The 57671-nt window shown below is 27.9% G+C and carries 47 protein-coding genes (2 of these 47 running past the window's edge); 38 read left to right on the top strand and 9 right to left on the bottom strand.

Annotated features, from left to right (window positions below; genetic code table 11):
• Positions 1–299, bottom strand: partial view of an FUSC family protein gene (locus K5V21_RS02855; protein ID WP_221858957.1) — the 5' portion only. Its footprint begins 1435 nt before the window's first position; only the first 299 of its 1734 coding nucleotides appear in the window; its start codon is at positions 297–299; its stop codon lies beyond the left edge, outside the window.
• Positions 300–610: 311 nt separating this feature from the next.
• Here K5V21_RS02855 and K5V21_RS02850 point away from each other — a divergent pair, with 311 nt between their 5' ends.
• The 7 genes from K5V21_RS02850 to pepT all read left to right on the top strand — a co-directional run bounded on the left by K5V21_RS02850 (position 611) and on the right by pepT (position 10425).
• A complete protein-coding gene (locus K5V21_RS02850) occupies positions 611–1714 on the top strand; it encodes a BMP family lipoprotein (protein ID WP_221858955.1) in 1104 nt (367 codons plus the stop codon).
• Between the two features lie 80 nt (positions 1715–1794).
• Positions 1795–3324 carry an ABC transporter ATP-binding protein gene (locus tag K5V21_RS02845; protein ID WP_221858953.1) on the top strand — a complete coding sequence of 510 codons (1530 nt, stop codon included), beginning with the start codon at positions 1795–1797 and terminating at the stop codon, positions 3322–3324.
• Positions 3314–4405 (top strand): ABC transporter permease, encoded by a 1092-nt coding sequence (locus tag K5V21_RS02840; RefSeq protein ID WP_221858951.1) that lies wholly within the window; start codon positions 3314–3316, stop codon positions 4403–4405. The genes K5V21_RS02845 and K5V21_RS02840 overlap by 11 nt, the downstream gene beginning before the upstream one ends.
• 1 nt (position 4406) lies before the next feature.
• Positions 4407–5357 (top strand): ABC transporter permease, encoded by a 951-nt coding sequence (locus K5V21_RS02835; RefSeq protein ID WP_221858948.1) that lies wholly within the window; start codon positions 4407–4409, stop codon positions 5355–5357.
• 1048 nt (positions 5358–6405) lie between these two features.
• Entirely contained in the window at positions 6406–8355 is a 1950-nt protein-coding gene (locus K5V21_RS02830; protein WP_221858947.1) for an elongation factor G, read from the top strand.
• A gap of 38 nt (positions 8356–8393) precedes the next feature.
• Positions 8394–9128, top strand: coding sequence for a flavodoxin family protein (locus K5V21_RS02825; RefSeq protein WP_221858946.1), 735 nt, complete (start codon positions 8394–8396; stop codon positions 9126–9128).
• A gap of 67 nt (positions 9129–9195) precedes the next feature.
• Positions 9196–10425, top strand: a complete 1230-nt coding sequence (gene pepT, locus K5V21_RS02820) for a peptidase T (protein WP_221858945.1) — start codon at positions 9196–9198, stop codon at positions 10423–10425.
• A 160-nt stretch (positions 10426–10585) separates the two neighbouring features.
• Here pepT and K5V21_RS02815 read toward each other — a convergent pair whose 3' ends face one another.
• The gene (locus tag K5V21_RS02815; protein WP_221858944.1) at positions 10586–10795 is read right to left on the bottom strand and encodes a hypothetical protein; all 210 of its coding nucleotides are present in this window, start codon (positions 10793–10795) and stop codon (positions 10586–10588) included.
• Between the two features lie 197 nt (positions 10796–10992).
• A complete protein-coding gene (locus tag K5V21_RS02810; RefSeq protein WP_221858943.1) occupies positions 10993–11271 on the bottom strand; it encodes a hypothetical protein in 279 nt (92 codons plus the stop codon).
• 215 nt (positions 11272–11486) lie between these two features.
• On the opposite strand from K5V21_RS02810, the gene K5V21_RS02805 reads away from it, so the two are divergent.
• The gene (locus tag K5V21_RS02805; protein ID WP_221858942.1) at positions 11487–13475 is read left to right on the top strand and encodes a 5'-nucleotidase C-terminal domain-containing protein; all 1989 of its coding nucleotides are present in this window, start codon (positions 11487–11489) and stop codon (positions 13473–13475) included.
• Positions 13476–13601: 126 nt separating this feature from the next.
• A complete protein-coding gene (locus K5V21_RS02800) occupies positions 13602–13766 on the top strand; it encodes a hypothetical protein (protein ID WP_221858941.1) in 165 nt (54 codons plus the stop codon).
• Between the two features lie 74 nt (positions 13767–13840).
• Here K5V21_RS02800 and K5V21_RS02795 read toward each other — a convergent pair whose 3' ends face one another.
• The 3 genes from K5V21_RS02795 to K5V21_RS02785 form a co-directional block, all read right to left on the bottom strand.
• Positions 13841–15043: a hypothetical protein gene (locus tag K5V21_RS02795; RefSeq protein ID WP_221858940.1), complete on the bottom strand. Its 1203-nt coding sequence runs from the start codon at positions 15041–15043 to the stop codon at positions 13841–13843.
• A 247-nt stretch (positions 15044–15290) separates the two neighbouring features.
• Positions 15291–16106, bottom strand: coding sequence for a DUF7852 domain-containing protein (locus K5V21_RS02790; RefSeq protein WP_221858939.1), 816 nt, complete (start codon positions 16104–16106; stop codon positions 15291–15293).
• Positions 16107–16198: 92 nt separating this feature from the next.
• A complete protein-coding gene (locus K5V21_RS02785; protein WP_221858938.1) occupies positions 16199–18070 on the bottom strand; it encodes a hypothetical protein in 1872 nt (623 codons plus the stop codon).
• 219 nt (positions 18071–18289) lie between these two features.
• Between K5V21_RS02785 and K5V21_RS02780 the strand changes: the two genes are divergently transcribed.
• The 17 genes from K5V21_RS02780 (at position 18290) to K5V21_RS02700 (ending at position 38201) form a co-directional block, all read left to right on the top strand.
• Positions 18290–19093 carry a RelA/SpoT domain-containing protein gene (locus tag K5V21_RS02780; protein WP_221858937.1) on the top strand — a complete coding sequence of 268 codons (804 nt, stop codon included), beginning with the start codon at positions 18290–18292 and terminating at the stop codon, positions 19091–19093.
• 203 nt (positions 19094–19296) lie between these two features.
• Complete coding sequence (locus K5V21_RS02775) at positions 19297–21306, top strand: penicillin-binding transpeptidase domain-containing protein (protein WP_221858936.1); 2010 nt, start codon at positions 19297–19299, stop codon at positions 21304–21306.
• Between the two features lie 184 nt (positions 21307–21490).
• A complete protein-coding gene (locus tag K5V21_RS02770; protein ID WP_221858935.1) occupies positions 21491–22537 on the top strand; it encodes a galactose ABC transporter substrate-binding protein in 1047 nt (348 codons plus the stop codon).
• A 91-nt stretch (positions 22538–22628) separates the two neighbouring features.
• Positions 22629–24128 (top strand): galactose/methyl galactoside ABC transporter ATP-binding protein MglA, encoded by a 1500-nt coding sequence (gene mglA / locus K5V21_RS02765; protein ID WP_221858934.1) that lies wholly within the window; start codon positions 22629–22631, stop codon positions 24126–24128.
• Positions 24129–24144: 16 nt separating this feature from the next.
• Entirely contained in the window at positions 24145–25167 is a 1023-nt protein-coding gene (gene mglC, locus K5V21_RS02760) for a galactose/methyl galactoside ABC transporter permease MglC (protein WP_221858933.1), read from the top strand.
• 13 nt (positions 25168–25180) lie between these two features.
• Complete coding sequence (locus K5V21_RS02755; protein ID WP_221858932.1) at positions 25181–25360, top strand: hypothetical protein; 180 nt, start codon at positions 25181–25183, stop codon at positions 25358–25360.
• A 263-nt stretch (positions 25361–25623) separates the two neighbouring features.
• Positions 25624–27225 carry a response regulator gene (locus tag K5V21_RS02750; RefSeq protein WP_221858931.1) on the top strand — a complete coding sequence of 534 codons (1602 nt, stop codon included), beginning with the start codon at positions 25624–25626 and terminating at the stop codon, positions 27223–27225.
• 13 nt (positions 27226–27238) lie between these two features.
• Positions 27239–29038, top strand: a complete 1800-nt coding sequence (locus K5V21_RS02745; RefSeq protein WP_221858930.1) for a sensor histidine kinase — start codon at positions 27239–27241, stop codon at positions 29036–29038.
• Positions 29035–30009 (top strand): substrate-binding domain-containing protein, encoded by a 975-nt coding sequence (locus K5V21_RS02740; protein ID WP_221858929.1) that lies wholly within the window; start codon positions 29035–29037, stop codon positions 30007–30009. Before K5V21_RS02745 ends, K5V21_RS02740 begins: the two co-directional genes overlap by 4 nt.
• Before the next feature lie 25 nt (positions 30010–30034).
• Positions 30035–31090 (top strand): galactose ABC transporter substrate-binding protein, encoded by a 1056-nt coding sequence (locus K5V21_RS02735; RefSeq protein ID WP_221858928.1) that lies wholly within the window; start codon positions 30035–30037, stop codon positions 31088–31090.
• Between the two features lie 108 nt (positions 31091–31198).
• Complete coding sequence (locus K5V21_RS02730) at positions 31199–31684, top strand: LURP-one-related/scramblase family protein (RefSeq protein WP_221858927.1); 486 nt, start codon at positions 31199–31201, stop codon at positions 31682–31684.
• 63 nt (positions 31685–31747) lie between these two features.
• Positions 31748–32218, top strand: a complete 471-nt coding sequence (locus K5V21_RS02725) for a GNAT family N-acetyltransferase (RefSeq protein WP_221858926.1) — start codon at positions 31748–31750, stop codon at positions 32216–32218.
• Between the two features lie 245 nt (positions 32219–32463).
• Positions 32464–33015 carry an ECF transporter S component gene (locus K5V21_RS02720; protein WP_221858925.1) on the top strand — a complete coding sequence of 184 codons (552 nt, stop codon included), beginning with the start codon at positions 32464–32466 and terminating at the stop codon, positions 33013–33015.
• A gap of 320 nt (positions 33016–33335) precedes the next feature.
• Positions 33336–34688, top strand: a complete 1353-nt coding sequence (locus tag K5V21_RS02715; protein WP_221858923.1) for a sucrose-specific PTS transporter subunit IIBC — start codon at positions 33336–33338, stop codon at positions 34686–34688.
• 78 nt (positions 34689–34766) lie between these two features.
• Positions 34767–35747: a LacI family DNA-binding transcriptional regulator gene (locus K5V21_RS02710; RefSeq protein WP_221858921.1), complete on the top strand. Its 981-nt coding sequence runs from the start codon at positions 34767–34769 to the stop codon at positions 35745–35747.
• A gap of 65 nt (positions 35748–35812) precedes the next feature.
• Positions 35813–37273 (top strand): glycoside hydrolase family 32 protein, encoded by a 1461-nt coding sequence (locus K5V21_RS02705; protein ID WP_221858919.1) that lies wholly within the window; start codon positions 35813–35815, stop codon positions 37271–37273.
• The gene (locus K5V21_RS02700) at positions 37266–38201 is read left to right on the top strand and encodes a carbohydrate kinase family protein (RefSeq protein WP_221858918.1); all 936 of its coding nucleotides are present in this window, start codon (positions 37266–37268) and stop codon (positions 38199–38201) included. The genes K5V21_RS02705 and K5V21_RS02700 overlap by 8 nt, the downstream gene beginning before the upstream one ends.
• Before the next feature lie 130 nt (positions 38202–38331).
• Here the strand turns inward: K5V21_RS02700 and nagZ are convergent, their stop codons facing one another.
• Positions 38332–39546 (bottom strand): beta-N-acetylhexosaminidase, encoded by a 1215-nt coding sequence (gene nagZ / locus K5V21_RS02695; protein ID WP_221858916.1) that lies wholly within the window; start codon positions 39544–39546, stop codon positions 38332–38334.
• A 249-nt stretch (positions 39547–39795) separates the two neighbouring features.
• Between nagZ and K5V21_RS02690 the strand changes: the two genes are divergently transcribed.
• On the top strand, positions 39796–40356 hold the full coding sequence (locus K5V21_RS02690) for a hypothetical protein (RefSeq protein WP_221858914.1): 561 nt from the start codon (positions 39796–39798) through the stop codon (positions 40354–40356).
• Positions 40357–40482: 126 nt separating this feature from the next.
• On the opposite strand, the gene K5V21_RS02685 is transcribed toward K5V21_RS02690, so the two are convergent.
• On the bottom strand, positions 40483–40692 hold the full coding sequence (locus tag K5V21_RS02685; RefSeq protein WP_204595355.1) for a cold-shock protein: 210 nt from the start codon (positions 40690–40692) through the stop codon (positions 40483–40485).
• Positions 40693–41104: 412 nt separating this feature from the next.
• Between K5V21_RS02685 and K5V21_RS02680 the strand changes: the two genes are divergently transcribed.
• Together K5V21_RS02680 and msrB are read left to right on the top strand one after the other, a co-directional pair.
• Positions 41105–43006, top strand: coding sequence for a sensor histidine kinase (locus K5V21_RS02680; protein ID WP_221858912.1), 1902 nt, complete (start codon positions 41105–41107; stop codon positions 43004–43006).
• Between the two features lie 203 nt (positions 43007–43209).
• On the top strand, positions 43210–43674 hold the full coding sequence (gene msrB, locus K5V21_RS02675; RefSeq protein ID WP_204595357.1) for a peptide-methionine (R)-S-oxide reductase MsrB: 465 nt from the start codon (positions 43210–43212) through the stop codon (positions 43672–43674).
• A gap of 203 nt (positions 43675–43877) precedes the next feature.
• Here msrB and K5V21_RS02670 read toward each other — a convergent pair whose 3' ends face one another.
• Positions 43878–44720, bottom strand: coding sequence for a patatin-like phospholipase family protein (locus K5V21_RS02670; protein ID WP_221858910.1), 843 nt, complete (start codon positions 44718–44720; stop codon positions 43878–43880).
• Between the two features lie 198 nt (positions 44721–44918).
• On the opposite strand from K5V21_RS02670, the gene K5V21_RS02665 reads away from it, so the two are divergent.
• The 9 genes from K5V21_RS02665 to K5V21_RS02625 all read left to right on the top strand — a co-directional run.
• A complete protein-coding gene (locus K5V21_RS02665; protein WP_221859179.1) occupies positions 44919–45527 on the top strand; it encodes a hypothetical protein in 609 nt (202 codons plus the stop codon).
• Positions 45528–45718: 191 nt separating this feature from the next.
• The gene (locus tag K5V21_RS02660; protein ID WP_221858908.1) at positions 45719–46654 is read left to right on the top strand and encodes an ABC transporter permease; all 936 of its coding nucleotides are present in this window, start codon (positions 45719–45721) and stop codon (positions 46652–46654) included.
• On the top strand, positions 46654–47607 hold the full coding sequence (locus K5V21_RS02655; protein ID WP_221859177.1) for an iron chelate uptake ABC transporter family permease subunit: 954 nt from the start codon (positions 46654–46656) through the stop codon (positions 47605–47607). The genes K5V21_RS02660 and K5V21_RS02655 overlap by 1 nt, the downstream gene beginning before the upstream one ends.
• The gene (locus tag K5V21_RS02650; protein ID WP_204595360.1) at positions 47604–48359 is read left to right on the top strand and encodes an iron ABC transporter ATP-binding protein; all 756 of its coding nucleotides are present in this window, start codon (positions 47604–47606) and stop codon (positions 48357–48359) included. The genes K5V21_RS02655 and K5V21_RS02650 overlap by 4 nt, the downstream gene beginning before the upstream one ends.
• Before the next feature lie 15 nt (positions 48360–48374).
• Positions 48375–49319, top strand: coding sequence for a siderophore ABC transporter substrate-binding protein (locus K5V21_RS02645; protein ID WP_221858905.1), 945 nt, complete (start codon positions 48375–48377; stop codon positions 49317–49319).
• Between the two features lie 359 nt (positions 49320–49678).
• Positions 49679–50503, top strand: coding sequence for a Cof-type HAD-IIB family hydrolase (locus K5V21_RS02640; RefSeq protein WP_221858903.1), 825 nt, complete (start codon positions 49679–49681; stop codon positions 50501–50503).
• Between the two features lie 17 nt (positions 50504–50520).
• Positions 50521–51945 carry an NAD(P)/FAD-dependent oxidoreductase gene (locus K5V21_RS02635; protein WP_221858901.1) on the top strand — a complete coding sequence of 475 codons (1425 nt, stop codon included), beginning with the start codon at positions 50521–50523 and terminating at the stop codon, positions 51943–51945.
• Between the two features lie 6 nt (positions 51946–51951).
• On the top strand, positions 51952–52857 hold the full coding sequence (locus K5V21_RS02630; protein WP_221858898.1) for an FAD-dependent oxidoreductase: 906 nt from the start codon (positions 51952–51954) through the stop codon (positions 52855–52857).
• Positions 52858–53494: 637 nt separating this feature from the next.
• On the top strand, positions 53495–57671 hold the 5' portion of the coding sequence (locus K5V21_RS02625; protein ID WP_221858896.1) for an endo-alpha-N-acetylgalactosaminidase family protein. 1295 nt of this gene lie beyond the right edge of the window; 4177 of the gene's 5472 nt are visible here — the first part of the coding sequence; the start codon lies at positions 53495–53497; the stop codon falls past the right edge of the window.

Here is a 57671-nt window from a genome sequence, read left to right as displayed (position 1 = left end):
ATAAAAAATATGGTTATAAAGTTTATTATTATACCAATATAAGGATATAAAGAAGATATGAATGATAGTGTTACTAATAGGAAATCAATAAATAGTAATCTTATAATTTTGTATATTGGTTTTATATTTAAATTTTCAAAAGATAATGCAATAGCTGTCAATGTTATTGGGAATGCTAACATAACATTATCTTGGCCTAATAAAATTATTATTAACAAAACTGTTAAATTAGCAATTGTTCCATATTTAAGCATTGTCTTTGTATTTAAATTTATTTTAGCTAAGAAAGACCTCATCATAAAAATTTCTCACTCCCTACTGTTAATCTATATTATTTGTATTAATAAAAATATTATTAATTGTTTATAAAATAATATTTATGAAGGAGCCATCTGCAAGATTAAAAGGATAATAATGTAATAGGAAGAGTGAGAAATCATATAAACACATATTATTTTCTTAAAATTAAAATGAATATATGTTTATAAAAAATTTATCTATTTTTAATAAATGTAACAGAAAGTATTGAGATGCTATGATACCTGTTGTATAATTGTGTGGTAACTTGTAATTTTTTGAATACAAGAGGGCGATTTAGGAGGGGTTAATAATGAAAAGAAAATTTATTGCATTAGCACTAACATTAGTTATGGCAACAGGATTAGTAGCATGTGGAGGCGGTGAAGACAAGGGTGATTCATCAGCTAAAAAATCAGATTTAAAGGTAGGTATGGTAACAGACTCAGGGACAATTGATGATAAGTCATTTAACCAAGGAACCTGGGAAGGTATAGTTGAAGCTGAAAAGGAACTTGGAGTATCAAAGAAATACTTACAACCAGCAGGTGAAAAGCCAGCAGATTACTTAAAGTCAATAGGTGACCAATATGAAGCTGGAAATAAATTTATAGTTACACCAGGATATAAGTTTGAAACAGCTATATTTGAAGCTCAAGATAAATATGAAGATGCTAAATTTGTAATACTTGATGGAAATCCACATAATGGAGATTTTAAAGCAGTAGTTAAGCCAAATACTGTAGCAATATTCTTTGCTGAACATGAATCAGGATTCTTAGCAGGAGTTGCATCAGCAGTTCAAATGAAAGAAGCTAAGTTTGGATTTATAGGTGGAATGGAAATACCAGCAGTTCAAAAGTTTAACTGGGGATTCCAACAAGGTGTTAAATACGCTAACGAAAAATTAGGAACTAAGATTACTATAAATAAAGAAGATGTTATATATGAAGGAACATTCAACAATACAGCAGGTGGACAACAAATAGCAGCCAAGATGTATGATAGAGGCGTAAATGTAATCTTTACAGCAGCAGGAGGTACTGGAGCTGGAGCTATTACAGAAGCAAAAGCCAGAGCTCAAAAGGGTGAAGAAGCTTGGGTTGTAGGTGTTGACGTTGACCAATATGCAGAGGGATTATACAAAGATAAAGATGGTAAAGAGAAGTCAATTATCTTAACTTCAGCAACTAAGAACATAAAGAAATCTACTTTTGAAATGATTAAAGATGAAATAGATGGTAAATTCCAAGGCGGAAAAACTTTAATGTATGATGCTAAAAATGATGGTATAGGTCTTCCAGCAGAAAATCCTAATTTAAGTGATGAAGCAGTTAAAGCAGCAAATGACGCATTTGCGAAAATTAAATCAGGTGATATAAAAGTATCAATTGAACAAGGAAATTTAATTAAATAAATTAAACTTTAAGTATATAAAAGGTTTGGGGCGTGAAATCGCCCCTTTTTAGTATAAACAACATGTGGGGGAGGATATAAATGGAATATGCAGTAGAAATGCTTAATATTCGAAAAGAATTTCCAGGTATTGTTGCAAACGACAACGTAACTCTTCAATTAAGAAAAGGTGAAGTACATGCACTACTAGGAGAAAATGGTGCTGGTAAGTCAACACTTATGGGAATGCTTTTTGGGATGTACCAGCCTGATAGAGGAACTATTAAGATAAATGGAAAAGAAGTTAAGATTACAAATCCAAATAAAGCAAATGATTTAGGAATAGGCATGGTTCATCAACATTTTAAATTGGTTGAGAATTTTACAGTAACAGAAAATATAATTTTAGGTTGTGAGCCTAAGATAGGGTTAGTTGTAGATATAAAAACTGCAGCTAAGAAAATAGAAGAACTTTCAAAAAGTTATGGATTAAATGTTGATCCATATGCAAAAATAGAGGATATTTCTGTTGGTATGCAACAAAGAGTTGAGATATTAAAGATGCTTTATAAAAAAGCAGACATATTAATATTAGATGAACCAACAGCAGTTTTAACACCTCAAGAAATAGAAGAGTTAATTAAGATAATAAAAGGATTAACTAAAGAAGGAAAATCAATTATCCTAATAACTCATAAACTTAAAGAAATTAAAGAAGTGTCAGATAGATGTACAATAATAAGAAAAGGTAAATATATAGGTACAGTTGAAACTAAAGATACAACAGAAGCCCAAATGGCTAAAATGATGGTTGGAAGAGATGTTTCTTTTAAAGTAGAAAAGAAAAGGTCAAAGTTAAAAGATGAAGTATTAAGAGTAGAGAATATTTCAGTTAAAAATAATAAAAAAGTATTAGGTCTTAAAGATTTTTCATTATCTATAAGAGGAGGAGAAATCCTTGGAGTTGCTGGAGTGGAAGGAAATGGACAAACGGAGTTAGTAGAAGCGATTACAGGACTTAGAAAAGTAGAAAGTGGAAGTGTTATATATAAAGATGAAAATATAACAAACGAAAAGACTAGAAAAAGAATTGAAAAAGGAATAGCACATATACCAGAAGATAGACATAAGAGAGGTCTTATATTGGATTATACTTTAGAAGAAAATATGATAATAGAAGTTTATAATAAAAAACCTTTTTCAAAAAAAGGAATACTTAATAAATCTGCTATAAGAAAATATGCAGAAAAAATATTAAGAGAATTTGATGTAAGGTCTGGAGAAGGTGCAATATCAAAAGCGAGAACATTATCAGGAGGTAATCAACAAAAAGCTATTATTGGCCGTGAAGTAGAATTAAATCCTGATTTATTAATAGCAGTTCAACCAACTAGAGGTCTTGACGTTGGTTCAATTGAATATATTCATAAAAGATTAGTAGAACAAAGAGATAATGGAAAAGCAGTACTTCTGGTTTCATTAGAACTTGATGAAGTCTTAAATTTATCTGATAGAATTGCAGTTGTAAATGGTGGAGAACTTATTGGAATTGTAGATGCTAAAAAAACAGATGAAAATGAAATTGGATTAATGATGGCTGGAGTTAAAGGAGGTAAGAAAAATGAAAACTAATAGAGGAATAGTATCTATATTAGCAATCATTTTAGGTCTTTTAACAGGTGCATTACTTATGTTTGCGATAAACAGTAATCCTGTAGAAGGATTTGCATATTTATTCCAGGGTGGACTTAAAAGCGTGGAGAGAATTGGTAATACTATAGCAACAGCTACGCCTTTAATACTTACTGGGTTATCTGTAGCTTTTGCTTTTAGAACAGGGCTTTTTAATATTGGAGCAGCTGGACAAATGTTATTTGGTGGATTTTGTGCTACAGCTGTAGGATTAACAGTTGATGTACCAAGACCATTACTTTTAGCATTAATGGTAGCTGCTGGTATACTTGGAGGTGCAGCAGTTGCAATAATTCCAGGCATATTAAAAGCTAAGTTTAATGTTCATGAAGTTGTATCAACAATTATGATGAACTGGACAGTATTTTGGTTTGTTTATTATGCGGTACCAAAATATTTTCAAGGACAATATGCAACAGAATCAAGACCATTACCAGATGCAGCACTATTTAGATTAGAATGGATTTCAAAGTTGTTTAAAGGCTCATATATAAACTTAGGGATAATTTTAGCTGTATTAGCGATTATTGTAATTGGATTTATATTAAATAAAACAACTTTAGGATATGAACTTAAAGCGGTTGGATTTAATAGACATGGTGCAGAATATGCTGGAATACCAGTAAATAAGAACATAGTTCTTTCAATGATGATATCAGGTGGACTTGCAGGTCTTGCAGGTGCTATTGAATATGCTGGAAATACAAATATAATTCAAATAGGAGTACTTCCAACTCAAGGATTTGATGGAATAGCAGTTTCATTACTTGGTGCAAATTCTCCAATAGGAGTTTTATTTGCGGCACTTTTCTTTGGATTACTATACACAGGGAGTGGATTTATGAGTGCTATGACAGAAATTCCACCAGAGATAGCAAATACTATTATGGCAACAATAATTTATTTTGCAGCAACTAGTGTTATAATAGAAAGATTAATTAACAAAATGAAACTTAAGAAAAAGCAAAAAGAACTCATACTTCCAGTAGATGATAGAGTTAATGAAAGGAAGGTGAAGTAATATGCTAAATACATTACAAGACGTATTTCCATACGCAATTGCATTTACAATACCACTTTTAATTACAGCACTTGGAGCATTATATAGTGAAAGAAGTGGTGTAACTAATATAGGACTTGATGGTCTTATGATAGTTGGATCATTTATCGGAGCTTTTACAATAGTAACACTTCAAGATAAATTATCAGGTGATCTACCTATATGGATTGGACTTTTAGTTGCAACCATAGCTGGAGTATTATTTTCTTTACTACATGCCTTTGCAAGTATTCACTTAAATGCAGATCAGATAATAAGTGGTACTGCTATAAATATGATAGCAGGTGCTCTTACTGTATTCTTAGCTAGAAATATTACAGGTAGTGGAAATATAAGAATAAGGCAAGGATTAATACCGGAAGATATACCAGTATTAAGTGAAATACCACTAATAGGGCCTCTATTATTTACAAATACTTATACATCAACATGGCTTATAATAGGGATTCTTATAATAGCTACATTTGTACTTTATAAAACTCCATTTGGAATGAGACTTAGAGCGTGTGGAGAACATCCACAGGCAGCAGATGCAGCAGGAATAAATGTATATAAAATGAGATATATAGGGGTTATGGTATCTGGAGGATTCTCAGCACTTGGAGGTGCAATAATAATTGCAACTTATGCTGGTGAATTTAATGGAAATGTTGGAGGACTTGGGTTCTTAGCATTAGCAGCTTTAATATTCGGACAGTGGAAACCTCTTGGAATATTAGGTGCAACATTCTTCTTTGGATTTGCAAGTACTATAGCTAATGTTTCACAAGTTATACCAGAACTTGCTACATTCCCACCATTTATATTAAAGGCTTTCCCTTATGTAATGACATTAATTGCATTAATAATATTCTCAAAGAGTTCAAGAGCGCCTAAGGCTGTTGGTGAACCTTTTGATAAGGGAAAAAGATAATAAATTTATAAAAAGCGTCATAGAGAATTTCTCTATGACGCTTTTTCAATCATTATAAACACTAATTATTAATTAATATATTTTATACTAATTCTTTTATTATTGCTAATAGTTGAATCTTTCATGATATTAATAATAAATATTTTAGGCTTTTTATAAATAATATTATATCAGAGAATTCTTTTTACTGCAAAGGTCACAGTAAAAGGAATTCTCTGATATATAATTTTAAATATGTACTTTTTATAGCATTATATATTATAAATTTCATAATGTAATTAATATTAAATTCTATTTTAAAAACTCAAGTTTTACTATATGACCATTATCTTTTAAATAACAAACATATTCTCCATCCCAACTAAATTCGATGGTTCCATCACATTTTAAGGGTAAAAGATTATCCTTTAAACCTTCAAAAGGCTTAGAAAAAAATTAAATATTTAGGTTCCATAATATAACCTATAGGTTCATCTGTAAAAAGATATTGTTTTTCTATAATAAATTTATTTGTTCCCATGGGAGAGGATATAAACTCTTTTTTTTGAATCAGAGCTTAAAAATCCTATAAAAAGAGTTACCATTATTAATGCGCCAGAAATTATAGTAGAAAATATTCTAAGGTTTAAACTTTTAATATTTTTAAATCTTAAAATAGAATAAAGTAATATCATAAAATTAATTAATGTAGATGGGTATAAAGAAGAAAGCCTATATTCAGTAAAATATGCAATTAAGATAGGAATTAAATTAAATAAAAATAGTATTAGAAATAATAAATCAAGCTTTATGAAATTTCCATTTTTATTTTGAATAATTTTAAGTATAAAATAAATAAATGGTATACTTAAGATTATTATAAAAATTCCAATAGATGATATATAAATCATTGTTGTCCCCCTTTTTATTGCAAAACAGTAAGTAATATTTTAATGTTATGCAATAAAATTATATCAATTAGGCATATTTGTGTAAATAAAATAATGAATTCTATAAAATATAATATGTATAAATAGATTGTATATAAATAGATTTAAGGAGTAATAAAATGAAGAAAACAATAGGAATATTTGCTCATGTAGATGGAGGAAAAGCTACATTCTCTGAGCAATTACTTTATCATACAAATAGTATTAGAAATAGAGGAAGAGTAGATCATAAAGATTCATATTTAGATAGTCATAAGATTGAAAAGGAACGTGGTATAACAGTATTTTCAGATATCGCAAAATTAAATTATAAGGATTCAACATATTATTTAGTAGATACTCCAGGACATATAGACTTCTCACCAGAGATGGAAAGAGCTATAGGAGTATTAGATTATGCAATACTTATAATTAGTGCAGTAGAAGGTATACAAGGACATACGGAAACTATATGGAGTATGCTTAGAAAAAATAATGTTCCAACATTTATATTTATAAATAAAGTTGATAGAACTGGTGCAGATATTAATAAAGTTTTAAATGAAGCAAAAGTTAACCTAAGTAAAAACATATTTTATATAGATTTCAATATAAATGAAGGGATAGATGAAAAAGATAAAGAATTTATAGCTGAGAGAGATGATGAATTACTTAATCTTTATTTAGAAGGAGACGTTAGTAGTGATTTATGGAAGGATAAATTAAAGGAGCTAATAAAAGATAATAAGATTTTCCCATGCTTTAAAGGATCTGCTCTTTTAGATGAAGGGATTTTAGAATTTTTAGATGGATTTGATTTGCTTACTAGTACAGATTATAAAAGTGATGGCAACTTTAAAGGAAGAGTATTTAAAGTTAAATATGATGATAAAGGCAATAGAGTGACTTTTATAAAAGCATTAAGTGGAAGTCTTAAGGCTAAGGATGAGATAACTTTTAACTTAAATAATAAGGAAGTAAGTGAAAAGGTAAATGGAATAAGAATATATAATGGAAGTAAATTTAATGTAGTAGATGAAGTTTTATCTGGAGGCCTTTTTGGTGTAATTGGAGTAGAGAATCTTAAAGCAGGAATGGCGATTGGATTAGATGATGATTTTACTTATGAAATGGTTCCTACATTAAAAGCAAAGGTTATATATGATGAAAAACTTAATCATAATGATATATTAAAAATATTTAAGATTCTTGAAAGCGAAGATGATAGTTTAAATGTAGTTTGGGATGAAGATTTAAAAGAAATGCATGTAAGTATAATGGGTAAGATACAGCTTGAAGTCTTAAAAGAGGTTTTATTTGATAGATTTAATTTAAAAATAGATTTTGGAAGTCCAGAAATTTTATATAAAGAAACTATTATAGGAGATACTTTAGGGTGTGGCCATTTTGAACCATTAGGACATTATTCAGAGGTTCATCTTAAGATAGAAGAAGGGGAAAGAGGTAGTGGAATAACTTTTGAGAATAAGTGCCATACTGATGGTTTAACTGTAGGTAATCAAAACCTTATAAAAAGTCATATATTTGAAAGAGAGCATAGAGGAATACTTACAGGTAGTCCAATTACTGATCTTAAGATAACATTGCTTACGGGAAGAGCACATAATAAGCATACAAGTGGTGGTGATTTTAGAGAGTCAACTAAGAGAGCTTTAAGACAAGGATTAGAACTTGCAAAATGCATATTACTTGAGCCATATTATAAATTTAAGATTGATGTAAGCATGGATCTCATAGGAAGAGTTTTATCAGATATACAAAAAATGAAGGGTGAATTTGAGGAGCCTATAAGCTATGAAAATAAGGTTATTATTAAAGGGAGAGGACCAGTAAAAACATTTATGAATTATCCTTTAGAATTTGTAAGTTTTACAAAAGCTAAAGGAGCCCTTAGCTTATTATTTGATGGGTATGATGTTTGTCATAATGAAGAAGAAATAATAGAAGAAAAGAACTATGATAGAAATTCAGATATTGACTATACTAGTACTTCAATTTTTTGTTCAAAAGGACAATCGTATTTAGTAAAAGGTGAAGAGGCTAGGGAATATATGCATTGTTTAAAGTAATTGAAATTTAAAATAAAGGGGTAAGGAGATTTTAATATATGAGGTGTGTTATTATACATGGAAGTCCAAGAAGGGGAAATACTTGGAATGTATTAAATATGGCACTTGATGAGTTAAGGGATATTCCTAATATAGAATTTGATATTATTGAGCTTGGAAAAATTAAATTAGATACATGTATAGGTTGCTTTAATTGCATCATTAAAGGTGAAGATAGATGTCCACATAATAGTGATATGAAAATTTTAAGAGATAAGATTGAAGATGCAGAAGTTATAATAATGACATCACCAGTTTATTCTATGCAAGTATCTGGACTTTTAAAAAATTTTATAGATCATATGTCATTTAAATTCCATAGACCGGGATACTATAAAAAGAAAGGATTAGTTATAGCAACAACAGCTGGAGCAGGGCATAAAAGTGCAACAAAATATATGAAAGAAGTCTTAGAGTTTTGGGGAATAAATAAAGTTAATTCAATTGCAGTAGCCTATAGAAGTAAAGAGCTTACAGAGAAAAATATAGATTATATAAAAAATGAAGCAAGAAAGTTTAAAAGAGAATTAATTAAAGGTGATATACCAAAAAGTGGCTTTAAGCAAATAATAATGTATAATGCATGGAGAGCTATGTCTAGCAATGATAAATCCATGGAAGCTGATTATAATTATTATAAAATCAACGGGAAAGCCTATTATAGAGATGCAAATGTGAATAAAATTAAAATAATTATAGGAAATTTGGTATATAAAGTTATAAAAAGAGGATAAATATTACTTTATATATAGAGTTATTGTATAATATAGATATATTTTGATTTCGAAAGGGGCTTATATTATGAAAAAGGTTAACGAAAGATTTTTAGAGTATGTAAAAGTTGATACAAAATCAGATGAAACAACAAGAGTTACTCCAAGTACAAAAGGACAATTAGAACTTGGTAAAATTTTAGAAAAAGAGCTTAAAGAAATAGGGCTTGAAGATGTTCATGTTGATGAATTTGGATATGTTTATGGAACACTTAAAAGCAATTCAGACAAAAAAGATATTCCTACTATAGGATTTATATCTCACATGGATACAGCTCCAGATATGAGCGGTAAAAATGTTAATCCTCAAATTGTAGAAAATTATGATGGGGGAGTACTAGTTTTAAATGAAGAACTTAATATAAAATTAGATCCAAAAGAATTACCAGAACTTAAAAACTACATAGGAAAAACGCTTATAACAACAGATGGAACTACACTTTTAGGAGCAGATGATAAGGCTGGTATTTCAGAAATAATAACTGCAATGGAATATTTAATAAATCATCCAGAAATAAAGCATGGAGATATAAAGATTGGATTTACTCCTGATGAAGAAATCGGAGAAGGGGCAGATCATTTTAATGTTAAAGAATTTAATGCAGATTTTGCATATACAGTAGATGGTGGTCCACTCGGAGAATTAGAATTTGAAAACTTCAATGCTGCAGGAGCGAAGGTTATTATAGTAGGTAGAAATGTACATCCAGGTAGTGCAAAGGGCAAGATGATTAATTCAGCATTAATTGCTCATGAATTCTTAAACTTACTTCCATTAGATGAAGTACCAGAGAAAACAGAAAATTATGAAGGATTCTCATTCCTTTTAGGTATAGAAGGAAGTGTTGAGAAAACAGAGATGTCATTTATAATAAGAGATTTCTTTGAAAATGAATTTGAAAGAAGAAAAGAAGAGTTTAAAAAGGCAGCAGAAAAATTAAATGATATATACGGAAAAGATATTGTTAAAGTAGAAATAAAAGAACAATATAGAAATATGAAAGAAAAGATTGAACCAGTAATGCATATTATTGAGGTTGCAAAGAAAGCTATGGAAATGGCAGAGGTGGTTCCAGAAATAAAACCTATAAGAGGTGGAACTGATGGAGCAAGACTATCATTTATGGGACTTCCAACACCAAATATGTTCACAGGTGGAGAAAACTTCCATGGAAGATATGAATATATTGCAATAGAATCAATGGAAAAAGCTGTTGAAACTATTATAAATATAGTTAAGCTATATGGAGAACAATAAGCTATATAATAATTGTTAAATAAAAAAGTCTAAGATTAAAGCTTAGGCTTTTTTTATTTTCACTAAGTTTAGGAAGAAAAAATTTATAACCTAGTAAAATTATAAAACAACAAAAAGAAGTAGGATTTTTTATCCTACTTCTTTTTGTTTGTTAGAATATTTATTTTTGTGTACCTGCAATTAATAAGCAAAATAAACCACTTGCTATAGTTAAAAAACTAATGAAATGATGTGTATTTGTTATTGAGGCTAGATTAAAAAATAAAGCTAAAACACCACATAGTATACAAATAAATCCTAATGTTGCAACTATTAATTTTCCAGAAATAATTGTAGTTTTATCCTTGTCTAACAAATTAAATTTAGGCATATAAAACATCTCCTTTAAATAAATAGTCGTATAAGTTTAGTATATAAAATTTAAAACTTATTATACCTATATTATAATATATAAAGATATTTATGTAAATGTTTAACCTATCTATGTTAAAAAATTAAGTATTATAAATCAATAAAAAAGACAAGCTAATTATATTAGATTGTCTTCTAAATAGTATGTTTTTAAAATTATTTATTAAGATTTCTGTCTATCCAAGATAATGCTCTTTCATCTATAGAACCAGAATGATTTTTATTTATTTCTGAAACAAATAAAAGATCCTTTTCTTCAATTACTTCTTTCAAAGAATCATTTATCTCTTTTGCTGAGAATTCAGAATAAACAAGCCAACTTGAAGGCATAATTTGAGCCCATGAGCCTAGAGATTTAATTTTTCTAGTTAAATTGCTATCTTCATCATGATGATGGTGATGGTTTAAGTGGTAAGTTATCATATATACTGACATAATTATATTCTCCTTAAAGTAAATTAATTTAATATTATTATACAATCAATGCGATAAAATATCAAATGATAATTAAAATCATAAATATACTACTTAATTTTAGATAAAGATAGTTAAGAAATGTTGGTTTTATGTAAAATAATGAAAAAAAGCGTTGAAAGTAAATTGTTTCTAATATTATAATAAAATGGATAAAGGGTGAAGGGGAGAAAAAAATGCACAAAATTAAAAAAAGTAAAACTATAAGTATTATAATAGCTTTATCTATTATAATAGGCTTAATTAATCCAGGAATTATTATTCAGGCTAAAGAAAGGGAAATGGATAATAAAAGCGACATAACTATTTTTCACACAAATGATACTCATGGAAGAGTAAAGGGAGATAAGAATATAATAGGTATTGATAAAATCTCAGCTATAAAGAATTCTGTTGAAGGATCATTATTAGTAGATGCAGGGGATACACTTCATGGTTTACCATTTGCAACAATGAATAAAGGTGCTGACATAGTAGAATTAATGAAGATTGCTGGATATGATTTAATGGCTCCAGGAAATCATGATTTTAATTATGGTTATGAGAGACTTTTAGAGCTATCTAGAATAGCAAATAGTGGAGAAAATAAATTTGAAATTATTTCATCAAATGTATTAAAAAATAATAAACCAATCTTAAATCCAAATAGCATAAAAACAATAAATGGCGTAAAGGTAGGATTCTTTGGCTTAACAAGTGAAGAAACAGCATATAAAACAAACCCTAACAATGTAAAGGGAATAGAGTTTAAAAATACAATTGAGGCTGCAAAGGAACAAGTTAAAGAACTTGAAAAGTTAGGTGCAGATATAATAATTGCATTAGCACATGTTGGAACTGATGATTCAACGGAGATAACTACTGAGAAAATAGCAGAAAATGTTGAGGGTATTGATGTAATTGTTGATGGTCATAGTCATAGTAAATTTGAAAATGGATTTGAAGCTGACAATGATACTTTGATAGTAAGTACTGGAGAATATGAAGAAAATTTAGGAAAAGTAGCAATTAGTTTTGATAAGAACAGTAAAGAAATTACTAAGAAAGAAGCAAGTCTAATAAATTCCTCAGAAGTTTCAGATATAGTTCCAAATGCAAAGGTTACAGAAAAAATTAAAGAAATTGATAATGCTCAAAATGAAATATTATCACAGGTAATTGGTAAAACAGACGTAAAATTAGATGGAGAGCGTGAGAATGTAAGAACTAGAGAAACTAATCTAGGAAATTTATTAACTGATGCAATGATATCTAACACTGGTGCTGAAATTGCAATAACAAATGGTGGTGGAATTAGATCAAGTATAAATGTTGGTAATATAACTAAGGGTGATGTAATAGCTGTTCTTCCTTTTGGAAACTTTTTAGTTACTAAAAAACTTACAGGAGAGCAAATCAAGGATGTACTAGAGCATGGAGTGAAATCATATCCTGCTACAGCTGGACAATTCACTCATGTTTCAGGAATGAAATTTAAATTTGATCCAAATAAAGAAGAAGGCAATAGAGTTTACAGTATAACAATTAACGATAGACCAATTGATATGAATAAAAAATATGTGGTAGCAACAAATGATTTTATAGCAGCTGGAGGAGATGGGTATCCTCATTTTGGAAGTATACCTACAGAAAATGAATTTTCAGCTTTAGATGAAGTGCTTGCAGATCATATAAAGAAACTTGGTACTATAAATACTGGAGTAGAAGGTAGAATAACTACAGGAAATAGTGAAGATGAAAAGCCAGAAGTTCCAGAAAAACCAGAAAATCCAGATGAAAAACCAGAAGTTCCAGCTATAAAACCTGAAAAATTAAATGAGGTTCCAGTTATTAATGCAAAGGATATTACTATAAAGCTTAATGAAAGCTTTAATCCACTTGATGGGGTAACTGCAACTGATAAAGAGGATGGAAGTTTAACTAGTAAGATAAAGGTTAAAGAAAACACAGCTAACAATAAAAAAGTTGGAGAATATAAAGTTGTATATTCTGTAACTGACAGCAAGGGTGCAAATTCAACTAAAGAAATTAAAGTAACAGTTACTGCTGACAAGGATATTCCTAGCACAGGAAGAGAAGATACTGCTTTATTCTTAATTATTGGAATTATGACTATAAGCTTAGGTGGTATTTTACTTATTAAAAGAAATAAAAAGGTTAATTAAATAAATTTATATAAATAAGCTCACAATTAGTGAGCTTATTTTACTTTATAAAATTAATGGTTAGTAGTAAGATAAAGTTAAAGAATAAATGATAAAATTATTAAAATTAATGGAGATGAATAATGCATGGAAAAATGTTTGTATTGCAAAAAGGGGATCAAAGGAGAAGGTTATAAAAATAAAATAGGAACTTTCTGCTCAGAAGATCATTATGATAAATATTATAAATCACTTTCAAAAGAAGAAATAATAAAAATAATGAATAGTATGTGTGTATGCAGTGATGATTAGATTTAAATTATCATTAATTAAGCCTTATTGAGGTAAATTATCTCAATAAGGCTTAATTATTTTATGTTAAATAATTAGTAATTAAATAATTCATTTTTGAATATTTCTAAAGAATATTTAACATCTAAAGTTAAGTCACATTTTTTATATAATGATATTGAATCATCCAATTTTTTTTCTTTAGAAAAATCTTTTTCTACATTAAATGATACCTCGGTTAAAGAAATATCTAAATTATTAAAAGAATTTTTTAAAAAAGGAGTAGTATATTCTAAATCTATAGGACCAGATATACTAAAAGGTATAGTTATTATACAATTACTATTATCACATTTAAGCGGAAGTATATGGTTTAATGGAATAGAATAATCTACGGTTACTTCTAGATAACCATCAAAAAATAAAACTCCCTTATTTTTATCATAAATATCTAATAAGCTTAAATTACTTAAATTAGATGTAACAATTAAATTACTTCTAATATCAGAAATGGAATCTATATAAGCAAAGAAATCAATAGTTACTTTAAATAAATCTGAGATATAACATTTAATTATTGATGTTGGCAATGTGAATTTACAAATACTATCTTCAGATATATTAAAATTATTATTATCTAGGTTAATAGTTTCATTGATTTTAGGATTTCTTATCCAAGTAGCTTTATTGATATGGCTTATATCAGTGTATACTTTCTTTATATAAAGTGAATTAAATTTTGCACTTCCTTTACTTATATTAAATTTTGGCTTTTTAGATGGAGTTAAAATTATATTATTATCTTTATTATAATAATTAAATTTTATGTTTTCTGTGTCTTTTAGGTTAGTGCTAATATTAGAAGAATTGTTACTAATGGTACTATTTAAATGAATTGACGCTTTAAAAGTAGAATTATCATCTGGGATAATATCAGTAGAAGCAATATAATCTCTTATGTAATTTCTCTCTAGGGGTAATGGTTTATATAGTATTTTACATGAGTCTACAAGAGCATCTATATTAATTTTATCATAGTGATCATAAGTGGATTTATTATAATTGGTATATATTAAATTGTTTTTAAGTTCTTTAGGTTGTTTAATAGGTTTATCATTTAAATCATTATTAGTATTATAAAAATTAAGGTTCTTCTGTGATTTAGTCTTTGGGTTATTAAATTTATTTTGAAGTATATTATTATAAATTAAAATTAGTGCTACAAATGGAAGTGTATTAATTCTATTTTTATCTTTGTAAGCAATAATATAAAATATTAATAAATAAATTGGATTCATATGCAATCCTTTATATAATTGGTCTTCTATATAAAATATTAATAAAAATATAGAATTATTATAAAAATTAAGATATAAATAGGAAAGCACTAATATAAATGTGTTTAAATAATTAATATTATTAAGTACAAGACTAAAAAGTGCAACACTAAAATGTTATACATTATTAGAGTGTTGCACTAAATTTAAAAGTATACTTATAGCTTATATTATATTAAAATATTAATCTATAAAGTTTAGTGAAGTTTTATTTATCGTGATGAACTTCTATTTTTTTAGTTTGAAGTTGGAAAATAGATATATTTAATTTTAATGTTAATTTTTCAACTACTGTGTCAAATAGATCAGGGTCAGTTGTATTACAAGCTGTTTTACTTATAACAGCTTCAGAAATTTGATACTTGTCTAATTCACAAGTAAAAGGTTCTTGTAGTTCAACAGATTGATAATGAATTCTTTCACAATCTGATTCGCTCATGCTACCTTTATCGCAAGGTTTCATACAATCTTTTAGTATAGCAGTTTCTTTATTCTTAATATTCTCAGCAAGATCTGCATCTTCTAATTTTATAGGAACAGAGAAGTTGAATTTAACTTTTGCTGTTAAATCGTTATAATCATTTCTCATAGCAAGACAATCTTCACAAGGATCAGCTGGATCTTGGTCAGCAGATGGAGTTGCATATTCTACATTTTTTAGAATAAATCCTTCAACAAAAAGATGTGCATTACATTCATCATGATCATAATAATCATGTTTATAATAATCACGTTCTTTTTTCTCTGGTACTACGAAACATTGAGTTAATACAACTCTTCTAGAGATACGTTTTATGCTAAAAAATGATTCAGGGATAAATATTGAATCAGTTATAGGTTGAGTTATTTTAGCTTCTGCTACTTTTCTAAGAACTTTTGCTTTTACATAATAATCACATTTTTTATCTTCTTCTTTATGATAATCTTTTTTGCACTTTTCATCAGTATTTGCTGGGAAATTAGTAACATCTACATCTATATTATCTGAACATACAGGGAAATTTTTTTCACATTTGGAACTCATTTTATCACCTCATAATAATCTTTTGTCTTATACTAAACGTATAATATATATTATTAAAAACAATACAAGAAGTGACAAAATATTCTAAAAGATTAATAATGAAATACTTCATTCTTAAAAACTTCTATATAATAATTTACTATAATAGTCAGTTCACAGCCTTTATATACAGATATACAATCTTCTAACAAAAGATCTTCGCAAAGGTCAGTTTTTATATTAAAAGACGATTTAACTAGTGATAAATCTAAATCGCTAAAAGCATTTTCTTCACTAGGCACAGTATATTGAAGTTCAATAGGAACTGAAATATTAAGTGGACTTCTAAGAAGAAAATTACTGTGTTTACATATGAGTGGAACTTTAAGTTCTAAAGGTATAGAGTAATCTATATCAGTTTCTAAATAACCATCTAAAAATAATGTACCTCTATCTCTTTTAGTAACATCTAGTAGCAGTAAATTAGATGTTATTACTAATTTATTTTTTATATCATTTATTGAGGCTATGTAATTACAGAATTTTATATCCCCTTTAAATGAATCAGAGATATCACATTTAATTAGTAATGTAGGCAATTTAAATGTACGATTAATATCTTCAGCTATATTAAAATTATCATAGGTTGTCTTATTAGATAAATAGCAGTTATTAATATGAGTTGAATTATCAATATGTTTAATAGTATTGGTAATTTTATTAAGATTACTTTTGTTAGAAGTCTTAAATTGGCAATTAGATACAAAGTCATCAGTGTTATGGTTAATATTATTATCTTCAATATTTTCTGTATTAGAATGGCTAGTATTTAATGAATCGGATGATTTATCATTACAATCAATTAAATAACTTGTATTAATATCTTCAGATGCAGTAATTAATTTATTAGGTGATTTTAAAGTTGACTCTTTATCTAGGTAGTCTTTGGTATCAATAATATCTGAACTATCAATACAATCTGAATTTGAATGATCAATACTATGGCTAATATCCTTATGATTATTTATATTCTCTTCAATACTATCATTAGCATCATTGATAGTATTCAATAAATCACAGGATTTAAATGATTTATCATTACAATTAATTAAATCACTTGTATTAATATCTTCAGATGCAGTATTTGATTTGTTAGGTGATTTTAAAGTCGACTTTTTACTATTAGATTCTTTATCTAGGCAATCATTAGTATCAATAATATCTGAATTAAGAATACAATCTGAATTTAAATGATCAGCACTAGGGTTAATATCATTATGATTATCATCCGTAGTATTATTTATATTTTCATATACAATATCATTATTACTATCTAATAAATCGAAGAATTTAAATAATTCATCACTATAATAAGCTAAATTATCTATGTTTATATCTGTGTATGGAGTAGTTGAGTTTAAAGGGGACTTTTCATTACTGTTTTTTATATTTTTATAGGATGTGGTATCAGTAATATTAGTAGCACAAATATTGTCTGAATTTGAATTGTTGATGTTATGTTTAATGTCTGTAGTATTATTTATAGTTTCATCTATAATATCATTACTAGTATTTGATGAATCGTATGCCTTAAATAATGTATTATTATAGTCAATTAAATCATTTTTATTAATATCTTTAGGCGTAGTGGTTAATTTATTAGTTGATTTAAAAGTTGGCTTTTTATGATTAAGTTTTCTATTTATATAAGCTTTAGTATTAATATTACTAGAATCATAGCAATTATTATAAGTTGTATTAGAATTATAATTGTTAATAGTATTATCTTTATTTTTATTATAGGTTTTATAATTTTTATCTACAGTAGATGTATGATTTTTGACTTTATATGATCTAAAATTTGTACTATTACAATTATTATTATATAAAGATAATAGTAATAACAATAATATTGGATTACATTTAACTGAATTTATATGTTTATAATAACGGGGATATATTAAAAAAAGATATATTAAACTCATTTTATTAAACCTCTTAAATAATTAATCTTATATATAAAATATTGCTATTAATTTTAAATTATTATTATAAATAGATAATTAAGAGAAAGAATTTAAATAAAGTATATTTGTATCAATAAAAAATTTAGAAATTGGTATTTATATGATTTGAGTATGAAGATTTTAATAAGTTTAGTGTTATAATAAAATAAAAAACTTTGGTTTAATAGGAGCATTAAGATGAAGAGTAAGTTTAATATTGAAGAATTTTTAATTAAATATCCATATTGTACAGAGTTTATTAATGATAATAATATTAAGGCTAAAGATTTAGAAGAAATATATAATGATTATATAAAATATAAAGATTCCTATGAGAATCAAGCAAACTTTATAGCAAATATACTACGTTCAAATGATAACGTACATTCTGTTAAGTCAAGAGTTAAGGCACCTGATAGATTAATAGAAAAAGTAATAAGAAAAACTGCTGATAGAAAAGAAAAATACGGAAAAGATTTTAAGTTTACAGCGAATAATTATAAAAATGAAATAAATGATCTAATAGGAATAAGAGTTATACATATTTTTAAAGATCAATGGGAGTCAATTCATGATTTTATTATTAAAACTTGGAAGGTAATAGAGATAACAGCAAATGTTAGAGATGGAGACAATACAAAAATATTTGACGATTTAAATATAGAAGTTAGATCTAGACAATCAGGTTATAGGTCAGTACATTACTTAGTAGAATTTTATCCTACAAGTCAAAAAGTAATTGCAGAGATACAAGTTAGAACAATTTTTGAAGAGGGATATGGAGAAATTGACCATAGACTTAGATATTCTCATAATGAAATTCCAGAAATACTAAAGTCAAATTTACTTTTATTCAATAGAATTGTAGGGAGTGCTGATGAGATGGCATCATTAATAAATACGCTTAGTAAAGAATGGGATGTTAAGGAAAAGGAATATAAGAATTTAATTAAAGATAAGGATGATGAAATAGAAAGATTAAAGAGAGAAATTAAAAGTTAAGTTTTAGCAAATTTATTTACAAAAATATAATAATTAGAGAAGTATACCATATATTAGCTTATTATATGGTATTTTTTATGTCGAAAAAGGTTTATTTGAAAAGATATTATGTAAAAATTTTCATGATATGGATTTAAAAACTTGAGGGGGTTAAAATTAATATGGTATAATTCAGATGATTATGGAAGATGGAGGGATAAATAATGAAGATTTCTAAAAAGATAATCTTAGCATTAATTATGCTACTAGGACTATCTATGTTTATGGTTAGTTGCGGAACTGATAAAGAGAAAGATGCATTTAATACATATAAACAAAAATGGATAGAAAAAGATTATAAAGGAATGTACGAAATGCTTACTACAGAGTCTAAAAGTAAGATTACAGAGGAAGAATTTGTTAACAGGTTCAGTAATATATACGGGGCTATGGGGGCTAGCAACATGGCAATTGAACCAGGTGAAGCAGAAAAGGTTGATGGTGGAGTATCTATACCATTTACATTAACTATGGACACTGTAGCTGGAAAAGTAGAATTAAAGGATTTTAAAGCAATAGTAGCAAAAGATGATAAAGACTATAAAATTAAATGGAATGATAATTTAATATTACCTCAAATGGTTGAAGGTGATAAAGTAAAAGTTGAAACTTTTGCTGCCACTAGAGGTAAGATATTAGATAGAGATGGAAAAGCCTTAGCAGAAGATGGAAAAGTTGATGTGGTAGGTATACATCCAGCGGTATTTGTTAAAGAAAATCAGGATAAAAAAATAAGTGAAATGGCAAAAGTTCTTGATATAAGTGAAGATACTATAAAGAAAAAGCTTGAGGCTAATAAGAACCCAGGAAACTTTGTTGAAATCGTAAAGATACTTCCAACAGACGATAGAGTTAAAAAGTTAGAAAATCGTGATACAGAAGGTATAATGATTCAAAATACAACTTCTAGAATATACAATGGTGGAGAAGCCTTTGGTAGACTTGTAGGATATATAGGACCAATAACAGCAGAAGAATTAGAGAAAATGAAGGACAAGGGTTATACTTCAAGTAGTATAATTGGTAAAAGTGGATTAGAACAAGTATATGAAGATACATTAAGAAAGAAAAATGGTGGAGAAATATATATAGAAAGAGGAAATGAAAAAATATCAGTAGCAAAGAAAGATGCTGAAAATGGAAAAGATATAAAACTTTCTATAGATTCAAAACTTCAAAGTAAGGTATATGATGAAATGAATGGAGAAAAGGGAGCATCAACAGCGGTGAATCCAAAAACAGGAGAAGTACTTGCTATGGTTAGTGCACCTTCATATGATTCAAATATGTATACAACATATATGACAAAGACTCAAAAGAAAGAACTTGAAGATACAAAGTATGCAGCACAAGAAAATAGATTCAATAAAGCATACTCACCAGGTTCAACATTTAAGTTAATAACAGCAACTACTGGCTTAGAGGATGGAGTAATTAAGCCAGATCAAGCAAAGGATATAAAAGGAACTACTTGGCAAAAAGATAGCTCATGGGGAGATTATAAAGTAACAAGGGTAGATGATCCAGGAAAGCCTGTTAATTTAGTTGATGCTGTTAAGTATTCAGATAATATTTATTTTGCACAAGCTGCATTAGATATTGGAGCAAATAAATTTATAGAAGGTGCTAAGAAATTTGGTATAGGGGAAAAGATGGAATTTGGATATCCAATGGCAGATTCTCAAATATCAAATGATGGAAAGATTAAAGATGATATAGCTTTAGCGGACAGTGGTTATGGACAAGGTCAAGTAATGGTTACACCATTAAATATGGCGTTAGCATATAGTGCTATTGGAAATGGTGGAGATATAATGCAACCAAGATTAGTTACAAGTATAAATGGAGATGCAAAGGTTTGGAAGAAAGGTGCTATAGATTCAAAATATATGCCAGACATAATAAAAGCTTTTGAAGCTCCAATTAATGATGCTGGAGGAACTGCAACAGATGCAAAGATACCTGGAATAAGCCTTGCAGGTAAAACTGGAACAGCAGAAATAAAAGAAAAACAAAATGATACAAAGGGCAAAGAAAATGGATGGTTTGTAGCAGTTGATACAAAGAATTCAAAGATTGCAATATCAATGATTCTTGAGGATGTAAAGGATCAAGGAGGATCTCATGCAGTTACTCCAAGAGTTAGGAAAGTTTTAGAATCTTACCTAAAATAATTTATAAGATTAGAAAAGACATTACCTAGAAAGGTGATGTCTTTTTATGCTTTTAAATAATAATTTATATAAAATATCATAGAAATTCGATAGAAATGTTAAGAAATTTGTATGGAATAAGATGGTAAATTTATCTATAATGAAAACGTAAACAAAATCAAAAATATGTATGGAGGGGTTAAAAATGATAAAACTAAAAAAAGTACTTGCCATAGCTATGGCAACTATGATGCTTGGAGGAGCACTTGCAGGTTGTAGTGGCAGTGATGATAAAAAAGAGGGGGGAGCAGACTCAGGAAAAGCGGTAAAAGTAGGGGTATGCTTATACAAATTTGATGATACTTATATTTCAACTGTTCGTCAGAGCTTAGAAAAGATTCAAAAGGATAATGAAGGAAAAGTTGAATTTACTTTCTATGATGGAAAAGGTGACCAAGCTACTCAAAATGATAGTATTGATACATTGTTACAAAAAGATAATGATCTTTTAATGGTAAATTTAGTTGATACAGGAGCTGCTCAAACTGTTGTAGATAAAATAAAAGCTGCAGATGTTCCAGTAGTTTTATTTAATAGAGAACCAGCTACAACAGATGCTATAAAATCATTTGATAAGTCTATATTTGTAGGAACAAATGCTAAAGAGGCTGGAGTATTACAAGGAAAAATACTTGCAGATCAATGGAAAGCAAATAAGGATTTAGACAAAAATGGTGATGGAGTAATGCAATATGTAATGCTTAAAGGAGAACCAGATAATCCAGAAGCTATTGCAAGAACTAAATTCTCAGTTTCAACAATTGAAGAAGCTGGTATAAAGACAAAGGAATTAGCAAATCAAGTATGTAACTGGGATCAAGCATTAGCTCAAAATGCTACTGAAGCTTGGCTTTCAAGATATAATGATGAGGTTGAAGTTGTAATTGCAAATAATGATGGTATGGCTCAAGGTGCTATAGCAGCATTACAAGCCAAAGGATATAACAATGGTGATGCTAAAAAGACTATACCAGTAGTTGGTGTTGATGCTACAGCAGCAGCACAAGATCTTATATCTAAAGGATTCATGACAGGTTCTGTACTTCAAGATGCAGAAGCAATGGCAACGGCTCTTTATAAATGTGGTATGAATTTAGCCGAAGGTAAAAGTGCTATAGAAGGAACTGATTATAAATTTGATGATACAGGAGTTTCAGTTCGTATACCATACCAACCATATACTAATAAATAAATTAAATAATTAAAAATAAAAAGTTGCACTATATTATGTATGTAATATAGTGCAACTTAAAATAAGCAGAAAAGTGGTGAGAGCGAAGGTTATGGAAAAATTTAAATATGTATTAGAGATGAATAATATATCTAAAAGCTTCCCAGGGGTAAAAGCACTAGATGGTGTTCAGCTTAAAGTTCGTCCTGGAACGGTACATGCTTTAATGGGTGAAAATGGAGCAGGTAAATCAACTTTAATGAAATGTCTATTTGGAGTTTATATAGAAGATGAGGGAGAAATTTTAATTGAAGGGCAAAAATGTAAATTTTCTAATCCTAAACAAGCTATGGAAAATGGAGTATCAATGGTACACCAAGAGTTAAATCAAGTATTACAAAGAGATGTTATGGATAATATTTGGCTTGGAAGATATCCAAGTAATAAAGGAATTATAAGTCAGAAAATAATGTTCGAGGAGACTAAAAAAATCTTCGATGAATTAGATATAGATGTAAATCCAAAAGTTAAGATGGCAAAACTATCTGTTTCACAAAGGCAGATGGTTGAAATTGCAAAAGCTGCATCATATAATGCAAAAATATTAGTTCTTGATGAGCCTACATCATCATTAACTCAAGAGGAAGTTAATCATCTATTTAAAATAATTAATAAGTTAAGAGATAAAGGATGCGGAATAATTTATATATCACATAAGATGGAAGAAATACTTCAGATATCTGATGATGTAACCATTATGCGTGATGGAAAATGGATTGATACAATACCTTCAAAAGGTTTAACCACAGATAAGATAATAAAGCTTATGGTTGGACGTGATTTAACAAATCGTTTTCCACCAAAAACAAATAAGCCTGGTGAGATGATATTAGAAGTTAAAAATCTTACAGGATCAAGTAATCAATCAGTAAAAGATGTTTCTTTTGAGTTAAGAAAAGGAGAAATTCTTGGAGTTGCAGGACTGGTTGGGTCTAAGAGAACAGAGTTACTTGAAACTATCTTTGGAATTGAATCACATAGTGCGGGCGAAATAAAATTACACGGAAAAAGTGTAAATAATAAAAATTCAAGAACCGCTATAAAAAATGGTTTTGCATTACTAACAGAGGAACGTAGAGCAACAGGGATTTTTGGAGGCCTTGATATAAAATTTAATACCATGATTGCTAATATAGATAATTATAGTAAGGGTGGAGTATTAGATAATAAAAAAATGGTAGAAGATACTAAGTGGGTTATTGACAGTATGAAAGTTAAGACACCTAATCAAAAGACACAAATTAAGAATTTGTCAGGAGGTAATCAGCAAAAAGTAATAATAGGTAGATGGTTATTAACAAATCCAGAGGTATTACTTTTAGATGAGCCTACAAGAGGAATTGATGTTGGTGCAAAATATGAGATATATCAATTAATAATAGATTTAGCTAATAAGGAGAAGGGGATTATTGTTGTTTCTTCTGAAATGCCAGAGCTTCTTGGAATATGTGACAGAATTCTTGTAATGTCAAATGGTAGATTAGCAGGAATAGAAGATACAAGTAAACTTAATCAAGAAAAAATTATGGAATTGGCTGCTAAATATATTTAAAACTTAGGGGGATAGTATGGAAAAGGTAAAAATGAATAAAGAACAAGTAAGTAAGTTTATGGTAAACTATGCGCTATACATAGTGCTAGCAATGATGATAGTTTTCTTTGTAATAAAAGAACCATCATTCCTTTCATTTAAAAACTTAACTAATATTTTAAGTCAAGCTTCAACGCGTGGTATTCTAGCGCTAGGGGTTGCGGGACTTATAGTATTACAAGGAACTGACCTTTCAGCAGGTCGTATATTAGGATTTACAGCAATAGTTTCAGCATCATTATTACAATCTACAACATATGTATCAAGAATGTATCCAGACCTTCCACAATTACCAGTAATTGTGCCATTAATTGTAGCCATGATAATTGGAGGTATGTTTGGAGCTGTTAATGGATTTGGTGTTGCAAAATTAAAGGTACATGCATTTATAATTACTTTAGGAACGCAACTTATTGCATATGGTGCATCATGTCTTTATATTGATAGACCACCATTAGGAGCGCAACCAGTTGCTAACTTAGACCAAAGATATACAAATTTAGTAACAGGAAATTTAAAGTTAGGACCAATAGAAATTCCATATTTAATTTTTTACTTAGCAATTATTGCATTAATTATGTGGTTTATTTGGAATAAAACAAAACTTGGAAAAAATATGTTTGCTATAGGTGGAAATCCAGAAGCTGCAGCAGTATCTGGCGTAAATTTAGCTAAGAATATTATGATTATATTTATAATATCAGGTATATTATATGGTATTGCAGGGTTCTTAGAAGCTGCAAGAGCTGGTTCTACAACTACTAGTACAGGATTTAACTATGAATTGGATGCTATATCAGCCTGCGTAGTTGGAGGAGTATCATTTACTGGTGGGGTTGGTACAATACCTGGAGTATTAATAGGTACAGTACTTCTTCAAGTTATAAACTATGGATTAAACTTCATAGGAGTAAATGCTTACTGGCAATTTATAATAAGAGGTTTAATTATAATAGTAGCAGTTTCACTTGATGTAAGAAAATATCTTGCTAAAAAGTAATAGGAGAGATATTATGGAGAACAATAATATAGAACAAGAGATTTTAGAAAAAGAAAATAATGAACCTAAAAGAAATATTAGAGATAGCTTATATGGAAAGATAGATGTATCATTGAAAAATATGGATAGATTTATTACTGTATTATTAGTTATGTTAGGTTTAGCTATAACTTTAGGAATTGTTATTAAATAAAAATATAGTGGATATTAATAGGATTGATGGAAAAAAACTTAAGTTTTATTCTATCAATCCTTTTTAAATTTTAAATTTAAAAGATATAATTATAGTAAATTGTTTTGAATTACTATATATTATTGGAAAATACATAATTAATATTTATTTTTATTATAAAATAAGAATAAAATGTTGAATAACAAATAATATGATGAGATAATCTATTATAAGGTATAAATTACATTAAAATGAAAAGGGTATAAATAATGGGAGAAAAGGGTATGGATTTATATAAGGTTTTAATAGTCGATGATGAAGAAGAGATTCGTCAAGGGATTATAAGAAAAATAGATTGGGAAAAGTATGGTTTTATAGTTGTAGGTGATGCTGAAAATGGTAAAGATGCATTAGAGAAAACAGAGAGATTACAGCCAGATATAATTATGACAGATATAAAAATGCCGTTTATGGATGGATTAGAATTAGGAGAAAAAATAAAAGATAGTCTTCCATCTACAAAAATTATAATTTTTTCAGGATCAGATGAATTAGAATATGCGCATAAAGCCATAAAAATAAATGTAGTAGATTATGTTTTGAAGCCAATAAACTCTAATGAGCTAATTGAAGTGTTAAAATCATTAAAAGATAAAATAGATAAAGAGTATGATGAAAAAAAGAATGTAGAGAAACTTTATGAGTATTATAAAGAAAGTTTACCTATTTTAAAGGAGAAATTCTTAGTAGGAACAATAGAAGGAAGAATAAGAAGTGAATCATTAAAAAAGGAAGCTAAGGAACTTGGAATAGAGTTTAGTTTTCCTTTTGTTTCTGTAGGAGTAATAAATACTGATAGCATAAAAGAAAAAATAGATGAAGAAGAATTAAAAGAAGAATTAATAAATATATCAATAAAACAAATATTAGACGAAGTAATGATAGATTACTGTAACTGTATAAGTTTTATATACTCAGGAACTATAGTTGTAATAGGCAATTTAAAGAGTGAGGAAGAGATATTAAAGTTTATAAAGGGATTAAATGAAGTATGCAAAACATCAGAGCGTATAATTGGAAAAAGAGTTTCAGCTGGAGTTGGACAAGTAACTAGTGATTATTCCGAAATGAGATTCTCTTATAAGATGGCAAGAAATGCTCTTCATTATAGAATTGTACTGGGAAGAGGGAAAGCCATATATATAGATGATGTAGAGCCAGATAATTCAGTTCAATTACAATTTGATGAGAATGATGAGAGAGAGCTACTTAATTCTATTAAAATAAAAGGAGCTAAAGAAATAAGGGAAACCGTACATAGACTATTTATAAGAGTAAAGAAATCTTTATTACCATTTAATCAATATAAAATTTATTTAATACAAATTACGACATCATTATTAAAGGTGACACAGGCTTATAATTTAAGTGTAGATGAAGTTTTTGGAGAAAATTTTAATTGCTATAGTCATTTAGATAACTTTGATTCAATAGATGATATAGAGGAATGGTTTATAGAAAGGTCTATAAAAATAAATTATCTAATAAAAAGAGAGAGGTTAGACTCATCAAAATTGCTTGTGGATAAAGCAAAAAGATATATTGATAGAAATTATAGTGATAGTGATATGTCTGTAGAAAAGGTTTGCAAAAATTTACATGTTAGTCCAACCTATTTTTCTACAATATTTAAAAAAGAAACTGGAACTAGTTTTATAAATTATTTAACAACTGTGAGATTAGAGGTTGCAGTAAATTTGTTAAATACAACAGACTATAAATCGTATGTTATAGCTGAAAAGGTTGGATATCTAGAGCCAAATTATTTTAGTTACGTATTTAAGAAAAAATTTGGAGTATCTCCATCAAAATATAGGAATAGTTAAGTAGGTAAACTATATGAGATTAAATAGTTTAAAGTTAAACAATTTCTATAAAAATAAAAGTATAAAGTATATAATATCTATTTCATTTACTATAATTGCAGTTGCTGGAATGATTGCGCTTGGACAAGTATTATATATTAAATTTGTAAATATAAATGAAAGTATTATATCAAAAAATAATAAATCTATAGTAAATCAAGTAAATTTAAACCTTGATAGTTATTTAAGGAATATTATGAGAATATCAGATGGGGTCTATTACAATATCATAAAAAAATCTAATTTATCTTCTGATAATATAAGTAGAGATATGGAACTTATCTATGATACAAATAAAGATTTTTTAGTTAGTATAACATTATTTTCGGAGTATGGGGAGGTAATAGCTGGCTACCCAATGAAGGAATTAAAATCTTCAGTAGACCCAAGGGAGAGTGAATGGTTTTCTAGTGCTGTAAATAAAAAGGGAAATTTACATTTTTCTACGCCACATGTACAGAATTTATTCGAAGATCCAAGTTATAAATATAGATGGGTAGTATCTTCAAGTAGAGCGGTTGAACTTACTTCTAATGGAGAAATAAGTCAAGGAGTACTTCTAGTTGATATGAATTTTAGTGGTATAGAACAAATTTTTAAAAATATAGATATTAGTAAATCAGGATATATGTATTTAACTGATGGAAAGGGAGAAATTATATACCATCCAAGGCAACAACTGATATATTCAGATTTAATAAAAGAAAATAATAAAATGGCAGCAGAATATGAAGATGGAACTTTCACGGAAGTTTTTGATAGAGAAAAAAGGTTAGTAACGGTTAAGAGTGTTGGATATACCGGATGGAAGATAGTAGCTGTAACTCCTATGTCAGATATAACGGCAAACTATAGCCATATGAGAATATTTATTATATTCAGCATATTTTTTGGAATATTCATCTTAACTATAATTAATATATTAGTATCATCAAAAATTGCAAATCCAATTAAGAATTTAGAAAATAAAGTTAAGGATTTTGAGGAAGGCGCTTTAAATATTGATTTTTCAACTGAAGGGACATATGAAGTTAGACATCTAGGAGAAGCAATAAATTCTATGGTATCACAAGTTAATGCATTAATGAAAAATATAGTAATAGAACAGGAATCGAAAAGAAAAAGTGAGTTAGATGCACTACAAGCTCAAATAAATCCACATTTCTTATACAATACATTAGATTCTATTATATGGATGATAGAAAGTGAAAAGTATGATGGCGCAATAACTATGGTTACTGCTCTAGCAAGGTTTTTTAGAATAAGTCTAAGTAAAGGAAAAAATGTTATAACGCTAAAAGATGAACTAGAGCATGTGAGAAATTATTTAACAATACAAAATATACGTTACAAAAATAAGTTTAGCTATAAGATAGAGGCTGAAGATTCAATTTTAAATTTATCTTGTATAAAACTTATAGTACAACCATTAGTTGAAAATGCTATATATCACGGCATGGATTATATGGATGGAGATGGAGAGATATTTATAAAAGCATATAGTATAAATGAAGATGTGTATATTGATGTTATAGATAATGGACTTGGAATGACTGAAGAGGTAGTAGAGTCTTTATTAAAGGAAAATAAAAAAATAAAAGGAAATGGTTCAGGAGTAGGACTTAGAAATGTTAATGAAAGGATTAAATTATATTTTGGAGAGGAGTATGGATTGGAGGTATATAGTGAGCCTGATGAAGGAACAACTATTAGAATTCATATAAAGGCTTTAGAATATGGTGACTATTATAATATGGAGGATAAAAATAAATGAAATTAAAGAGAAGGAATATATTATTTTTAATCTTTTTTATATTAATTATTTTTTTTATTATAATAGTTTTCAAATATTTAAATACAGAAGATGATAAAAATCCTATTTATAAGATGGCCTATATAAGCAAAGATGATAATTTAACATTTATAAGTGAAGGGATTAATCAGGCATCAAAGGATATGAATGTAGAAGTAGAGATCTATAGAATTACAAAAGAAAACAAAATAGAGGAGCAAAATAAATTACTAGAAAAATGTATAAATGATGATATAGATGCCATAATCATATCACCTGTAGATTATGAGAAAATTTTGGAAGCAATAAATAAGCATAATTATAGTGGACCTGTTATATTAATGGATTTCAAAATTGATTTAAAAAAGAAGTTATCATATATATCATGTAATGATTACGATATAGGTAAAAGTTTGGCAGAAGAGATAATTCAAAGAGGAAATACAAGTGAGAATTTTGTTATATTAGAAAATGAAGAAGAATTTGAGACTTTAGAAGAAATAAATAAAGGATTTATTGAAGAAGTAAATAACACAAAGAATAAATATAAGTATGTAAAAATAAGTGAAGATGAGAATAAGCAGTATAGTGAAATATTAAAATATATAGAAGCTAATAAAGTAGATGTAATTGTGAGTTTTGATTCAGAAATACTTGAGTGTATAGCAAAGATAAAAAAAGATTTATATATGGAAAATAAAAGGGATAATAGTGATTTTGAGGTTTATGGAGTGGGATTAACTAATAAAATACTATCATATGTAGAAGAAAATATAATAGATGCAGTTGCAGTAAAAAATGAATTTAATTTAGGGTATTTGAGTGTGAAAATGGCCGTAAATAAATTGAAAAATAATAAGGTAAAAGAGAAAGATATAGATTTTTCTATTGTAAACAAGAGAAATATGTATTCAGAGAGAAATGAGAAGTTGCTTTTTCCTTTTGTTAAATAATAAAGGTAGTTTGGAGAGTGGAACCATGAAATCTTGGTTAAAAACTTTATCAACCATAGTGTTATTAGTTAGCTCTAATACATTTATTGGATGCAAGGAAAAAACTACAAATGAAGAGATAAAAGAAATAAAAATTGGGGTTAGCGTGTATGAAGGAACAGATATTTTTATTTCTAGTATAGTAGATAATTTAGAAGAATTAGTAAAGGAGAAGGGGGAAGAAGGAGAGTATAAATTTACATTAACTGTAGAAGATGCAAAATGTGATCAATACAATCAAAATGAACAAGTAGATAAATTTATAAATCAAAATTATGATGTAATGTGTATCAATCTTGTTGATAGAAGGTCAGCTTCATCTATTATTAATAGGGCCAAAAACTCAGATATTCCAGTAGTATTTTTTAATCGTGAACCTGTAGAAGAAGATATGAATATGTGGGATAAGGTATATTATATAGGAACACAAGCTGAACAATCTGGAATAATGCAAGCTGATATTGTATTAGAAAAGTATAATAAAAATAAGAAAAGTGTAGATAAAAATAATGATGGGAAAATACAGTATTTAATGTTAGAAGGTGAGGAATATCATCAAGATGCGTTAATAAGAACTGAGTATTGTATAAAGAGGCTTTCAGAAGGTGACATTAAGGTTGAGAAACTTGAAAGCTATATAGCTGATTGGAACAGAATAAAAGCCAAGGGGAAAACAGAAAGTTGGATAAAAAAGTATGCAGGTAAAATTGAGGTTATATTTAGCAATAATGATGAGATGGCCTTAGGTGCAATAGATGCCTTTAAAAATTTAAATTTAACTAGCAATATGCCTGTAGTAGTTGGTGTAGATGGGATAGAAGCAGCTATGAAGTGTATTAAAGAGGGATATTTAACTGGCACTGTATTAAGTGATGCTAATTCGCAAGCAGAAAAAATTTTTGATATTTCATATATGTTAGCTACATATGAAGGAACAGAAGAAGATAAAATGATTCTAAATAGAAAGTATATTAGAGATTCTCATGAAATAGTAACAAAGGATAATGTTGATATATTTATAGATGAAGTTATTAATAATTAAAATATATTAGAGAGATATATATGGTATAAAAAGTAGTATAGCTTATAAAGTATTTAATATTTTTATAGTTATAAGGAGTGATATTTTTTAATATAAAGGGAGTGGAGTATGAGAAGATTTTATATAAAAGAAAGATTATTTGCTATGGGAGCAAAATTTGATGTTTATGATGAGCATGATAATGAGGTCTATTTAGTTGAAGCGGATAAATTTGATATAGGAAAAAATATATCTGTATATTCCCCTAATAAGGATGTGAAGTATGTATATTTAGAGCAAAAAATTAGAATTGGTGCTCACAAATATGAACTATATAATGGAGTAGGTAATAGTATAGGAGTTCTTGAAAAAGAATTGATGATTCCTGAATATAGAGCTTCAGGAAAGATTGGAGACATAGAATTAAAAGGTTTGGGAATCTTAGGAAGAAGCTATGATATTATAAAAAATGGTATTTCAATTGGAAAGTTTTATAAAGAATTGACCTTTGGAAGAGATAGATACATTTTAGAAATTAATGATGAAAGTATAAATGAAATATTAATAGGTTTTGTAGTAGTTATAGATATGGTTAGGTTCCATAATAAAGGTTAAATTTCATAATAATAAATAAATATAAAATCTCATAGTAAATAAATGTTTAAGGTGATAAGTTATATGTGTAGTGATAAGTTAAATATAAAGATAGAACATGCTAAAGCTGAAGAAGTACCAGTTGATTTATTATTAGTTGCAGACCCATCAATTGATGCAATAAATAAGTATATAAACAAATCCAAAGTAATAGTAGCTAAAATAGAGAATTACATAGTAGGAGTTATAGCATTCTTAGAAAAAGAGAATAGTGTATATGAGATAATGAATTTAGCTGTAGATGAGGATTATAGAAGAAGAGGCTTTGCCAAAAGATTAATTATAAAAGCAGAAGAGTATATAAAGAGACTAGGTGGAATTAGAATATTAATAGGTACTGGTAATTCATCCATAAACCAAATAAAATTATATAAAAATATGGGCTTTATAATAACCGATATAAAAAAGAACTTTTTTATAGATAATTATAAAGAAGAGATATATGAAAATAATATACAGTGTAGAGATATGATAATATTAGAAAAGCTATTGTGATTATTGAGGATAGGTGTAAAAAACTATCCTTTTTATTTTGAGATATTTTTAATAAATAATAAATTTTATTTATAACTTAATACTAATAAGAATAAAAAGCATAAAACTATTTAAAATATTTATTAAGTTATAAGGTTTAAAGAAATACTCTAGTAAGTGTTAATAGAAGTTTATAAATTATTTAGTAGTGAATTCATATGTTAGATATATCATTTATCTATATTAATATAAGGAGATAGATGTATATGCAAAATGTACATAGTGGTGAAGATTCTAGAATAAAGATGCTTGTATTAACAGGGCTTATGATAGCGCTTGTTTTTATTTCTGGAAGTATTATAAGAATACCTACTTTAAATGGATTTATGCAACCTGGAGATTGTATGGTTCTATTATCAGCAGTTCTTTTAGGTAAAAAATATGGAACAGCAGCTGGAGCTATTGGTATGGCTTTAGTTGATATATTAGGTGGATATATTATATGGGCTCCGTTTACATTTATAATAAAGGGTCTTATGGTATTAACAGTAGCTATATTAATAGAGAGAGCTAAGAAGAAAAACTTTAATACTTACTTAGTTGCTTTTATAGTTGCGGGATTAGTAGATATTATAGGATATTTTATAGGTAATGCAATAATGGGAGGACTTATAATGGGAGCTTCAAATGGATTTATAGGAAGTATTATATATGCAACTATGCATATTCCAGGAGATGCAGCACAAGTAGTTCTAGGGATAGTAATAGCTCTTCCGTTAGCAAAGGTTGTTAATAAGGCAAAAGAAATAATGGATTAGACGATTTAAGATAGTAACCTAAAAAATAATAACTTACAAAAAAAAGATGTACTTATTTAAAAGTACATCTTTTTTATTAGTAAAAATACATATGAAACTAATACCATAATAATTATGTAAAGGTTTTATAAAAATATATAAATAATAAAATAAATTCAACTATATTAGATATAATTTTAATAAATGTGTTATATGTAATTAATTTTATAAAATTATATATATAATTATGATATAATGATATTTTTTATAATTGACAGAATATATATGGAACTGGTACCATAAAAACATCAAAAAGAGATTTCGATTAGGAGGTATTGAAAATGAGTAAAGAGCAAGTAGTTGCAAGGGAAATTTTAAAATACATTGGTGGAAAAGATAATATTAAATCTATGGAACACTGTGCTACAAGATTACGTCTTATATTAAAAGATAAAAGCTTAATTGATGAGAAAGCAATTGAAAATATTGATGGAGTAAAGGGACAATTTTTTGCAGCAGCACAATATCAAATAATTTTAGGGACAGGCTTTGTAAATAAAGTATATGCAGCAATGTCAGGAGAAGGTATTGATACTGGAAATGTTAAAGAAGATGCATATAGTAATATGACATTACCACAAAAAATATCTCGTACTTTAGGTGATATTTTTGTACCTATAATACCGGTTCTTGTAGCAACTGGATTATTCATGGGTCTTAGAGGGCTATTAGTAAATTTAGGAGTAGAATTAAATCCTACATTTAATACACTTACAGAGGTTTTAACTGATACAGCATTTATATTCTTACCAGCATTAGTTGCATGGTCAACAATGAAAAAGTTTGGAGGTACACCGGTAGTTGGTATAGTACTTGGACTTATGCTTGTAGCACCACAGCTTCCAAATGCTTGGCAAGTAGCAGGTGGAGCAGATCCAATATATATTTCATTACTAGGACTTAGCATTCCAATAGTTGGATATCAAGGCTCAGTTCTTCCAGCATTAGTACTTGGAATAATAGCTGCAAAGCTTGAGAAAACAATTAGAAAGTTTATGCCAGATGTATTAGATTTAATAGTAACGCCATTTTTAACTTTATTAGTTTCAATGTTACTTGGATTACTTGTAGTTGGGCCTATAATGCATACAAGTGAGGTATACATTTTAGAGTTATTTAAGATGTTCTTAGGTTTACCACTTGGTATTGGTGGTGCAATAATTGGTGGAGTTCATCAAGTTATAGTAGTATCAGGAGTTCATCATATATTTAACGCATTAGAAGTTGAACTTATATCAGGTACAGGATTAAATCCATTTAATGCTGTAATAACTGGAGCAATAGTAGCGCAAGGAGCAGCAGCACTTGCAGTTGGACTTAAGACAAGAGATAAAAAGAAACGTTCACTATATATTTCATCAGCAATTCCAGCATTCTTAGGAATTACTGAAGCTGCAATATTTGGTGTTAATTTAAGATTTATAAAACCATTTATATTTGCATGTATAGGTGGAGCAGCATCTGGAATGTTCGCTTCAATAATACAATTAGCAGGAACAGGAATGGGAATAACAGCATTACCTGGAACTCTTTTATATGTAAATTCAAATTTAATCGGATATTTAATAACAAATGCAATTGGAATAGTTGTAGCATTTTTATTAACATATATTTTCTTTAAGCCTCAAGAGTAGTGTATTTAAACTCGTGAATAATGGTATAATTATTAAAGCTAATAGCATGGAAAATATACCTTTATTTAGGAGGAGAAAATGAAAGTAACAATACAAGATATCGCTAACATGGTGGGAGTATCAAAAAGCACTGTATCAAGATATTTAAATGGAGGCTATGTAAGTGGTGAAAATGTTAATAAAATAAAAGAGGCAATTGAAAAAACAGGCTTTGAAACAAATTTCTTTGCAAAGAGATTAAAAGCCAAAAAGAGTAAATTAATAGGAATAATAATGCCTAGAATAGATTCATTTACAGCAGGAAAAACATTAAATGGAATAAATAAAAAGCTAGAGGAACATGGGTATCAAGGCATTATTCTAACTAGTGAATTAAATAGAGAAAAAGAATTAAGTCATATAAAGAAGTTATATCAGCAAGGGGTAGATGGGATTATAATAATGTCCTTTGAGATTGCAAAAGAACATGTAAAAATAGCAAATCAACTACCTATACCTGTTATGTTTTCAGGTCAAAAATCTGAATATTTAAACTATATAACTTTAGATGATGAGAAGATAGGAAGATTACTTGGAGAATATATAAAAAAGCAAGGACACAAAAAGATTGTGTTTTTAGGAGTAAGTGAAAAGGATAAGTCTGTTGGAGTTTTAAGAAAAAAAGGATTTTATGAAGTATTTGAAGGAGAAGATTATAGATTAAACTTTGTTGAAACAGACTTCTCATTTAATAAAGCATATGAATCAGGAGATAAAGTTTTGGAATATAATCCAACAGCAGTTGTTTGTGCAACTGATAATATAGCACTTGGACTTATGAGATTTCTTTTAGAGAGAGGGATCAAAATACCTGATGATATATCGATTGCAGGATTTGGAGGCTATGATGTTGGTGCAATAACTTATCCATCACTTACTACTGTAAAAATTGATTATAAACTGTTTGGTGAAAAGACCGCAGATAGAATTTTAAATCTAATAGATGAAGAAAAATTAGATGAAATAGATGATGTTCCTTTAGAACTTATAGTAAGAGAAAGTGTAAAGAGAATAGATTAGATGGATAAAATTTTATTTTGATATATGTAATTTCACCAATCACATTTTTGGAGGGTGAAATTATAGTGAAATTTAGGAGCAGTAGTGAGATAAATAAGGATTGTATAGAGTATTATAAAGAACAAAAGAATAAATGGAGAAATAATTTTCACTTTGAGGCACCATTTGGACTTATTAATGATCCAAATGGATTAAGCTATTACAATGGGGAATATTATATATTTTTTCAATGGAATCCATATGGATGCGAGCATAAATATAAGCACTGGGGGTATGTAACTACAAAAAATTTTAAAAAGTTTAGTATCCCTAAAGTAGCTATATCACCTACTGATTGGTATGATAAGGATGGATGTTATTCAGGTAGTGCCATTGTAAGAGATGGAAACTTAGAACTTTTATATACAGGAAATGTTAAAGATGAAAATAACAATAGAGAATCATATCAGTGTAGAGCGGTCTTATCAAAAGGCGGGAAGATAGAAAAGCTTGGTCCTATAATAAAAGAAATTCCAAAAGGATATACGGCACATTTTAGAGATCCATATGTATGGGAGAAGAATGGTAAGTATTATAGTATATTTGGAATACAAAATAAAGAATTAAAAGGCAGAGTATTACTTTATAGCTCAGAGGATTTTGATACATGGAAACTTGAAGGTGAAATTAAAACTAATTATGATAATTTTGGCTATATGTGGGAATGTCCATCTTTATTTGAACTAGATGGGAAGGACATATTTGTAGTATCTCCACAAGGTCTTAAGGCTGAAGAATTTAAATATCAAAATATATATCAATCAGGATATATGATTGGAAAATTAGATTATGAAAGTTTAGAATTTAAACATGGAGAGTTTAAAGAATTAGACATGGGCTTTGATTTCTATGCACCGCAGGTTTTTAAAGATAATATGGGAAGAACTATTCTAATAGGATGGATGGGATTACCTGAAACTGAAAATGTACACCCAAGTAAGGAGTGTGGATGGATACATTCATTAACTATGCCAAGAGAATTATCTTTAAAAGATAATAGAATTTATCAAAATCCAATTGAAGAGATTAAGAATTTAAGAGAAGAAAATGTATTTAATTTATCTGATATACAAACTGATTATATAGAATATAATGATTTACTATCTAATAGTTATGAATTAAAGTTAGATGTAGATAAAAATACAGCTTCAGATATAGAGATTAGATTTATGGCATCAGATGAAGAGTATGCAGTTTTTAAATATAATTTTAATGAAGAGATATGTATTATAGATAGAAGCAACATGTTATTTGGAGATAAGAGTTCTCGTAAATTTAAATTAAAAGGAAAAAATAATTTAAAAATAGATATGTTTGTTGATGAATCAGCAGTAGAAATATATCTACAAGATGGAATGGAAGTAGCATCCATTAGATTATATCCTAAAGATTTAAGTTATGGTATATCTGTAAAATCAAATGATGGTAAACTTAATATCAACTCAATGAATATTTGGAAGATGGGAGAGGTGGAGTACTGTGAATAAAGTATTTTGTATAGGAGAATTATTAATTGACTTTATTGGTAAAGATATTGGAACAGGATTAAAAAGTGGAGTGAATTTTGAAAAAAAATCAGGTGGCGCACCAGCAAATGTCTCAGCAGCAGTTTGTAAACTTGGTGGAGAAGCTTACTTTTTAGGACAAGTTGGGAATGATTCATTTGGAAGATTCTTAGTAGACATGTTAAAGTCAATAAATATAAATACAGAAATGACTAAAATGGATGGATACACTACTTTAGCCTTCGTTGCTATTGATGAAAGTGGAGAAAGAGACTTTGAATTCCATAGAGGTAGTGATGGAGAATATTCATTTGATAATATAGACTTAGAAAAAATCAGTAATAGTGATATTATACATTTTGGTTCAGCAACAGGTTTTTTAGATGGAGAACTAAAAAATACTTACTTTAAATTATTAGATTACGCAAAAGAAAATAATATATTTATTTCATTTGATCCAAACTACAGAGATATGCTAATTACTAATGACAAATTAGATGAATTTATTGAAGATTGCAAAAAGTTTATAAAACAATCAGATTTTATAAAAGTTAGCGATGAAGAAATTAAATTAATAACTACTGAAGAAGATTTAAGAGAAGGTGTTAAGAAGTTACACGATTTTGGAGCTAAAGTTGTTGCTGTAACTTTAGGTGGAGAAGGAACTCTTATAAGTGATGGAGTTAATATGGAAGTAATTCCATCAATTAATATAAAACAAGTAGACTCTACAGGTGCTGGAGATGCTTTTGTTGGTGGAGTTCTTAAGAAGTTATCTGAAATAGAATACAAAAAAGAAATAAATTTTGATGAATGGAAAGAAATAATATTCTATGGAAATAAAGTTGGAGCTATAACTTGCACTAATTATGGAGCTATTGATTCTATACCAACAGAAAAAGAATTATAATATGAATAAAGGAACTGTCTAAAAATAGTCAGTTCCTTAATTTAGTTTTGAAGCATATTCTTTTTATTAGATAGATGATTTACTATATATTAGTAGTATACTTTAATATGATTTACTAAATAGTATTAAGCTAATATTTCTTATTTAATACATCAGTAATTGATTTATTAATCTCATTAACATCAACAGAATTGATTTTATTATCTGTTAGTTTATATTTTTCTTTTAATGAAAGTACTCTATATACACTTTCATCAATTCTATCTTCTGTAATAACTTTATCTGAGACAGCCTTCTTTATAGAGTTAATTGCTGTTTGGATATTTTCATATTTATGACAGACTAATACTATATCTGCACCAGCATTAATTGCTTTAACGCTAGCATTGCCTATGTTATAATTTTCCATAATAGCACCCATAGTCATGTCATCGGTTATGACTACTCCATCAAATCCTATATCTTTTCTAAGAAGGTCAGTAATTATATTATAAGAAAGAGTGGCAGGATATTTTGGATCTAATTTAGGTAATAATATATGAGCAACCATAACAGCATCAGCACCTTTATCAATTGCAGATTTAAAAGGAGCAAGTTCAAAATCATTGAGCCTTTTTAAATCGCAATTTACTACTGGAAGTCCTATATGTGAATCTACAGAAGTATCTCCATGTCCTGGGAAATGTTTAACTACTGGGATAACATTTTGAGATTTAATTCCTTCCATTGTTCGAGTGCCAAGTCTTGTAACTATATCTTTATTATCTCCAAAAGATCTTATGCCAATTACAGGATTATTAGGATTACTATTAATATCAAGTACAGGTGCATAATCCATATTTATTCCAAATGCATTAAGCTCTTTTCCTAAAGTTTTTCCTATATTATAGCTGAAATCTTCATTATTAATTTTACCTATATAAGAATTAGACGGAAGCTTTTTTATTTCATTAGGCATTCTAGTAACAGTTCCGCCTTCTTCATCTGCTGATATAAAAAGTGGTGCGATGTTCCCCTTATTAAGTGACTTTAAAGTATTTATAAGTTTAAGTAGTTGATTAGAATTTTCTACATTTCTTTGAAATAATATAAATCCACCTAAATGATTTTCTTTTATTAAATTTTCAGTATTTGAATCAACTGTATATCCATTAAAACCACCAATTATTAGCTGACCTATTTTTTCATCTAATGACATAGTGGTTATTTTATCTTTTATGGCATCTACTTTATTCATTGTTATATTAGCCTCCTCTGGACTTTCTTTAAAGTAAGTATAAAAGAATATACATGAAAATGAAAATACAGTGATTAACGAAATTATAAATAAACTAAATCTTTTCATATTCCTCCAGTCTTAAAGATTATAAATCTCTAAATGTAAATAAACATAACATTATGATTATTACCAAATTAACAATAGTTTAAAAATTTTCGTGGAAAATATATTAATGAATAAATTTATGATAAAGGAAAGTGTATACAATTAAAACATATACTTATATTTATATTATAGATTTTATTATTAAACTATGATATACTAACAAAGTTTTTAAATTAATATATAAATTAAAACTAATTAAAGGAGTAAAATATGAATAAAATTATTTTGAAATTATCAGACATAAATATAGAAAAATTTTTAAAAAGATATGAATCAGATCTTAAATTTATATATAAATCACTTAAAGATGAAAAATTAATAGACTTAATTGACATAGTAAACTTAAATGATTTTAAAATAGATAATAAAATAAAAAAAGAATTAGATGAAAGTGGTTTAATAGAGCTTTTAAAAAAAGAAGAGTATGGACTATTTTTAATGGTGGGAGGAGTATGTGATGAAAATGTTACATATTTTAGATTTATTGATGGAATTCAATATAGAATAGCACCAGGTGAATGTTATGAAGAATCATGTGAAAATTTTCATGATTATAAATGTGAAGAAAAGCTTATTAAAACAGGTGAAATGGAGTTTTCTATAGAATGTTCTTATGGAATAGTTTTATATATTAAAGAGGAAAAGCTAAATTTAATTATAGTTGAATTAGTTGAAGATGATTATAACAATTATAATGTAAGAATGATAAATAAAAGTGGTGATTTTGGAAAAATTACAAGAAAATATATAGATACTAATATTAACCACTAATATAAAAATTTAAATGTATAATAGACATACTTAAGGTTAAAATAATAGTGTAGTCAATGAAGAATCTGTAGGTTCGGATACCTTGACTATGGGACACTACCATAAATTAGGTAGTGTCTTTTGTTTTTATATTTTTTGAACGTTTATAGCCATAGGACCTTTCTGTCCTTCTGTTATATCAAATGAGACGCTCTCTCCTTCATGAAGGTCTTTATTATTACCCTCTTCTTTAACATTTGAATAATGAATAAAAACATCATTACCATCATCACATGAAATAAATCCATATCCTTTTTCTTGATTGAACCATTTCACAATACCTGTTGTACTAGCCATAAAAATCTCTCCTTAAGTTGAATTTCCTAAATAGTATTTGCCAATTTTATAAATTTTACACATTAATAGATAATAATCTTAAAAATATTTAAGAAAATGAAAAAATATGTTTTTAATGTTAATATTTTGATATATAATATACGAAAAGATACAATAAATAATAAAGTTCTCAGTACCTCTAAAATTTATAATAAATATATTTTAGAAGTGCTTTAATAATATATTTATAAGTTTTGAAATATATTTATAAAAACAAATAATAAAATTAAATAATTTTATAAAAAATATATAGCATAATACAAAAAAGTAGTAAAGTGTTGTATTAAATTAAAACAGATAATATAATTTAAGTATAATATGTAAAATATATACTTAAAAGCGTGGGGAAGAATCGTATAAAAAGGAGAATCTTATGGGGAATAAGTGGAGGGAAATACTAGATACAGTATCAATGAAATATTTTTACTGTAAAGTTTTAAGTAATAAGGATAATAAAGGCTTTAATGTTGTAGTAGAGGAGACGAACTATGATGCTAAATATATAATAAATAAAAGTTTCAATGAACTACTAGAAGAAGAGGGAAGTAATCTGATATTATATAACAAAGATTTTTGGAATGATATAATCAGTATAGTAATGATATATGAAGAGTTTAAAACAGACGGTATGGATGTTAAAAAAATCAATGATGATCATATAATTTTATGGTGTAAAGAAGAATATATAAAAGAAAATAAAAGGTTAGAAGAAGAATTGAAGGAGCAAAAAAAACTTTTAGATTTATTTATTGATTCTATGCCAGATTTTATATTCTGCAAAGATATCCATGGAAGATATACAAATTGTAATAAAAAATTTTCGGAGTATATTGGAAAAAACAAGGTGGATATAATAGGAAAATCAGATTTAGAACTTTATGATAAAGAAAAAGCAAGTTGGTTTAGACACACGGATAATGAAGTTATTGAGTCTAAAGCAAGAAAAGTATATATAGATGAAATAGAGTTAACAGATGGAACTAGGTATATTGAAGAAACTATTAAAGTTCCATATTTTGATAAAAACAATCAAATTTCAGGTGTCATAGGAGCCACAAGAGATATATCATATAAAAAGGCTGTTGAAGATACATTGATAACTAATGAAAGAATACTATTTAGTATTCTTAATCATCTTGATGATGTTGTTATTATTAAAGATAAAAATAAAACTATATTTGTTAATGATGCCTTTGAGAAGCTTTATGGTGTAAGCTGTAATGAATTATATAATTCAGATGAATTTTTAGTTGCACCTAATAATATACATCCTGAAGATAAGAATTTATTTAATAATATAAATTACGATGAGCCCTTCGATGAAGTTGCAAGAATAATTAGAAATGACAATGAAGTTAGATGGGCTTGGTTTAGAAGTCATCCGTTAAAGGATGAATGCAATAATACTTTAAGACGAATTATTGTTATAAATGATATTACTAATAAAAAAGAAGAGCAAAGTGAGTTGGATAAGTTAAGAGAAGAGTTTTTTGCAAATATATCCCATGAATTTAAAACTCCTATAAATTTAATATTTACTTCTTTACAACTTTTAGATTTAAAGATAAAAAACTCAAATATTGAAGATAAGAGCGATTATATACAATATGTTAATGCTTGTAATAAAAATACTTTTAGAATGATAAAACTTATAAATAATTTAATAGACAGCATAAAAATAGAAGAAGGATTCTTTAGATATAATCCTATTATGACAGATATAGTTGGTTTTGTTGAAAGTATATGTGAAAGAGCTAATGATTTTGGATTTACAAAGTCCATAGAAATTATTTTTGATACAGAAATTGAAGAAAAGTTAGCATTTTTTGATAAAGAACACATGGAGAGAATAATTTTAAATATTTTATCTAATGCTATAAAATTTAGTTCTTCTAAAGGAAAAATAGAAGTTTATTTATGTTGCAATAACAATATGTTAGAGATTAGAATAAAAGATAATGGAGTAGGAATATCAAAAGATAATTTAGAAGTTATTTTTGATAGATTTAAAATGATAAATAATAGAATGACAAAAATAAGTGAAGGTTGTGGCATTGGACTTTATATTGCAAAATCTCTAGCAAAAATGCATGGAGGGGATATACAAATCTATAGTATATTAGGAGTTGGTACAGAAGTAGTAGTGAGTATACCTTATATAGAAGAGAATATGCATGGAGTAAGTGAGTGTGCAATGACTAGAATGGGCAGTAATGTAGATTATGTTCAACTTGATAGAATGAAAGTTGAATTTTCAGATATATATATATATTAGTATTAGACAGATATTTGAGGTATGTATTAAGATATTTAATATATACCTTAATTTTTTATTTTAATAATACATAAATTAGTTCTCTTAAAATTTATAATTAAGAAATAAAAAATACATTAAATAAAGTTATAACTATATAAATATAGGTTAAAATAAGGTCATAGACTATAATTAAGTATATTAATAATATAAGAGGTAAAAGAATGAGTAAGTATGAAAAACTAAGTGAAGAACAATTAAAAAGAGAACTATCAGATTTGCAATATAAAATAACTCAAGAAGATGCTACAGAGCCACCATTTGGGAATGATTATTGGGATAACTTTAGAGAAGGAATATATGTAGATATAACAAGTGGTGAACCATTATTTTTATCTACAGATAAATTTGATTCAGGATGCGGGTGGCCAGCTTTTTCTAAGCCGATTACTAAAGATGTAATAAAAGAAAAAAGAGATATTAGTTTTAATATGGAGAGAATAGAGGTTAGAAGTAAAAATTCTGATTCTCATTTAGGACATGTCTTTTGTGATGGACCTAAAGAGCTAGGTGGATTAAGATATTGTATAAATTCAGGGTCATTAAAATTTATAAGAAAAGAAGATATGGAAGCCGAAGGATATGGTGAATATATTGAGTTATTAGAAAATGAAACAATTAAAAAATAAAGTTAAGGACAGATTATTATATTTATCTGTCCTTAATTTTTATTAAATGATTTTTTATTATTTATTAGCAATGTGTGAGAATTATTTATAAAACCATTATGATTAAAGAATTATCTAATATACATGATGATTCTTTAGCAAATAATTATAAAATAAGAGGGAGTAGAGTATAATTCACTCTTATTTTATAACTATGTAAAGTATTAACCAAATAAGTTCTTTATATCATCTAATCTCTCAGTAGCCATGTTATAACCATTTGTGTAAGCTTTCTTTAAAATTTTAACGTCTTTTTCAAAACTATCTATAGCTTGTTCTTCAGTAGGTCTTAATATTATTGCTTTACCTTGTCTTTCTAGTTCTTCACAGAATCTAACTGTTTCATTATACATTTCATGACGTGTAAGAAAAGCATTCTTTAGATTAGAGTACTTTCTTCCAACTAATTTTGCAGCTAATTTATTTCCACGACCAAGTTTTTTTCTGTAACTTTTAGGTCTTGTTAGTATAATTAGATGTTTATCATTTCCATCTTCAATAGCTTTTTTTACTGGAATTGGATCACAAAGACCACCATCATAATAAGAATTATTATTTATTTTTATAGCAGGAAAGAAAAGTGGAATAGCACAAGTGGCTCTAAGCATTGTATTTTTACTATCTATTTTTTTCCCGTCTAAATATTCGGTTTTACCACTTTCAGCATTGGTTACACCAACTAGAATTTTACCATTATAATTTGTAAGAGCTTCTGTATCGTAGGGATATAGTTTATTTGGTATTTCATCAAATACAAAATCTAATCCAAATAGACTTTTACATTTTAAAAAGTTCCTAAAACTTATATATCTTTTATCGTTTCTATGATGCTCCATTATTTCAAGGTTTCTTCCTTTTTGATTAGAAAAATATGAAAATCCATTGGTTATTCCAGCAGAAACTCCAATACAATATGGAAAGATAATATTATTGTCTAAAAGGGCATCCATTATTCCAGCACTAAAGATTGGTCTAAATGTTCCCCCCTCTAATATCAAACTAGGCATAAATCCTCCTTATAAAATAAAAAATTATTAAATGTTATATAAAAATTATATAACTTAAGATTAGAAATCGCAAACAGTTAACATAATGTTATCAAATTTTAAAAATAGAATTAATAAGATAAGAAATAGTGTATAATATAGAAAATAAAATAAGGTAGGTAAATTATGAGTATAGATACTAATGAAAATATAATTGAAATTAAAGATGGTGTAGATTTTGAAAATTTAGATGGAATAGAAATATTAAAAAGTATATATAATAAAGAACTAAACTGTAAGAAGAATATATTAGAATGTATTGAAAAATCAAAAGAACTTAAAAATGAAAACATATCTGATGAAAAGCGTCAAGGAGCATATAATATTATTTATAAGAGTATAGAAGAGATGGGAAGCATAGTTAAGCCTAATACTATTATGTTTTTAAAAAACAAGCTAAAGGGTGAACTTGGAAAGTATGTTATTAATAAGGATCCAAAAGAAACTAACCATTTTATAACTTTCTTCAAGGAAGCATATCCTGTAAATAATAGACGTAAGGATTTTACATGGGTATTGATGAACATAAATAAGATTACAGATGAACAGATTTGGACTACACTTACTTATATTAATAGATGTATATTAAAAGATAGGAGGAAATTAGACTTAGAAGAAAAAAGAGACATATTAAAAATGACTGAGTTACTTGTAAGTAGAAATAATTTAAAGTATATAAATCAAGTCAAAAGTTTAGAGAAACTTCTTACAGTATTAAATATAAAAATAGTTTTAAACAAAGATAGATTTAAGGTGAAAAGTAAATAATATTATCTAACTAAAAGCTAGGATATTTATAATATCTTAGCTTTTATATTTAGTAAAAATATCTAAACAGTATATAATATTAAATATTTTTTAATAAAAGATAAACAAATTGTTGACAGAAAAATGTTCCTATTATATTATATAGATGTTGAGTGATAAAGATTATCATTTGCGATGAGAAAGGTGATTTTATGAAAAAAGTATATTTAATTATAGGTATATTTATACTGTCGTTAGTTTCATTATTTATTGGAGTAGCCGATATAAATATATTTAGTATGGGAAAAGAGGAATTAAATATTCTACTAATAAGCAGAGTTCCTAGACTTATTAGTATTCTAGTAGCGGGATGTGGCATGAGCATTTGTGGGGTGATAATGCAACAAATAAGTAATAATAAATTTGTCTCACCAACAACAGCAGCTACTATAGATTCAGCAAAACTTGGAGTATTATTTTCAATAATAGTATTCCAATCAGCAAGTATGATGCAAAAGATGGTATTAGCATTTATCTTTTCTTTACTTGGAACATTCATATTTATGACTATATTAAAAAAAGTTAAGGTTAAAAATACTATCTTTATTCCACTAGTAGGAATAATGGTTGGTAATGTTATAGGTTCTATAACTGATTTCTTTGCATTCAAGTTTAATTTAGTGCAAAATATGGGTTCATTCTTACAAGGAAATTTCTCAAGTATTATAAAAGGAAATTATGAAATATTATTTTTAAGTATACCTATGGTTATACTAGCTTTTACATATGTACATAAATTTACATTAGTAGGTATGGGAGAAGAAATGTCTACAAATCTTGGGCTTAATTACAAAAAGGTAACTAATATTGGACTAGCTATAGTAGCGTTAATATCTGCTTTAGTAGTTATTACAGTAGGAAGTATTCCTTTTGTAGGACTTATAGTACCTAACATTGTTTCATTAGTACAAGGTGATAACTTAGCTAAAAATATGCCTATAGTTGCAGCACTTGGATCAATATTCGTACTAGCCTGTGATGTAATTAGCAGAATAGTAATATTTCCTTATGAAGTTCCAATTGATCTTACAGTTGGAGTAATTGGTGGAGTGATATTCCTTTACTTAATACTTAGGAGGAATAAATGATGAAAAGTAATAAGAAAAAATTAATAATATTAGCTTTAGCATCAATAGTCTTTGTAGCACTTTATCTATTTTGGGGACTAAATGGACAAAACTTTGATTATAATTTGAGCAAAAGAATACCTAAGGTTATAGGAATTATAGTGGCAGGTGGATCAATAGCGGTTTCTTCAATACTTTTCCAAACAATCACAAATAATAGAATAATAACACCAAGTATTATAGGTCTAGATGCATTGTATGGACTTGTACAAACTATAGCTGTCTTTATTTTTGGATCAAGCTCTATAATGATGACAAATAATACATTGAACTTTTTAGTTTCAGGTGTACTAATGGTTGGATTTTCATTTGTACTTTTTAACTTGTTATTTAAAAAGGGAAAACAAAATATAATGATTCTTTTATTGGTAGGAACTGTCCTTGGAGGATTATTTAGAAGCATGTCAACCTTTATGCAGGTGCTTATAGACCCTAATGAATATGAGGCACTTCAAAGTAGGTTATTTGCATCATTTAGTTCAATTAATACAAAAATATTATTTATGGCAATTGTGATAATACTTATAATATTTGCATTTCTTTATGATGAGATAAAGAAATTAGATGTTATGTCACTTGGAAGGGATCAAGCCATAAACTTAGGCATTGACTATGATAAGTTAACTAAAAAAATATTAATAATAGTAACAGCATTAGTTGCATTATCTACAGCATTAGTTGGTCCAATAACATTCCTTGGAATATTAGTTGTAAACCTAACTTATCAAATGTTTAATACATTCAAACATAGTCTTTTATTAATTGGAAGTATCTTAATAAGTATTGTAGCACTAGTAAGTGGACAATTCTTAGTAGAAAGAGTATTTACTTTTAACACAACTATAGGAATTATTATTAATTTCATCGGTGGAATTTACTTTATATATCTTTTATTAAAGGAGAGCAGGGTATGATAGAAATAAAGAATTTAGTTAAAGTTTACGGAGATAAAAGAGTTTGTGATGACGTTTCATTTAATATAGAAAAAGGAAAAATAACATCATTTATAGGACCAAATGGAGCAGGTAAAAGTACTGTTTTATCAATGATATCTAGACTTATGGATATGGATGAAGGAGAGGTTTTTATAGAAGGAAAGGAAATTAGAGAGTGGGACTCTAAAGAACTTTCAAAAAAGATATCTATATTAAGACAAAGCAATAATATAAACATCAGATTAACTATAAAGGAACTTGTTTCTTTTGGGAGATTTCCTTATTGTGAAGGAAAGCTTAAAAAGGAAGATGAAAAGTTAGTTGATGATGCCATTGAATATATGAAACTTACTGATATTTCAGATAAATATTTAGATGAATTAAGTGGGGGTCAAAGACAAAGAGCATATATCGCAATGATTATAGCTCAAAATACTGATTATATACTTCTTGATGAACCCTTAAATAATCTAGACATGAAACATTCTGTTGAAATGATGAAGTTACTTAGAAAAATGGTAAATGATTTAGGAAAGACAATAGTTATTGTTTTACATGATATTAATTTTGCATCATGCTACTCAGATAATATAGTGGCACTTAAAGATGGAAAGCTAGCTAAGAATAGTAAATCCGAAGATGTAATTAAGCAGTGTGAGTTATGCAAAATTTATGATATGGACTTTAATGTAACAGAAATAAATAATCAAAGAATATGTGTATATTTTTAGGATGGAGGAATAATAATGAATAAAAAAATAGGAATAATAGTTGGATTAATAATTGTAGTTTTAGGAGGAGCCTTTGGTTTTTCAAAACTTAAATCAAATGAAGCAAATGCTGAAGGAAAGAAAGAAATGGTTACAGTAAGCCATAGGAAAGGTGAAACACAAGTTCCTAAAAACCCTGAAAAAGTTGTTGTTTTGGATTATGGTTCATTAGATATCATGACTTCAATAGGTAAGGAACCTGTGGGATTACCAAAGTCAGGTTTAACAAGTTACTTAAGTAAGTATAAAGATGATAAATATACTGATCTTGGAACTTTAAAAGAGTTTGATATGGAAAAGATAAATGAATTAAAACCAGATTTAATTATTATTGAAGGCAGACAAGAAAAATTCTATGATGAATTAAATAAAATTGCACCAACTATTATGCTTGGTACAGAAGGTAGTGATCACTTTGGATCATTAGATAGAAATGTAAAAGCTATAGGTACTATATATGGTGTTGAAGACCAAATGAAAGAAAAGATGGATTCTTTAAATAAAAGAATGGAACAAATAGGTAAAAAGGTAAAAGCTGATAATAAAACTGCTTTAATAACAATGGTTAATGAAGGAAATATAAGTGTATTTGGTAAAGGATCAAGATTTGGAATAATATATGATAACTTTGGATTTACTCCTGCTGATGATAAAATAGAAGTATCAAATCATGGTCAAAATATTTCATATGAGTATTTAGTTTCAAAGAATCCAGAATACTTATTTGTTATTGATAAAGGTATAGTTGCTGGTGGAAATCAAAAGCCTGCTAAGGATGTTATAGTAAATGATTTAACAAAGAACACTAAGGCTTATAAAGATGGCAAAATAATTTACTTAAATACTCAAGTTTGGTACTTAGGTGGTAGTGGATTAATGTCTACAGAAGCAATGATAGATGAAATAGAAAAATCTTTATAATTATTAAAAAAGGTTCTACATTATTAAAGTGTAGAGCCTTTTTATAAAATTAGAAATTAAATAAAAAAATATATGAAATAAATCTAATGAAAGTAATGGATAGAACTAAGTTACATGGAAGCACTTACTAAATATTAATAAGAAGTGTTTTATATTAACATTTTTTGAAAAGTCACTAAAACTAGTGGCTTTTTTTCTGTTGTATATATAATATAGTTGGTGTGATATATTGTATCAATATATATATATATATATATAGCTAAATGCTTATTATTATCATAGAAAAATAGTATTTAACTTATTGATCCTTTAAGTGTAATCTATAATTAAGATTAACACATATGAGAGAAGGAATTATTATGAGTATAAAACTAATTTGTATTGATATGGATGGAACTTTATTAAAAGATCAACAAACAGTTTCAGATAATAATAAGGAAGCTATAAAGGAAGCAATAAAAAGGGGCGTACATATAGCAATAACTACTGGAAGAGTATATGATTGTGCAAAAATGTATTCAAAAGAAATAGGTTTAAATACACCTATAATATCATCAAATGGGGCTTTTATTGGTGGAAGTAATGGAGAAGTAATTTACAATAATCCATTAAATATAGAAGAGTTAAATAAATTTTATAATGTGACTAAGAAATATGGTCTAATGGCTTACCTAACAACTAATTTTGGAGTTGTATCTGATGAAGAACTTCCAGAAAATCACGTATATAATGTTCTAAATAAAAAATTATCCGATGATGAGAAAATAAGAATAGAAACATTCAATGATATTAATATTGCTCTAAGAGAATATGATGGGCAAATATTAAAAGGAGTTTGTGTAGAAAAAAATCACAAAGATAAATTACATAAAGCTAGAAAAGAACTTGAATCTTTAAATAGTAATATGGAAATTGTAGCATCTTGGGATGATAATTTTGAAATTATGGAAAAAGGAAGTACAAAGGGAGATGCAGTAAAAAAATTAGCAGAATACTTTAATATAAGCAGAGAAGAAGTGATGTGTATTGGAGACAGTGAAAATGACTTGTCAATGATAGAGTATGCTGGTATTGGAGTAGCTATGGGAAATGCTATAGAAAAAGTTAAAGTTTCTGCAGACTATATTACAGATAGAAATATAAATGATGGAGTCGCTAAAGCTATAAAGAAATTTGTATTGTAGGACTAGGAGGATGTAATATGAAAGATATAATTATTATTGGAGGCGGAGTTATTGGTACTTCAATTGCTAGAGAACTATCAAAGTATAAATTAAATACGGTTTTAATTGAAAAGTATGATGATGTTGCAAGTGGTGTATCAAAAGCTAATAGTGGTATTGTACATGCTGGATATAATGAAACTTTAGGAACACTAAAGGGCAAATTAAATGTTTTAGGAAATGAAATGTTTGATGAGTTATCGAAAGATCTAGATTTTCCTTTTAAAAGGAATGGAGCATTAATATTAGCATTTTCAGAGGAGGACATGGCTAAGCTTAAAGAGCTTAAGTTTAATGGTGAAATGCTTGGCGTTAAAGGATTAGAAATTTTAAGAAGAGAAGAAGTTTTAAGTTTAGAAAATAATGTTTCTGAAAAAATTTTAGGAGCATTATATGCAAAAACTTCTGGAATTGTTAGCCCTTATGAAATGGTTATAGCATTAGCTGAAAATGCAAATGTCAATGGTGTTGAATTTAAATTTAATTCTGAGGTTATCAATATAGAAAAAATATGTGATGGATATAAGATTACATTAAGTAATGGAGAATATTTAGAAAGTAAGTGCGTTATCAACGCAGCAGGTCTTAATGGTGACATAGTAAATAATATGATAAATGATCATCAATATAAAATAAAGGGAGTAAAGGGAGAGTATATTTTATTTGATAAAATTGCTGGTAGATTAGTTAAGAAAACATTATTCCAAGTACCTGATAAGATAAGTAAAGGTGTTTTAGTTACACCGACTATAGATGGTAATTTAATGATTGGACCCAATGCACATAAAGGAGCCAAAATAGATATTAAGACAACTAAAGAAGGCTTAGGTGAAGTAATTGACAAAGCTAAAAGATCTGTATCACAATTACCTTTAAATAGAATCATAACAACATTTGTTGGGGTAAGACCATGTCTTAAAAGTGATTTTATAATAGAAGAAGTTAATTGTGCTAAAAATTTTATAAATGTCATAGGAGTAGATTCACCAGGACTTACAGCAGCTCCTGCAATTGGAGTGTATGTTAAGAATTTAATTAAAGATAGCTTTAATTTAATTCCAAAAGATAATTTTATAAGTACAAGAAAAGGAATAATTAAGTTTGATAAATTAGGAATTACAGAAAAAAATGAATTAATAAAAAGGGATTGTAATTATGGGAAAATAGTATGTAAGTGTGAGCTTATAACAGAAGGAGAAATAATAGATGCAATAAATAGACCACTTGGAGCTAGAAGTGTTGATGCAGTTAAGAGAAGAACAAGAGCAACAATGGGTGGCTGTCAAGGTGTTGGATGCTTAATTCCTATATCAAAGATAATAGCAAGAGAACTGAATATAGACATAAGTGAAGTTATGAAAAATAAAAAAGGTTCAAATATGATAGGCTACAAGGAGGCGTAAAATAATATGAAAGTTTATGATTTAATCATAATAGGTGGAGGAGCATCAGGACTTAATTGTGCAATATTTGCTAAAGCTGCAGGTATAGACAAAGTATTACTTATAGAGAAGGATGACGTATTAGGTGGTGCTTTAATTGGAGGGGATTATAACTTAAGTGAAAGAAGTTATTTTACAGGTAGAGACTACAGAGAAAAGAAGTTAAACGAATTTAATGGATTTAAAATAGATACATATTTAAATACAATGGTTTTAAAAATTGATTATGATAGAGAAATAGTATGTACAAGCAAAGAACGTGGGATAGAAAAGATAAAAGGAAAAGCTATAATATTAGCTAATGGTGGAAAAGAACAAAGTAGAGACAATATGAAAGTTACTGGAGATAGATGTTCTGGAATAATGACAGTTGGTATGGCAGAAAAAATTCTAGGAATAGATGGAGTTATACCAGGTAAAGATGTAGTCTTATATGGAGTAGACAATATAAAGAAAATTTATAAGAAATTAAAGGAAAAAAATATAAATGTAAAAGGTGCAGTTTGTGATAAAGTAAGTGATGAAGTTCTTGGGCTTACAAAGAATCTTTATTTAGGATATCAATTAGAAGATATTATTGGTAAAGATAGAGTTGAGATGATTAGAATAACTAAAAATGGTGAAGAGCTTCTTTTAAAATGTGATACTTTAATAATAGCAAGACCGATGGTATCAGACGGAGTAGTAGCAATGAGGAGTGGAATAGAATTAAATTCATCAACATCAGGGGCGGCAGTTAATGAGCAATATATGACTTCAAAAAATGGAGTGTTTGCTTGCGGAAATGGAATTTACATTCATGCTTCAATGGAAGAATTGTTAGAAGAAGCTAAAAAGGTTGTAGAAAATGTTAAAAATTTTATAAATAGATAATAGTTTTATATATAGAATACATATAGAATTATAGAATATTAAAAAATCATAGATTTTTATCTATGGTTTTTTATTTTTATTAAAAAGCATAATGATAATTAGAAAAATCTAATGTATAATTTTGTGCTCTTTATGTATTTTTTTTACATAATAAAATATAAGAAATAGGTGTAATTAAATGAAATTCATTAAATTACCTAGGAAATATATAAAGATAAAGTAAAAATATTAAATAAGAGTTTTTTATTATGAAATTAAGCTAATCATAGAAATGATATGAAGTATCAATACTTTGAAAAGTATATTTAGTATTTTAATATTTATAAATAAGAAATTATATAAAATATTTTGTGCAATAATTTTGGGTAATCTAAGTATAAAAATGAAGAAAAACTACATTGAAAATGGCTATATTATAATGATTGACAAGAAAATGGAAAACAATTACAATAATCTTCGATGATACTTAGAAATAAATTAAATAATAATTATAGTTTAGTTGAAAATTCGACAACATGATATATATGGTTTATTTAGTGCAGCTTAGTTATGTTCATAATTATTAAGGTGGGGACTTAAATTTTTATTGTTAACTAATTTATATTAATAATAAACAATCTATGAGGGGGGAAATTTAATGAAAAAAAGGGCAACAATGAACAAAAATATTGCGCTTATCATTGCTGGAGCTGTTATAATGGGACAGATTCCTATATCTGCATTGGCAGACGGGAATAAAAATGTAAACGTTGTTGAAGTTAATAAAGCTGGAGATAAGGGCAATAAGGAAGCTTCAGAAAAACTTGAATATGATCAAGAGTATAGTAACCATGACAGTAATTCATGGAAAAGGCTGGTAGGTGAAGGCGAAATTAAAGAAAATTTTGATTTTGCTGATGAAGAAAATGGAGTTAAGGGAGCTTTAGAAATTAAGAGGACAAATGGAAATAATCTTGTATTTGTAGAAGAACAAAGTCCAAGTCTTACAGATTTTGAAGCAGAAGTTAGATTCCAATTAAATCCTGATAATGAAAATGATAAAGCAGGTAGATTTGGACTTGTATTTAGAGGGAATTCAGCAGATAATTATGGCTTTATTGGATATAATGGAGGTAATGAATCTCCAGGAAAGTGGCTCATTGAAACGCCAAAGGCGTGGAAGGATGATATAAAAGGACCGGAACTTAAAGCAGGTGACTGGACTACAATGAAGGTTACAGTTAAAAGAAATCATGTAACTTTAGTTGTAAATGGGGAAAAAATATTTGCTGAAAATGTATCATTACAAAACTTCCCAACTGATCCAGGTCAATTTGGATTTAGAACATGGTTTGATCAAAAGAATGTAAAGGTTGATTATTTAAAAATCAATTCATTAGATGAGGCTCAAAAGGATGATATTACAGAGGTTAAAGAGTTAAATATAGATACTTTAGTAAAAGTAAAGCCAGAACTACCATATAAAGTTGATGTAACTTATGGAGATGGATCAACTGGTAAAGAGGTTGTAATATGGGATTATGTTGATGCTTCAAAATATGCACAAGTTGGTGAATTTGTAGTAGAAGGAAAAATAAAGGGAGCAGCAGAAAATTCACCAAAAGCAAAAGCTAATATTACAGTTAGGGAAAAGCATGCTTATAGTACAGATTTTGAAACAGAAGCAACAAGTGGAGATTGGCAAATATTAAAAGGAAGTGGAAAAGCTTCTGTTGAAAATGGAGCTGTAAAAGTTCCTATGAATGGTGTAGCAGTATCAGCTGATATGGCTTCACCAAATGTTAAGAATTTTACTTATGAAACAGATTTTACAGTAGATAGTGATTCAGGAAGAATTGGACTTGCATTTAGAGTTAATGATAAAGATAACTGGGGTGCAGTTTGTTATGATGCTGGATCATGGGTTTGGAAAGCTATGAATGGCGGCACAGAAAGTTATGGATCATTCCCAGGATCACTTAAGCTTGAGGCAAATAAAAAGTATAGAATGAAGCTTAAGGTTGAAGATAATAATGTGTCATTATGGATAGATGATGTTCTTTTAGGAAATACAACATCAGGCAGTCTTCCACAAAGAGCTGGTAAAATAGGTTTATCAGGATGGTTTGGAAATAAAAATGTTACTTTAGATAATGTTAAAGTTGAAGAGATAGTTCAAGAGAGTGAAGGGGATTTACCAGAAGTTGAAGTTAAGAGTATTGAATCAGATAAAATGAAGGTAAATTTAGATAATACTTTCCCAAGAGTAATAGGATATGAGTGGAAAGATGATCAATCAACGTTATTAGGACAAGAGGAGAGATATAATAAAGTTGAGCTTAACAACACTAAATATGCACCAGAGGTTAAGTGTACAGTAAAAGACAATGTAGCAACATATACTATGAAAATAAAAGAAGTAGATGTTACATTGACAGTTAAAATGTCTGTAGATGGAAATAAGCTTAGAATGGAAATAACAGATATAAAAGAAGGTGGAGACTTTAAAGTTCAAAAAGTGAACTTCCCAAATCATAGCTTTGCAACTGTTAAGAGTAATGAAGGTGGAGCAATAGCTGCAACTTTATCTTCAGGAGCTTGGCATGATATTAAGGATGAAATAAAAACTGTAGAAGAGATGGACCCATCAGTTAAAGGCAAAACTTATGCATTTATAAACGATGATAATTTTGCTATAACTATGGATAACAATGTAATAGAATATTCAAATAGGATAACTCTTACAACTGAAAATAGAAATGGTTATAAGAGTACAGGAATGGGAACAGGAACTTGGACTTATAGGGAAGTTCTAGATTCAGAAACTGAATTATTTAATCATGAAGATAAACTATGGTCAGAAGTTATAGTAACAAAGGACAATAATGACGATAAAAAAGTAACCTGGCAAGATGCTGCAATAGAGTATAGAAGAAATATGAAGGTTCCAATGGGTGGAGAAGATATTAAGAATAACCTTTCATATGTAGCATTTAATATTGCATATACTCAAAATCCATTCTTAAGATCATTAGATACTATTAAGAAGATATCTAATTATACTGATGGATTTGGGCAAATGGTTCTCCATAAGGGATATCAAGCAGAAGGTCATGATGATTCGATTCCAGATTACGGTGGACATATAGGAATGAGACAAGGTGGAGTTGATGACTTTAACACTTTAATAAATGAAGGAAAGAAATATAACGCAAAAATTGGTGTTCACGTAAATGCTACTGAATACCAAAAAGATGCTTTCCAGTATCCTCAAAATGGTAGTGTAAATGAAAATGCTGCAGGATGGAATTGGTTAGATCAAGCATATTATGTTGACCAAAGAGCAGATGTTGTAAATGGTGAACTTTTCAGAAGATTAGATATGCTTAAAGAAGATGCTCCAGGATTAGGATGGGTATACGTTGATGTTTATACAGGTAATGGATGGAATGCACATCAACTTGGAGAAAAATTAAACAGCTTAGATTATCAAGTTGCAACAGAATTCCATAGTCCACTTGAAGAACATGTAACATGGACTCATTGGGGAGCAGACCCAGCTTATCCTAATGAAGGTGGTACAAGTCAAATCCTAAGATTTATAAAAAATGATACTAAAGATGGATTCTTATCAGATCCATTATTAAAAGGTAATAAGCATCTTCTATCAGGAGGATGGGGAACTAAGCATACAATTGAAGGTGAGTACGGTACAGAAGTATTCTACAATCAAGTATTACCAACTAAGTATATGCAACATTTTGAAATAATGTCTATGTCAAAAGACGAAGTTAAATTTAATGAAGGATTAAGAGCTATTAGAGAAGGAGCTAATATAAATTACTATAAGAATGATAGATTAGTTGCAACAACTCCAGAAAATTCAATAGGAAATACTGGAATAGGTAAAACTAAATTATTCTTACCATGGAATCCAGTTGAAGAAGATGAAAAGATATATCACTGGAATCCACTTGGAACAACATCAGAATGGCAACTTCCAGAAAGCTGGTCTAATCTTGGAACAGTTGAATTATATGAATTAACTGACTTAGGAAGAACAAAGGTTAAAGCAGTTAATGTTGTAAATGGAAAAGTAAGCTTAGATGTTAAAAAAGATACACCATATATTGTAACTAAAGGTGAGGTTAAAGAGGAAAGAATTGATTCATGGGGTGAAGGTGCTCAAATAAAAGATCCGGGATTTGATTCACAAACATGGAGCAATTGGAAAAAAGAATCAAAGAGTGGCAACGCAGATCATATCAAATTTGTAAATGAAACACGTGAAACAAGAAAGGGTAATGATGTTGTTTCTATCGCTGATAAGGATGGAAAGGTATCTCAAAATATTGAAGGACTAGAGCCAGGGAAAACGTATTCTATTTCTGCATGGGTTAAAAATGACGGAAACAGAGAAGTTACATTAGGAGCTAGTTCAGGTGATGTTAAAGTTACTAATGTAATTAACAAGAGTGGCTTAAAGAGACAAGGGGAAGGTCATAAGTGGATTGATGATTCATTCCAAAGAATGGAAGTTGAATTTACTGTACCTGCTGGAGTTACTGGAGCTGAAATTTATTTAGAGGCAAAAGAAGGTTCAGGTGAAGTTATAGTAGATGACTTTAGAATATGGGATCATCCAGGTCATACAAATAAAGATGGTTATGTATTCTATGAAGATTTCGAAAATGTAGATGAAGGTATAACTCCATTCTTCTTAGCACCAGGTAGAGGACATTCTAATAGATCTCACTTAGCAGAAAAAGATTTATATGGAAGACAAAAAATGACTTGGGTTCTTGATGGAAGATTTTCATTAAAGAGTAATCAAC

Origin of the sequence: Clostridium sardiniense (assembly GCF_019753795.1) — a bacterium.
GTDB lineage: Bacteria > Bacillota > Clostridia > Clostridiales > Clostridiaceae > Clostridium > Clostridium sardiniense.
This window is presented reverse-complemented; position numbering and strand designations above follow the sequence as displayed.

Coding starts and splice junctions, on each gene's coding strand:
- K5V21_RS02750 (WP_221858931.1), top strand. CDS start 25,624: ATGGATTTATATAAGGTTTTAATAGTCGATGATGAAGAAGAGATTCGT.
- K5V21_RS02845 (WP_221858953.1), top strand. CDS start 1,795: ATGGAATATGCAGTAGAAATGCTTAATATTCGAAAAGAATTTCCAGGT.
- K5V21_RS02730 (WP_221858927.1), top strand. CDS start 31,199: ATGAGAAGATTTTATATAAAAGAAAGATTATTTGCTATGGGAGCAAAA.
- K5V21_RS02785 (WP_221858938.1), bottom strand. CDS start 18,070: ATGAGTTTAATATATCTTTTTTTAATATATCCCCGTTATTATAAACAT.
- K5V21_RS02680 (WP_221858912.1), top strand. CDS start 41,105: ATGGGGAATAAGTGGAGGGAAATACTAGATACAGTATCAATGAAATAT.
- K5V21_RS02825 (WP_221858946.1), top strand. CDS start 8,394: ATGAGGTGTGTTATTATACATGGAAGTCCAAGAAGGGGAAATACTTGG.
- K5V21_RS02640 (WP_221858903.1), top strand. CDS start 49,679: ATGAGTATAAAACTAATTTGTATTGATATGGATGGAACTTTATTAAAA.
- K5V21_RS02735 (WP_221858928.1), top strand. CDS start 30,035: ATGAAATCTTGGTTAAAAACTTTATCAACCATAGTGTTATTAGTTAGC.
- K5V21_RS02745 (WP_221858930.1), top strand. CDS start 27,239: ATGAGATTAAATAGTTTAAAGTTAAACAATTTCTATAAAAATAAAAGT.
- K5V21_RS02740 (WP_221858929.1), top strand. CDS start 29,035: ATGAAATTAAAGAGAAGGAATATATTATTTTTAATCTTTTTTATATTA.
- K5V21_RS02780 (WP_221858937.1), top strand. CDS start 18,290: ATGAAGAGTAAGTTTAATATTGAAGAATTTTTAATTAAATATCCATAT.
- K5V21_RS02715 (WP_221858923.1), top strand. CDS start 33,336: ATGAGTAAAGAGCAAGTAGTTGCAAGGGAAATTTTAAAATACATTGGT.
- nagZ (WP_221858916.1), bottom strand. CDS start 39,546: ATGAAAAGATTTAGTTTATTTATAATTTCGTTAATCACTGTATTTTCA.
- K5V21_RS02835 (WP_221858948.1), top strand. CDS start 4,407: ATGCTAAATACATTACAAGACGTATTTCCATACGCAATTGCATTTACA.
- K5V21_RS02795 (WP_221858940.1), bottom strand. CDS start 15,043: ATGAATCCAATTTATTTATTAATATTTTATATTATTGCTTACAAAGAT.
- mglA (WP_221858934.1), top strand. CDS start 22,629: ATGGAAAAATTTAAATATGTATTAGAGATGAATAATATATCTAAAAGC.
- K5V21_RS02645 (WP_221858905.1), top strand. CDS start 48,375: ATGAATAAAAAAATAGGAATAATAGTTGGATTAATAATTGTAGTTTTA.
- K5V21_RS02810 (WP_221858943.1), bottom strand. CDS start 11,271: ATGTCAGTATATATGATAACTTACCACTTAAACCATCACCATCATCAT.
- K5V21_RS02805 (WP_221858942.1), top strand. CDS start 11,487: ATGCACAAAATTAAAAAAAGTAAAACTATAAGTATTATAATAGCTTTA.
- K5V21_RS02650 (WP_204595360.1), top strand. CDS start 47,604: ATGATAGAAATAAAGAATTTAGTTAAAGTTTACGGAGATAAAAGAGTT.
- K5V21_RS02790 (WP_221858939.1), bottom strand. CDS start 16,106: ATGAGTTCCAAATGTGAAAAAAATTTCCCTGTATGTTCAGATAATATA.
- K5V21_RS02720 (WP_221858925.1), top strand. CDS start 32,464: ATGCAAAATGTACATAGTGGTGAAGATTCTAGAATAAAGATGCTTGTA.
- K5V21_RS02770 (WP_221858935.1), top strand. CDS start 21,491: ATGATAAAACTAAAAAAAGTACTTGCCATAGCTATGGCAACTATGATG.
- K5V21_RS02710 (WP_221858921.1), top strand. CDS start 34,767: ATGAAAGTAACAATACAAGATATCGCTAACATGGTGGGAGTATCAAAA.
- K5V21_RS02670 (WP_221858910.1), bottom strand. CDS start 44,720: ATGCCTAGTTTGATATTAGAGGGGGGAACATTTAGACCAATCTTTAGT.
- mglC (WP_221858933.1), top strand. CDS start 24,145: ATGGAAAAGGTAAAAATGAATAAAGAACAAGTAAGTAAGTTTATGGTA.
- K5V21_RS02725 (WP_221858926.1), top strand. CDS start 31,748: ATGTGTAGTGATAAGTTAAATATAAAGATAGAACATGCTAAAGCTGAA.
- K5V21_RS02630 (WP_221858898.1), top strand. CDS start 51,952: ATGAAAGTTTATGATTTAATCATAATAGGTGGAGGAGCATCAGGACTT.
- K5V21_RS02655 (WP_221859177.1), top strand. CDS start 46,654: ATGAAAAGTAATAAGAAAAAATTAATAATATTAGCTTTAGCATCAATA.
- K5V21_RS02850 (WP_221858955.1), top strand. CDS start 611: ATGAAAAGAAAATTTATTGCATTAGCACTAACATTAGTTATGGCAACA.
- K5V21_RS02755 (WP_221858932.1), top strand. CDS start 25,181: ATGGAGAACAATAATATAGAACAAGAGATTTTAGAAAAAGAAAATAAT.
- pepT (WP_221858945.1), top strand. CDS start 9,196: ATGAAAAAGGTTAACGAAAGATTTTTAGAGTATGTAAAAGTTGATACA.
- K5V21_RS02800 (WP_221858941.1), top strand. CDS start 13,602: ATGGAAAAATGTTTGTATTGCAAAAAGGGGATCAAAGGAGAAGGTTAT.
- K5V21_RS02775 (WP_221858936.1), top strand. CDS start 19,297: ATGAAGATTTCTAAAAAGATAATCTTAGCATTAATTATGCTACTAGGA.
- msrB (WP_204595357.1), top strand. CDS start 43,210: ATGAGTAAGTATGAAAAACTAAGTGAAGAACAATTAAAAAGAGAACTA.
- K5V21_RS02840 (WP_221858951.1), top strand. CDS start 3,314: ATGAAAACTAATAGAGGAATAGTATCTATATTAGCAATCATTTTAGGT.
- K5V21_RS02815 (WP_221858944.1), bottom strand. CDS start 10,795: ATGCCTAAATTTAATTTGTTAGACAAGGATAAAACTACAATTATTTCT.
- K5V21_RS02690 (WP_221858914.1), top strand. CDS start 39,796: ATGAATAAAATTATTTTGAAATTATCAGACATAAATATAGAAAAATTT.
- K5V21_RS02635 (WP_221858901.1), top strand. CDS start 50,521: ATGAAAGATATAATTATTATTGGAGGCGGAGTTATTGGTACTTCAATT.
- K5V21_RS02830 (WP_221858947.1), top strand. CDS start 6,406: ATGAAGAAAACAATAGGAATATTTGCTCATGTAGATGGAGGAAAAGCT.
- K5V21_RS02685 (WP_204595355.1), bottom strand. CDS start 40,692: ATGGCTAGTACAACAGGTATTGTGAAATGGTTCAATCAAGAAAAAGGA.
- K5V21_RS02660 (WP_221858908.1), top strand. CDS start 45,719: ATGAAAAAAGTATATTTAATTATAGGTATATTTATACTGTCGTTAGTT.